The sequence below is a fragment of the Segatella copri genome (assembly GCF_026015295.1).
Lineage (GTDB): Bacteria > Bacteroidota > Bacteroidia > Bacteroidales > Bacteroidaceae > Prevotella > Prevotella copri_C.
In genome coordinates, this window is sequence record NZ_JAPDUW010000001.1 from 3,683,187 (window position 1) to 3,735,000 (window position 51,814).

Annotated in this window: 29 protein-coding genes, 1 tRNA gene and 2 rRNA genes (2 of these 32 only partly in view); 20 read left to right on the forward strand and 12 right to left on the reverse strand. The window is 44.8% G+C overall.

Features of this window, described 5'->3' with window-relative positions; translation table 11 throughout:
* Positions 1 to 1,392 carry the 5' portion of an LptF/LptG family permease gene (locus ONT18_RS15315; protein ID WP_264906574.1) on the reverse strand. 507 nt of this gene lie to the left of the window's left edge, so only the first 1,392 of its 1,899 coding nucleotides appear in the window; it begins with the start codon at positions 1,390 to 1,392; the stop codon falls past the left edge of the window.
* Between the two features lie 260 nt (positions 1,393 to 1,652).
* Here ONT18_RS15315 and ONT18_RS15320 point away from each other — a divergent pair.
* Positions 1,653 to 1,726, forward strand: a tRNA-Met gene (locus ONT18_RS15320).
* Between the two features lie 342 nt (positions 1,727 to 2,068).
* Entirely contained in the window at positions 2,069 to 4,876 is a 2,808-nt protein-coding gene (locus tag ONT18_RS15325; protein ID WP_264906576.1) for a hybrid sensor histidine kinase/response regulator transcription factor, read from the forward strand.
* A 397-nt stretch (positions 4,877 to 5,273) separates the two neighbouring features.
* On the opposite strand, the gene dinB is transcribed toward ONT18_RS15325, so the two are convergent.
* Positions 5,274 to 6,392 (reverse strand): DNA polymerase IV, encoded by a 1,119-nt coding sequence (dinB, locus tag ONT18_RS15330; protein ID WP_264906577.1) that lies wholly within the window; start codon positions 6,390 to 6,392, stop codon positions 5,274 to 5,276.
* A gap of 639 nt (positions 6,393 to 7,031) precedes the next feature.
* On the opposite strand from dinB, the gene ONT18_RS15335 reads away from it, so the two are divergent.
* The 3 genes from ONT18_RS15335 to ONT18_RS15345 all read left to right on the forward strand — a co-directional run bounded on the left by ONT18_RS15335 (position 7,032) and on the right by ONT18_RS15345 (position 12,872).
* Positions 7,032 to 9,290, forward strand: coding sequence for a TonB-dependent receptor (locus tag ONT18_RS15335; RefSeq protein ID WP_264906904.1), 2,259 nt, complete (start codon positions 7,032 to 7,034; stop codon positions 9,288 to 9,290).
* A gap of 300 nt (positions 9,291 to 9,590) precedes the next feature.
* Complete coding sequence (locus tag ONT18_RS15340; RefSeq protein ID WP_264906579.1) at positions 9,591 to 10,793, forward strand: ATP-binding protein; 1,203 nt, start codon at positions 9,591 to 9,593, stop codon at positions 10,791 to 10,793.
* Between the two features lie 174 nt (positions 10,794 to 10,967).
* Complete coding sequence (locus tag ONT18_RS15345; RefSeq protein ID WP_437183732.1) at positions 10,968 to 12,872, forward strand: GH32 C-terminal domain-containing protein; 1,905 nt, start codon at positions 10,968 to 10,970, stop codon at positions 12,870 to 12,872.
* Between the two features lie 135 nt (positions 12,873 to 13,007).
* Here ONT18_RS15345 and ONT18_RS15350 read toward each other — a convergent pair whose 3' ends face one another.
* The 3 genes from ONT18_RS15350 to ONT18_RS15360 form a co-directional block, all read right to left on the reverse strand.
* Complete coding sequence (locus ONT18_RS15350) at positions 13,008 to 13,538, reverse strand: hypothetical protein (RefSeq protein WP_153082304.1); 531 nt, start codon at positions 13,536 to 13,538, stop codon at positions 13,008 to 13,010.
* Complete coding sequence (locus ONT18_RS15355; protein ID WP_264906582.1) at positions 13,519 to 15,573, reverse strand: TonB-dependent receptor; 2,055 nt, start codon at positions 15,571 to 15,573, stop codon at positions 13,519 to 13,521. The genes ONT18_RS15350 and ONT18_RS15355 overlap by 20 nt, the downstream gene beginning before the upstream one ends.
* A gap of 112 nt (positions 15,574 to 15,685) precedes the next feature.
* A complete protein-coding gene (locus ONT18_RS15360; RefSeq protein WP_264906584.1) occupies positions 15,686 to 16,072 on the reverse strand; it encodes a LytTR family DNA-binding domain-containing protein in 387 nt (128 codons plus the stop codon).
* Positions 16,073 to 17,162: 1,090 nt separating this feature from the next.
* On the opposite strand from ONT18_RS15360, the gene ONT18_RS15365 reads away from it, so the two are divergent.
* From ONT18_RS15365 to ONT18_RS15400, 8 genes are all read left to right on the forward strand, one after another.
* The gene (locus ONT18_RS15365) at positions 17,163 to 18,929 is read left to right on the forward strand and encodes an ATP-binding protein (protein WP_264906908.1); all 1,767 of its coding nucleotides are present in this window, start codon (positions 17,163 to 17,165) and stop codon (positions 18,927 to 18,929) included.
* The gene (locus ONT18_RS15370) at positions 18,926 to 20,440 is read left to right on the forward strand and encodes an AraC family transcriptional regulator (RefSeq protein WP_264906586.1); all 1,515 of its coding nucleotides are present in this window, start codon (positions 18,926 to 18,928) and stop codon (positions 20,438 to 20,440) included. The genes ONT18_RS15365 and ONT18_RS15370 overlap by 4 nt, the downstream gene beginning before the upstream one ends.
* A 178-nt stretch (positions 20,441 to 20,618) precedes the next feature.
* Positions 20,619 to 23,732, forward strand: a complete 3,114-nt coding sequence (locus ONT18_RS15375; protein ID WP_264906587.1) for a SusC/RagA family TonB-linked outer membrane protein — start codon at positions 20,619 to 20,621, stop codon at positions 23,730 to 23,732.
* Positions 23,733 to 23,764: 32 nt separating this feature from the next.
* On the forward strand, positions 23,765 to 25,501 hold the full coding sequence (locus ONT18_RS15380; protein WP_264906588.1) for a RagB/SusD family nutrient uptake outer membrane protein: 1,737 nt from the start codon (positions 23,765 to 23,767) through the stop codon (positions 25,499 to 25,501).
* A gap of 63 nt (positions 25,502 to 25,564) precedes the next feature.
* A complete protein-coding gene (locus tag ONT18_RS15385) occupies positions 25,565 to 27,283 on the forward strand; it encodes a DUF4980 domain-containing protein (RefSeq protein ID WP_264906590.1) in 1,719 nt (572 codons plus the stop codon).
* 163 nt (positions 27,284 to 27,446) lie between these two features.
* Complete coding sequence (locus ONT18_RS15390) at positions 27,447 to 28,598, forward strand: MFS transporter (RefSeq protein ID WP_118085911.1); 1,152 nt, start codon at positions 27,447 to 27,449, stop codon at positions 28,596 to 28,598.
* Between the two features lie 48 nt (positions 28,599 to 28,646).
* Positions 28,647 to 29,537, forward strand: a complete 891-nt coding sequence (locus ONT18_RS15395) for a carbohydrate kinase family protein (protein WP_117586455.1) — start codon at positions 28,647 to 28,649, stop codon at positions 29,535 to 29,537.
* 312 nt (positions 29,538 to 29,849) lie between these two features.
* Positions 29,850 to 30,866 carry a branched-chain amino acid aminotransferase gene (locus tag ONT18_RS15400; protein ID WP_006849163.1) on the forward strand — a complete coding sequence of 339 codons (1,017 nt, stop codon included), beginning with the start codon at positions 29,850 to 29,852 and terminating at the stop codon, positions 30,864 to 30,866.
* Between the two features lie 483 nt (positions 30,867 to 31,349).
* Here ONT18_RS15400 and ONT18_RS15405 read toward each other — a convergent pair whose 3' ends face one another.
* On the reverse strand, positions 31,350 to 33,482 hold the full coding sequence (locus ONT18_RS15405; RefSeq protein ID WP_264906593.1) for a glycosyl hydrolase 115 family protein: 2,133 nt from the start codon (positions 33,480 to 33,482) through the stop codon (positions 31,350 to 31,352).
* Positions 33,483 to 33,651: 169 nt separating this feature from the next.
* On the opposite strand from ONT18_RS15405, the gene ONT18_RS15410 reads away from it, so the two are divergent.
* Positions 33,652 to 34,752 (forward strand): Mrp/NBP35 family ATP-binding protein, encoded by a 1,101-nt coding sequence (locus ONT18_RS15410; RefSeq protein ID WP_022120906.1) that lies wholly within the window; start codon positions 33,652 to 33,654, stop codon positions 34,750 to 34,752.
* Between the two features lie 144 nt (positions 34,753 to 34,896).
* Here ONT18_RS15410 and ONT18_RS15415 read toward each other — a convergent pair whose 3' ends face one another.
* The 5 genes from ONT18_RS15415 to ONT18_RS15435 all read right to left on the reverse strand — a co-directional run bounded on the left by ONT18_RS15415 (position 34,897) and on the right by ONT18_RS15435 (position 40,919).
* On the reverse strand, positions 34,897 to 36,159 hold the full coding sequence (locus ONT18_RS15415) for an ABC transporter permease (protein ID WP_264906595.1): 1,263 nt from the start codon (positions 36,157 to 36,159) through the stop codon (positions 34,897 to 34,899).
* Entirely contained in the window at positions 36,159 to 37,322 is a 1,164-nt protein-coding gene (locus ONT18_RS15420) for an ABC transporter permease (protein WP_118085908.1), read from the reverse strand. Before ONT18_RS15420 ends, ONT18_RS15415 begins: the two co-directional genes overlap by 1 nt.
* A gap of 5 nt (positions 37,323 to 37,327) precedes the next feature.
* Positions 37,328 to 38,311, reverse strand: coding sequence for an HlyD family secretion protein (locus tag ONT18_RS15425; protein ID WP_006849168.1), 984 nt, complete (start codon positions 38,309 to 38,311; stop codon positions 37,328 to 37,330).
* A gap of 34 nt (positions 38,312 to 38,345) precedes the next feature.
* Entirely contained in the window at positions 38,346 to 39,854 is a 1,509-nt protein-coding gene (locus tag ONT18_RS15430; RefSeq protein ID WP_118201479.1) for a TolC family protein, read from the reverse strand.
* Between the two features lie 165 nt (positions 39,855 to 40,019).
* Complete coding sequence (locus tag ONT18_RS15435; protein WP_264906598.1) at positions 40,020 to 40,919, reverse strand: FimB/Mfa2 family fimbrial subunit; 900 nt, start codon at positions 40,917 to 40,919, stop codon at positions 40,020 to 40,022.
* Positions 40,920 to 41,141: 222 nt separating this feature from the next.
* On the opposite strand from ONT18_RS15435, the gene ONT18_RS15440 reads away from it, so the two are divergent.
* The 4 genes from ONT18_RS15440 (at position 41,142) to ONT18_RS15455 (ending at position 47,702) form a co-directional block, all read left to right on the forward strand.
* The gene (locus ONT18_RS15440; RefSeq protein ID WP_153072854.1) at positions 41,142 to 41,933 is read left to right on the forward strand and encodes a Cof-type HAD-IIB family hydrolase; all 792 of its coding nucleotides are present in this window, start codon (positions 41,142 to 41,144) and stop codon (positions 41,931 to 41,933) included.
* A gap of 383 nt (positions 41,934 to 42,316) precedes the next feature.
* Positions 42,317 to 45,478, forward strand: coding sequence for a SusC/RagA family TonB-linked outer membrane protein (locus ONT18_RS15445; RefSeq protein WP_118150772.1), 3,162 nt, complete (start codon positions 42,317 to 42,319; stop codon positions 45,476 to 45,478).
* 18 nt (positions 45,479 to 45,496) lie between these two features.
* On the forward strand, positions 45,497 to 47,092 hold the full coding sequence (locus ONT18_RS15450; protein ID WP_264906602.1) for a SusD/RagB family nutrient-binding outer membrane lipoprotein: 1,596 nt from the start codon (positions 45,497 to 45,499) through the stop codon (positions 47,090 to 47,092).
* 28 nt (positions 47,093 to 47,120) lie between these two features.
* Positions 47,121 to 47,702 carry a lipid-binding protein gene (locus ONT18_RS15455; RefSeq protein WP_118150768.1) on the forward strand — a complete coding sequence of 194 codons (582 nt, stop codon included), beginning with the start codon at positions 47,121 to 47,123 and terminating at the stop codon, positions 47,700 to 47,702.
* Positions 47,703 to 48,164: 462 nt separating this feature from the next.
* Here the strand turns inward: ONT18_RS15455 and ONT18_RS15460 are convergent, their stop codons facing one another.
* Positions 48,165 to 48,830, reverse strand: a complete 666-nt coding sequence (locus ONT18_RS15460) for a B3/B4 domain-containing protein (protein WP_153072850.1) — start codon at positions 48,828 to 48,830, stop codon at positions 48,165 to 48,167.
* 456 nt (positions 48,831 to 49,286) lie between these two features.
* Between ONT18_RS15460 and ONT18_RS15465 the strand changes: the two genes are divergently transcribed.
* Together ONT18_RS15465 and ONT18_RS15470 are read left to right on the forward strand one after the other, a co-directional pair.
* Positions 49,287 to 50,818 (forward strand): 16S ribosomal RNA (locus tag ONT18_RS15465).
* Between the two features lie 345 nt (positions 50,819 to 51,163).
* Positions 51,164 to 51,814, forward strand: a 23S ribosomal RNA gene (locus tag ONT18_RS15470) (it continues 2,247 nt past the right edge of the window).
* Together the 16S and 23S rRNA genes form the textbook arrangement of a ribosomal RNA operon.

The window sequence follows — 51,814 nt, forward strand, 5'->3', positions numbered from 1 at the left end:
ATTGAATACGGAAGAGTCATTGGTTGCCTTGTAGGTTACGAAGATAGCCAAAGGCGTCAATACTGCCGGTGCAAGACCTTTACCGAACCAGATGGCCCACATTCCGCTTCTTGACATTCTGTATCCTGTATTGTCGAGGATAAAGAAGACGATGAACACAAGTACGGAGATGACGACAGGGAAACCCAGTCCTCCTTTTCGGATGATGGCTCCTAATGGCGCTCCGATAAAGAAGAATATGAGACACGAAAGGGCTAGAGTGAACTTGTTGATAGCCTCAATCTTGTGCTGTCTTATCATGTAGTCTGCATCGCTCGTTGACATCGATTTGAAATCAAGGTCAGAAAGCTCCTGTTGTACGGTAGACTGTGCCTGGTTTACCGCCATGAGCTTCTTGTCCTGTGGCAACTTATTATATAAGGTGTCGAAATTGAGTTTTTCGCCCTTCTTGATTTCTTTGAGAGAGTCCTTCTTGTTGATGCGCTGTGCACCTCCATAGAATCTCACGTTGGCTTCGTTCAGGTAGATTCTTCCGATTGAATCATATAATTGGTTGAGCGAATCGATGTCGTGGTTGATTTTCTCCAGACTTTTACCCTTCGCATTTCCTGAAAGCGAAGCTGCATCGGTCATACTGAAGTCTCCATCAAAGTCGAGAATGATTTTTTTTGAAACGAAAGTCTCTCGTCTGTATGGTACGGCAGCAGTATTGGCAAGTGCACTGCTTTGCATGTTCTCAAACCATTCTCCACTGTATAGGCTCAGAACAAGATGCTTCTTCTCCGCAGTACTCTGGAGCATGCCAGAGTCTGCCAATATGATGGCGGCATCTTCATAGCTGTCGGTCATGCGGTAAATCATGATGCCGTAAAGTTTTCCGGTTTTCAAATCCTTCTTCTGCACATAAAGGTTGCAGTTTGGAATACCATCATAGAAGATTCCTTCCGGAATTTCCAGTTCCGGGCTTTTCTGTTTCATGGAAATCAGAAGTTGTGCCAGTTTCATGTTCGACTTAGGTCCCACATTGTTCTGGAAATAGAATGAGCCAAACATGATGATGACGGTGATGACGATAAGTGAGCGGAAAGCTTGCATCAGTGAAATGCCGGCAGCCTTGATGGCTGTAAGTTCCGAACTCTCGCCGAGATTACCGAACGTCATGAGTGAAGACAGGAGAATAGCCAAAGGCAGGGCCTGTGGTACGAGCATCAGACCCATGTACCAGAAAAATTGAGCCATCACGTCCATCGTGAGTCCCTTACCGATGAGATCATCAATATATCTCCATAAGAACTGCATCATCAGCACAAACTGGCAGATGAAGAAAGTTCCCATGAAAAGGAGACCAAACTGCTTGGCAATAAATATGTCTAATTTCTTAATTCTAAGCATTTCAATATTCTGTTGTTTCAGACCTTTTCTTTATTTAAAATAATAGCAGGTCTGTTATTCAGCGTGCAAAGGTAATATAAAAAAATAAGAAAACCTTTATTTTTCGTTTTTTTTATATATATAATTAGGTGAAAGTGGGGCAGGAATGTGAGAAAAATGAGAAAATAAAACTTTTTTTGAAAATTTCTGCCGAAAAATTTGTTCAATTCAAATAAATGTATTACCTTTGCACCCGCAAATGAGAAATCAATTGCTTGGATGGCGGGATAGCTCAGCTGGTTAGAGCGTCGGATTCATAATCCGGAGGTCGAGGGATCGTGGCCCCCTCCCGCTACAAGATGAGAGACATCAACTTTTTAGTTGATGTCTTTTTTATGCTCTAAACTTTTCCACACTTATTCACTTCTCATAGATAAGTTATCCACATATGTGTTGATAACTATGTTATTCCGTTGGTTATCAGATGTTTTTCCTGTTGGTAACTGGTGTGGAAAAGATAAATATGAAAGATTTTCCGATGTTTTTTCTTGGTGTTCTCAGAATAAAATATTTGTAAAAAACTGACCAATGGGGCTAAAATACAAAAAAAAAGTTGTATATTTGCAGCGGTAAAGTTTTATTTTTAGGCATTTGTTGACTGCCTCTTCTTTATAAACATAGAAATTGTATAAGCTGTATGAAACGAAAATTACACCTTATTATATATGTAGCTATCATCGTGTTGCTGACCGGTTGTGCTCAGCAGCCTAGGAAGTATGTCATTGGCGTATCCCAGTGTTCGGAAGATACCTGGCGCGATAAACTGAATGATGAACTGAAGATGGGCGAGTATCTCAACGATTCGCTTATCGTGAAACTGGCTTCTTCCAACGATGATAATATGTTGCAGAATAAGCAAGTTAACCAGTTTATCGATGAGGGTGTAGATTTGCTTATCGTATCTCCTAATCAGCTGAGTGCTATATCCAAGGCTGTAGAGCGTGCTTACGATAAAGGTATTCCTGTGATTCTCTATGACAGGAAGACCAATTCTGACAAGTATACGGCATTTATCGGCTGCGATAACTATACGATAGGTAAATCGATGGGAACTTTTATCGCCCAGCAGCTTCAGGGAAAGGGCCGCATCGTTGAAATCAGAGGCTTAGAGGGCTCTTCGCCTGCTTTGGAGCGTCATCGTGGTTTTATGGATGCTATCAAGCCTTATCCTGGGTTACAGGTTGTAGCCTCGGAGGGAGGAAACTGGAAAGAAGAGGGTGGAATCCAGGCGATGAAACGCATATTGAAACAGACACAGGACTTTGATTATGTCTTTGCCCATAATGACTGTCTTGCCTGGGGAGCTTATGTGGCTGCCCGCCAGATGAGGGTAAAGCGTAACTATAAGTATACCGGAGTAGACGGCATGGCTACCGAAGGTGGTGGTTTGGAACTTGTGCGCGATGGTATTTTCGAAGCCTCTTATCTTTATCCTACCAAGGGTGACGAGGTCATAGCGCTTGCCATGAAGATATTGAAGCATCAGCCTTATGAACGCGACAATTATCTGAGCACTTCTATCATAACCCAGGCAAATGCTGCCCTTACATTGATGGAGGCTAGAGATGCCGAGCGTCAGACGCACAATCTGAAGACTTTGCATAAGCAGGTAAATCAGTATCTGTCTGATTATAACTCACAGAAAGTCATGCTCATAGGTCTGTGTCTGTTCCTCTTTGTTTGCCTCGCAGCTGCTGCTTTGATCTTCAGAGGTTATCTGATAAAGGTGAAACTGAACGAAACATTGGCTAAGACAAATGGCGAACTGAAGCGACTGAATGTAGAATTGGGTGAAAAGAATGGAGAATTGAAACGATTGAATGAGGAGGTCTTGGAACTCACTCATTCCCGTCTGGTATTCTTTACCAATATCAGCCATGAACTTCGCACGCCTTTAACCCTGATAGCCGACCCGGTAGAGATGCTGCTTGAAGATTCCGGCATCAAGGGCAAGAGCCGCGAACTCTTGAAGATGGTGCAGCGTAACGCCCTTGCTCTCCAACAGTTGGTAAGTAACATTCTTGATTTCCGTAAGATTCAGAATGGCAAGATGGAACTGAAACTCTATCGCTTCGACATTGTGAAGACCTTGACGACGTGGGTGGGCGACTTCCAGCTTACTGCCGAGCGCAAGCAGATCAGACTGCATCTGGATGTTGATGACTTGAAAGGGAGCCATGAAATGATTGCCGATCAGGAGAAGATTTCCCGTATCGTGTTCAATCTGTTGAGCAATGCCTTGAAATATACGCCTGCTGGTGGAGAAATCTTTGTTTCGCTGAAAGATGAAGGTGCCAATCTCCGTCTTGACGTGAGAGATACGGGCAAGGGTATCTCGCAGGATGAGGCTGATAAGATCTTTGAACGCTTCTTCCAGGCCAAGGGGGCTGCCAGCGGTACGGGTATTGGTCTGGCTCTGGTGAAATCTTTTGTAGAGTTGCATCATGGTGAGGCTAGGGTAGAAAGTGAACCGGGAAAGGGCTCTGAATTTATCGTTGTCATTCCTCGTGAGCAGGAGTGTGATTCACAAGTTATCCACAATGATGTGGATGTTGTGGATAACTCTGTAAATGCCTCTGCGTCAGATGGTAAGAATGTGGTAGATGAATCTGTTTTGCAATATATTGATGATGGAGACAGAAGTCGTGGAAAAGTTCAGCAGTTGGTAAGCGAGAATACCAATCGTCCTACTGTTCTGGTTATTGATGATAATACCGATATCCGTCAGTATGAGCGTACTCTTTTGCAGGATGTGTATATTGTTCTTGAGGCCGCCGATGGTAAAGAGGGTCTGGCTGTCGCCTTGAAAGAGGTGCCTGACCTGGTGATTTGCGATGTGATGATGCCTGTTATGGACGGATTGGAGTTTACTAAACAGTTGAAGACGAATACGGCTACCTCTCATATCCCTGTTATTATGCTTACGGCGAAGAACCTGGAGGAGCATCGCGCAGAGGGTTATGAGCATGGAGCAGATTCCTATATTACCAAACCATTCCACAGCAAGGTGCTTCTCGCCCGTATCGAGAATCTCTTGCGACAGCGTCAGCTCCTGAAACATCTTTATCAGGGGGCTCAAGAGGCTGAGAAGGAGATTTCTGAGTCTCATCTGGAAAATCGTGACAAGCAGTTCCTCAAGCAGCTTCAAGCCATTATCCAGAAGAATCTTTCTGATAGTGAGTTTGGAGTTGAGGATATGGGACAGCAGATTGGCTTAAGCCGTGTGCAGCTCTATCGCAAGGTGAAGGCGATGACAGGCTCTTCTGTTGTTGACTTACTCCGTAAGGCTCGCCTTGCCAAAGCTAGGCGTTTGCTCGAAACCCGGAGCATGAGTGTCTCTGAAGTAGCCTATGAAGTGGGCTTCTCAGCGCCGTCTTACTTCACAAAATGTTTCAAGGAAGAGTATGGAATGTTACCTGGTGATGTAGGTAATGTGATGAAATAGAGAGAAATACGCTATACCTGAAGTGTAAAATCTGTGAATATATGGATAAAAATCGTTCATTTCCTAGCATAAAAGGTACATTGTATCATTTTTATCACTATTTGAACGATAATTGTACCTGGGGTTCGCTGAAACTTACTATCTTTGCACCAGAATTTAGAAGTTTTAAATTGTTTCATGCAGAAATGGTTGCATTTTCATAAGGTTTAGGTTTTTAGGTTATAGGATTGAGTATTCATTAAGGTAAGTAGTTTTCTTTAAGGTAAAAAGTTTTGTTTTGGGAAATAACTAGTAATGAGAGAAAGCAGCTGTATAGACGGGATGTCTGACAGCTGCTTTTCGCGTATTATGGTTTGTTTCTTTTTAAGCGGGCATACTATAGCTTTTTAAAGGGGACTTATTCCCAATCTTCAAATTCCAGTTCCAGTTCTTTGTATTCGGGCTTGAAACTGCTGTTCTCCTTATCTTGCTTCCTGGCTTCTTCTGTTGAGGCGTTGCTTACGGACAGACCAAGCAGGCGGATGGGATGCGCTGAGGAGTAATCTACCTGTTTCAGCAGCCGTTTGGCAAGAGGTAGAATATCATCCTTCTTTTTCAGAACCTTTTCTTGCGAGATGCTTCGTGTTATCTGGGTAAAATCGGCAAACTTCACCTTCAGCGTCAGGGTTCTTCCTTCGAAACCGCTTTTGGCGATGCGCTCCAGCAGTTCGAGTACAGTATGGTACAGTTCGATAATCACAGCCGTTTTTAGATAGATATCTTCCAGGAAAGTCTGTTCGCAGCCTACCGATTTCCGTTCCCGGTAGGTGATGACAGGTCGTTCATCTATCCCCCTTGCAAAATCATAGAAGATGTGTCCGGCTTTTCCGAACACTTCTACCAGATGTTCTTCGGATACTTTCCTCAGGTCAGCTCCGTTGAAGATACCCATGAAATGCATCTTTTGCAAGGTTTTCTTGCCCACGCCCCAGAAATCCTCTACAGGCAGCTGGGCGATGAAATCGAGCGCCTTGTCGGGATGAATGGTGCAGATGCCGTCGGGCTTGCGGTAATCAGAAGCCACTTTGGCGAGAAACTTGCAGTAGCTGATGCCTGCCGAGGCGGTGAGTCCGGTTGCCTCCTTGATACGGGTTTTGATTTCTTTGGCAATATCCACCGCCAGTTCTATCCCTTTCTTATTCTGCGTTACATCAAGAAAGGCTTCATCTATGGAGATGGGTTCGATGAGGTCGGTATATTCCTGGAATATCTGATGTATCTGATGGGATATTTTAGCGTAATAATCATGCCGGCAGGGCACGATGATGAGGTTAGGGCAGCGCTGCTTGGCTTGAGCGATGGATTGCGCCGAATGAACGCCATACTTCCTTGCCTCATAGCTGGCTGTAGAAACCACACCACGAGGTCCGTCGAAGCCAACCGCTACCGGTTTGCCCCGAAGTTCCGGATTGTCTCTTTGCTCTACCGCAGCAAAGAAGGCATCCATGTCGATATGTATGATCTTTCGCTCAGTCATTCCTGCCTTATTTTTTCCAAAAGTACAAAAAAGATGCGTTTCCACAAAATCTAAGCTGTTTTTTATTGTTCGTTAACGTTTTCGGGTATTAGCCTACATGGCCCATCGAAACTGGCTGCGTTGAGCATCGCAAGTACTTGCGTTAGCCAACTCAAGTACTTGCGTTAGCCAACGAAGCTATCTGCGTCTGCTTCCTGAGTCGTCTCCGATAGCTTACGGAACCACTTGAGTAAGCTGAACCAAACACTTGACCTCACTGATTCAAGCACTTGACCTCATTAACTCAAGTACTTGAACTCATAAACTCAAGCACTTGACCTCACTGATTCAAGCACTTGAACTTATTAACTCAAGTACATCATGACACGCTCTTAATAGTTTGTAGTGATCTATATGACTCCCTTTGTCTGAAATAGAAAAGAGTTAGTTAAGAAGTAGAAAGTAGCAGAAAAGTGTGAAATTCCGTTCATGTAATAGCAATTATGTTACAATGAACGGAATTTTTTATTCGATGAAATGATTTTTTAAGCCCCTGTTCAGACCTTTATGTATTTTTGCAGCAGAAATCAAAACATTAACGCTAACAAATTAAACATTTAAAGTATGAACAACTTATTAAATGGAAAGAGCGCAGCTATGATGCTTGCACTTTCATTGGTAAATGTTACAGCAGCTTTTGCACAGGATGATAATTCAAGTGCTAAGGAAGAAGGTAATCGTAATGTGATGCTCAATGCAGCCAGTGCGAATGGTCCTCGTGAGATTCAGATAGGCTTGCCTTCTGCCGATGTCAACGTGTTGGAGAATGGTTTGCCTGTTACTTACGCAACCAATCCTCACTCTGTGAATACCATCTGGCGTGGCGATGCAAGTTTGAGCCATCAGGGTTTGCTCAAGATTGCAGAAACTGCCATCACTACTGGTAACATTGGTTATGCCGTGAACTCTTTTACCCAGAAGGGTCAGAAAGGATTCAATGGTACGCTGAACTATAAGAGCAATCATTTCGGATTGCAGGAATTCTCTTTGAATATGAATGGTGACTTGGGTAAGGACTGGTACTACAGCTTTAATATGTATCAGGATTTCGACCCGGGAACCTTCAAGATCAAGTCAACTCCTTATCAGGACCGTACTCAGATTTACAAGGCACTCCTCACCAAGAAGTATAACGGCAACCGTGGTGAGTTCACTGCCATGTATAAGTATGCCAATAGCCATAACGTGTATAGCTATGCTACCCAGAGTGCTCCATTTATCTATGTAGGCGATGGAAGCGTGAAGGAGTATGGCGATTTCAAGCTCGGAACTACCTCTTATCTTCCTGTAGATAATGATATGACCTATCGTGATATGCGTACTGGTGAGTTGAAGCAGACTTCTCTCTATGATGCCTGTCTGAACAAGACAAGCGAGGTAACCCTGATGAACAACTATCGTTTTGACAACGGTTTGAACTGGAAGGCTACCTTGAAGTACGATCACTCACGTGGTGCGATGGTTTACCAGTCACCAATGTCTATCATCGATTTGAAGAGTGATGCCAATAAGGGCGTAAATTATAAGTATCGCGATATCGATGGTGCTGTCAAGGCTTACAATGGTCAGTATGTACAGACCCGTATGTCTTGCCTCAATTCCGGAACCATCGATGAGGCTCTCTTCACCACCGAACTCAGCAAGAAATTCAGAACTTCCACCTTCCGCCTTGGCGTGAACGAGTGGTTCTACCATATTGATTATTGCTCAAATACAACCATGTATGACCAGAGTGTTCCTGCAGATGGCAGTTATGCCTTGCGAGTTTGGGATGCCAAGCGCAATGGCTATTTCTACGATTTCAACAAGAATGCATCTGAGTATTACAAGGGAAGCGAAAACAAGCTGGCTCTCTACTTCACTCACGATTGGGATGTCACCAACAAGTTGAATCTCTACTATGGTGCCCGTCTGGAGTGGCAGAAGCTGAAGGGTGAAAACGCAGCAGTGAAGAATGCAAAGGGTGAATTCGTAGGCCGTTTTGCCGATTACCATCTCGGTGCTAAGGCAGCAGATGGAACCGTGATTGCTCCGGCAGACTTGAGTTACAACTGGTTGAACTACGATTTCTCTGTAGCAGCAACTTATAAGTTGACCGATAACTTCGGCTTTACTGGCGATTTCACTTACATCGTTCAGCATCCTAAGTTCGAGGCTTTTGCCCCAGCTACATTGCCAAATACGGATAAGATTTCTGTGCCACTCGGTCGTGCAGGTATCTACTACAATAACTCATGGTTGAGTTTGACATCGTTGTTCTCTTACATCTCAAAGACCAACAACAACTCAACTCTGAATTTGCAGCATGGCAGTGAGATCAAGGCAGCTCCTATGGCTTACGATATTCAGACATGGGGTTGGACAACCGATGCTGTGGCTCATCCTTTCAAGGGATTCGATTTCCACTTCCTCTTCACTTATCAGAAGCCAACTTACAAGAAATATGAGACATCGGTTACCTTCAGTGATGGTACCCCTGGCAACATCAATGCCACTGGCAATATCGTAGCAGAGATTCCTCAGATTCTCATCGAGTTGGATCCAAGCTACATGATTACCAAGGACATCAAGCTCTGGACCAGCTTCCGTTACTTCAGCAAGACCTACGCCAACATCAACGAGGCATATTACTTCAACGGTCACTGGGAGACTTTCGGAGGTTTGAACTGGCAGGCAACCAAGCGCTTGGCTCTCGGCTGCACCGTAGTCAACTTCCTCAACCAGACTGGTGCCAAGGGTAGTATCGCAGGTGCCGAGCTGATTACCAAGGATGAGGCAAAGGGAATCAAGAACCAGATAATGACGGGTAGCTATCTTCGTCCATTCACTGTAGAATTCACAGCTTCGCTGAAGTTCTAATTAGTTCAAACATAATAAGATAAGGCAGTACTATATAATAATGTATAGTGCTGCCTTTTTCTTGTTTGGGTTTTGAACTTTGGAGAAAACGCTGTTTTCCATAATAAAATAGGTGAAAAGAGTGTTTTTATCAGTCATGATTAATAAAATAGAGGAGTTTTAGTGTTTGTCTTCCTAAAAACGTCCGTAAAAGAAAAGTTTTAGGAATCAATTCCTAAAACTTTCTAAATAATCGTACTTTTAGTATGTAGATTCCTAAAAAATATGTATATTTGCAGCATGACATGTAAAAATACAAAAATGAAGATAATAGAACGACATAACTATCTGAAAAAGCTGATAGCTTTCAAGGATAAAAAGCTTATCAAGGTGATAACAGGCATCCGCCGTTGTGGTAAATCGACCATTATGGAGATTTATCGTGACTGGCTGATAGCTCATGGAGTAATGCAAGAGCAAATCATCTATCTCAATTTTGAGGACTATGACTATTTTGAATTGCGAGACCCAAGAAAACTGTATTCTTATGTCAAACCTTTGATACAGCAAGATAAGATGACTTACATCTTTTTTGATGAGATACAGCATGTCACGGATTTTCCGGATATCATCAATAGTCTTAATTTGAAGCCAACAGTTGATTTATATGTGACGGGTTCGAATGCCTACATGCTTTCTAGCGAGATAGCTACACTCTTGGCTGGCAGGTATGTAGAGATTGCGATGCTTCCGTTGTCTTTCAAGGAGTATGCGGAAGGTATCGGTGGTACGGACCATCTTTCACAGACATATATAGAATATGTGAGCAAGAGCAGTTTCCCATATACATTGGAGTTGGATACGGCTAATGAGATTAGCGATTACTTGAATGCTGTTTACAATACGATAGTGGTAAAGGACATCATGAGTCGAAATAAACTTTCCGATGTGATGATGTTGGAGAGCGTGATACGTTTCACGGCAGATAATATCGGCAATATTCTCTCGACGAAACGTATTGCAGACTTGATGTCGGCTGAAGGGCGAAAGATTGACCAAAAGACAGTGGAGAAATACCTGTCAACCCTTTGTGAGTCTTTCTTCTTGTATGAAGTGAAGCGATATAACATCAAGGGTAAGCAACTCCTCAAAACTTTGGGAAAATACTATCTGGTGGATATTGGTTTGCGACGTATGTTGCTTGGCTCTCGCTCTTTTGATGCAGGGCGCATTTTGGAAAATATCGTTTTTCTGGAACTCTTGCGTCGGCAGAAGAAAGTGTATATAGGCAAGATGGATAACTTGGAGGTTGATTTTGTTGCTATTGACGAGAATGACTTAGCCTATTATCAGGTAGCTGCAACGGTAAGGGATGAGAAGACCTTGAAGCGCGAACTCGCTTCGCTTCAGCAAATCAAGGACCAATATCCCAAGTATATCTTGACGCTCGATGAAGACCCGACGGCAGATTATGATGGTATCAAGCGAATCAATGCGTTGAAATGGCTGATGGGGGAAGTATAGTCTTGTTGCCTCCAAGGAGATGTGAGGAAAAGAATCGTTCATGCACTGCAAAAGATGTTGCATGAACGATTTTTTGTATCGGATGAAACGAGATTTATATGATAATTCCTGCTTTATTCTTATCTTTGCAGCAGATTTAAACAATAATGCTAACAATTTAAAAAAGAAACGATCATGAAATCCAATTCAATGATTACCAAGGCTGCCTGCCTCATGTTGATGGCATCAGCTACAACTTCTGCCTTTGCACAGAAGATGAACATCGAACACAAGGGTGATACTACTATCATCAAGGTGGAGAATCCTACCAAGTATCTTCTTCTCCCTATCCAGGAAGAGAAGGATGAGGCCCAGGTTTTGCTCGATACAGGTTCTAAGGATGATACCTGGATGGACGTTCGCCTGGCTCAGAATGGTTCTGATTACTATGTGCCTTTCGCTTTGGGAAAGGGTAAGACTGCTACAGTCAAGATTCTTGGCTTGAAGAAGGATGCTTTGGCACTCAACTTGCTCAAGCTCAGCGATACATTCGACACCACCAACACCGATTACTATCGTCCATCTTATCACTTCACTCCGCTCTATGGTTGGATGAACGACCCTAACGGAATGGTGTATAAGGATGGTGAGTATCATCTCTATTTCCAGTATAACCCATACGGAAGTAAGTGGGGCAATATGCACTGGGGACATGCCGTAAGCAAGGACCTCGTTCATTGGGAACACCTCGATCCAGCCATCGCCCGCGACCCTGTAGGTCATATCTTCTCTGGTAGTTCGGTTGTGGATAAGAAGAATACGGCAGGTTTCGGCAAGAATGCCATCATCGCCATCTATACCAACAACAGTAGTGTAAACCATGATGAGGTGCAGTGCATCGCTTATAGCAATGACAATGGTCGTACCTTTACCAAGTACGAGGGCAACCCAGTGTTGACTCCATTCGATGGCTTGAAGGACTTCCGTGACCCTAAGGTGTTCTGGTATGAGAAGGGAAAATGCTGGTATATGATTGTTTCTGCTGATAAGGAGACCCGTTTCTATAAGTCAAAGAACTTGAAGAAGTGGACTTACGTGAGTGCCTTCGGTAAGGGTTTGGGTCAGCAGCCATGCCAGTATGAGTGCCCAGACTTCTTCCAGTTGCCTGTAAATGGTGATAAGAAGAAGATGAAGTGGGTGATGACCATGAATATCAATCCAGGTTGCTGGTTTGGTGGCAGCGCTACCGAGTATTTCGTAGGCGATTTCGATGGCAAGAAGTTTACCTGTCCTGATGCCCACGATGTGAAGTGGCTCGATTGGGGTAAGGATCACTATGCTACCGTTACCTTCTCTAACACCGGCGACCGAGTTCTGGGTATCACCTGGATGAGCAACTGGCAGTATGCCAATCTTACTCCGTTCAAGCAGAATCGTGGTGCCAACGGTTTGCCAAGAGAGTTGAAACTCTACGAGAAGAATGGCAAGTATTATGTTTCTGAAAATGTAGCTCCTGAAGTATATGCTTTGAGAAAGGAAACCAAGGATTTGGCAGATGCTTCTGTTGCCGATGCCAAGGATTTGAAGGGTGTTGCAGCCAATATGGAAGGTGCATTCGAGATTGAGGCTGATGTAACACCAGATGCCAACGGCATTGCCGGTATTGAGATTTCAAACAACAAGCGTGAGCGCACCCTGATTTACTTCGATATGAAGCAGGGCAAGGTGGTAATGGATAGAACTGAGAGTGGTTTGACCGATTTCGGCAAGCAGGCAGTTCCTCACGATATTGAGTTGGCTTGGGACAAGCAGCGTGCAGCTGAAGGCAAGGAGCCTGCCCGCATCGCTAACTCCATCAACTACAAGAACGATTTCGCTCTGGCTACCTGGGCTCCATTGAGTCTTTGCGAGGATGGCAAGAAGACCTATCATGTTGATATCTTCGTAGATAAGTCATCTGTAGAGCTCTTCGTAGATGGCGGTCGCATCGCCATGACCAACCTCGTCTTCCCTGTAGCTCCATACGAGAATGTGAAGCTCTACACCCAGGATGGCAAGGCTGAATTCAAGAATCTGAAGGTTCATAAACTTGGTTTGTAATCACGTAGATATTGTATGGTCGAATTGTAGGTTTAAATGTAAATAGTAATGAGTCGCAACCTGATAATATTTTAGGTTGCGACTCTTTTTTTCGGCTCAGGGGAGATTGTCCGTGGATAAAACAACCTCTGTTTCTTATTTACCGGTTTGCTGTTTCATTCCCTCAAAAAACTTTTGCTGCAATTGTTTGGCCAGTTGATTATCAGGGTTGAGTTTGAGAGCTTTCTCGTAATCCTGCATCACTTCCAGATAATAGCGTTGACCGTTTTGCCCAGGATTCTGTACGATGCGTACCATATAGAGAAAACCGCGAAGGGTACAGATGTCAGACGGGTCAGCATGCTTTATATTCTCCATCTTGGCAATAGTTTCTTCTGTCTCTTTTAGAAGATTTTCTGTTTGTGGAGCATGCGGATTCATCACGGAATAATTGAGACTTTGCAAAGCTATCTGAAATTTGGGCTGGATGCTATCAGGAAACATATCATCAATACGCTTCATCTCTGCAATACAATTAAGTATGCTCTCTGATGTCGGTTGCTGAAGTTTAGCAAGCGACTGTCCGATAAGTCCCTGCATTGTGGATTGCTGGGCATAGATAACTACAGATGTTGTCATGAAGAAGACTGACATCAATACGAATCGTTTAAAAGTTTGAAATGTCATATGCTTTATTATTTTTAAGTGAAACAAATATGCCTATATATAAAAATCTGTCTCTAGATGGAACTATCGAACGTCCGTTAGTATTATATCCGAAAATGTTTGTACGGCCGAGGATGTTGTTCAGAGAAGAATAGATAATGACCTTGGGACTTAGCAGATAAGTAAGGTTTATATCTACGCTATTATAATGTGGTGTCTTGCCAATAAGAAAATGACGTCCGCTTGCATACGATTCAGTCAGCCCGATGATTGCTTTGCCGAATGAATATTTTGCTGTCAATCTCAGATTATGCCTTGAGGCGTAGTCAGGTATTCGCTCCTCTGTGTATTCGTGATAGAATCGCTTGGAATCGTTGTAGGAATATGAAAATGCTGTGGTCAGATGTTTGAAAAGCGAATGCTCTTCTACAAAAATGTCTATACCTTTACTCTTTCCATATCCTTTCGGTTGGTAAATACCCTTTTCCCATAAAGGCAATCGCTGATATTTTTTCCAGTAGGGTTCTATTCGTATGAGTGTACCAGGCGACTTATATTGTATGGATAGGATAGCATGATCTGCCGTACTTTGTCCAAGAGATTTCTTGTTTGTTGCAAGAAAGTCATCTTCTGGAGTCTGGCTATACCGACCGGTAGCAAATGAAAGCTGAAAATTCTTGTTAGGAATATAACATAGTGTAGCCCTTGGCATAAACAGCCAGTTGGCATGAGCCATATATTCTGTCCTTGTCGAAATATTCAGGAACACATGGGGCTTCATCCTCCATTGGGCATCAATATGAGCAGCAAGAATATTATAATCCAACTTGTAGCAATCGTTTTCGTACTCCATGAGGCTGTTTCGCTGATAGTCCTCCATTCCTGCCGATATTTTTAGTGCATCCGAGCAAATTTTGCGTATTCCTGTTTTCAGATGTATCTCATTCCTGAAGTTGTAATATCGGTCACCAGCAATCTTCGCATCTTCTATATCGTTGAATACCGATGAGCTTGCCATACCACAAAAGAGCGTGTAGCCAGCACCCCACTGTGCCTTATAGGTTGTGTTGGCATAGATATTATTCTCTTTGAGCGAAAGGTTTTGGTTGTCTATATGCTGTCCTACAGATGTAAAATCATAGCCAACGTATGTTTTCAATATTCCGGCATTTCGGAACTCATTCTTGTATTGTGATTCGCCAGATAGTTTAAGATAAGGCTTGTTGAAATCAAGCCTTTCTGAAAATAACTGATTGTAGATTCCCAAACTTGTTAGTGCGGCATTAAAGGATAAGCTGCTGTGGGAATATGCCTTGGTGCCACCGATGTTCCAGTCAACCAATGATGCGCTGACTCCATATTTGTCACTTGTTGCAGCATCTGATGTTTCCATAGGGAGAACGGAGGAAAGTGCTTGTCCATATTCTCCGCTATATCCACCAAGAGAAAAGTTGATACCTTTAAATATAAAAGGAGAGAATCGTCCACGTACAGCAGTATCTTCTGTGTTTGTACTATATGGAACAAGGACGTGCATTCCGTTAATGAAAGTCTGGCATTCTTCGCTTTCTCCACCACGGACATAGAGCTTTCCATTTTCTCCCACTTTTTGAGTGCCGGGTAAAGTTTGCAGGGCTGCAACAATGTCCCCGCATGAATTACCTGCCATCACAACATCTAAGGCATCCATAGTCTTGAAGTTGTCACTTTTCCCGAAACTGTAAGTGCTGGCAGATATTACAACTTCTTGGATTGTCGTAGCTTTTTCTTTCATTTGGATAGAAAGATTATGTAACTTGCAGGCATCTGTAGTCTGCATATATTCTTCAAAACCAATCATGGTAATCTTGATAGACGCTTCTCCGGTTTTTGATGTGGAAAAGGAAAACCTGCCCAGAGAATCTGTCAGGCATCCATCAATTGTGCCCATGATGAAAACATTGGCACCAGCAAGCGGTTCCTGACCGCTTTTTACCATGCCTGATATGATGGTCTGTGCAGCTAGGTTGCAGACTGAAGTCAGCAGCAATGCGATATGTATTATTCGATGTTTCATGCCACAAAGATACTGCATGAAACTGGAGTTACCAAATTCTTAGGATATACAACTAAAACTTATGATAGAAAGCTAGTTAAGATGCCGAATAACTAAGTTGAAGGACAAATAACTATGTAAGATAAGACTTTAACTTGGGCACGAATCTTCGGGAAACGGGTATGATGTTTGTGCAATTTCCGAGAGTCAGTTGATAACCATTTGAGTTGCCTCGTGCCGAAGTGATATTATTCACATTGACAGCAAAAGAACGGTGACATTGGAAAATGTTCTCAAACTCTTTCAACTCTTCAAGAGCATGGGTTAGTGTTGTATGGATATCAACAGCAACAACATTACCTTCTTTTAGAAAACAGACGGATACATTGTTTTTCTGTGCTTCGATATAAAGTAGATCGTTGATGGCAATCGACAGATCGTTTCCTCTTACGTTAGTATCATGGATGGTAATAGATACTTCTTCCTGTTCCTTTGTTGTATTGCGCAACAACTCTTCCATTCTCTCTCGTAATGTTCTGTTGTATTGCATTCCGATAGATAATGTCGTAAGAAATATGCCTATGATAATAGTCCAATTTAGAAACAAGAGAAACAGACTGAATGTAATCGTATAATGAAACAAGTATGAGAATAGGAGGAAATTACCGAAGGCAATGATGAAAATCAGTCCGAGTATAGCTACTCCTTCATGCCAGATACGCCAGGGCTTGATAGTTTGATGCAAATACTTCAATATCGTTGCAGCGTATGTTATGTGGCATCCAAAAGTTACCAGTCCGAATAATGTAGCAACAAAGCATTTGTTACCTTGATATAAGCAGAGTCCAAATGGCTGCAGAAAATATAAAATTACCCAAATGATGAAGCCAAAGATGCTACTATCTTTTAGCAAGTGTTTACTCTGTTTAAAAGGATATGTTCGAGTTAGAAACGACATGTTGAATCTGATTTATTTAATTAACGCAGCACTATCATTTATCTTCTTTATCAGAGTACCTAAGCTACTCTGTTGGTGCACCGGGATGCTTGCCATATCCAGACATTTTGTTTATTATCGTGCTGCAAAAATAAAACAAAGTTCTGAATGACACGGCAAAAGTACAAATAAAATTTGAGAAACGTACTTTTGGAGACGTTTATTTTGGTAATGAAGCATTTTCTTATGATGTCTCAGGACTTTTTTCTTGATGACATCTGTAACACTATTTGAAATCAATAAGTAAATTTGTACTTGATCCAAATTCCCCATATATTTTATTGTTCTTTTCAAACGCCGCAAATATATCAATGTATAAATAATCCTAATATTTTACACCAAAAGATACAAGTTATCACATTATTATTAATATGCATCATCTTTCATGATAGCAAGAAACATCAATCCTACTCTGTTCGACCTCTCGGGAAGAAAAGTCCTTGTGCCACAAAAAGGACACATTTATATTATGGGCAACAAGAAAGTCGTATGGTAGGAACGTGTGTTTCGGATAAAATATAATAAAAGCCGCAATTTGTAAACGCAAACTGTGGCTTTTTCGTTTTTTTATGCTATCTTTGCACACAGATAGTGTTTTTAAAGATAGATCATGATGGAACAGCAAGTAAAACTACTACCTTATGGGGTGGCAGATTTTGCTACGGTAATAGAGCAGAATCTATATTATGTGGATAAGACGATGTTTATCCCGGAGCTGGAGAAGCAGCCTCGCAATCTCTTCTTCATCCGTCCTCGTCGTTTTGGTAAGAGCATATTCTTGAGTATGCTCTATTCTTACTATGACTGTACGCAGAGCCATAAGTTCCAGAGTCTTTTTGGAAATCTGTGGATAGGACAGCATCCTACTCCTTTGCAGGGAAAGTATCAGGTGCTGTTCCTCGATTTCTCCCAGATTACGGGTAATATCGATAAGCTTGAGACTAAGTTTAATTCTTATCTCAGCATCAACCTCGATGCTTTTGTCCGTCAATACTCAGACTATTATCAGGCAGAGATGGAAGAAATCCTGGCGCAGGAAGATTTCGAGGAAAAGATGGAACTGATATTCAAGGCAGCCAAGGCGCACCAGTATCATCTGTATCTCATCATCGATGAGTATGACAACTTCACGAATGTCATACTCAACGAACGTGGTGAGAATGTGTATCATGCGATTACCCATGCCGACGGCTTTTATCGTGATGTCTTCAAGAAGTTCAAGGGTAATTTTGAGCGTATCTTCATGATGGGTGTGAGCCCTGTAACCCTGGATGATGTGACGAGTGGATTCAATATAGGTTGGAACATTTCTATCAAGCCGGAGTTTGATGAGATGCTTGGTTTCTCTACCACTGATGTGGTAGAGATGTTTACCTATTATAAGAAGCATGGTAGTATTCCTGCCGATAGTGATATTGATGCCATCGTCAATGATATGAAGCCATGGTATGATAACTATTGCTTCGCTAAACAGGCATTGAAGAAAAAGACTCGTATGTTTAATTGTGATATGGTTCTTTATTACCTTCGCAATTACATGGATGCCGGATGTCCGCCAGAAGAGATGATAGACCCGAATACCCGTACCGATTACGGCAAGATGAAGAAACTTTTGCAGTTTGACAAGCTGGATGGAGAGCGTAAGGGCATTATCCGCAAGATTGCAGAAGAGGAGCAGATTGTTACCCAGCTTTATGAGTCGTTTTCTGCGTATCAGATTCCAAAGGCAGAGATATTCCCAAGTCTTCTGTTCTATTATGGCATGTTGACCATCAAGGGAACTCGTGGATCCAAGCTCATTCTGGGCATTCCGAACAATAATGTCCGCAAGCAGTATTATGGTTATCTGGAAGAGGAGTATCAGGCAAAGGCTTATGTGGATGTCAACCAGCTCACCGATTACTATTATGACATGGCATACGATGGTAAGTGGGAAGAAGGATTGCGCTTTATGGCGGATGCCTATGCCAAGGTTTCATCGGTGCGTGATGGCATTGAGGCTGAGCGAAACCTGCAGGGATTCTTCATGGCTTATCTGAATCTGAATGATTATTATATCACGGCTCCAGAGTTGGAGTTGAATCATGGCTATTGTGATTTCTTCCTTTTGCCAGACCTTACCCATTATGCCAGTCAGCATAGCTACATCCTGGAGTTGAAGGTTCTTTCTAAGAAAGATTTCTCTGCGATAGTTGAAGGTGAGTTTACGGAAGATGGCAAGCCTATGACCAAGGCCGAGAAACAGTGGCGTGAGGCTGTAGAACAGATTCATCGATATGCTGAGGCTCCAAGGGTTGAGGCTTTGCGCCAAGGCACAAAACTCCATCTCATCATCATGCAGTTTGAGGGGTGGGAACTTAAACGGATGGAAGAAGTATGAAATTAATGAAAAGACTCTATATTATATTAATAGTATTACTTAGTAGTATGCTTCTTCTTCTGGATTCATGCACCCAGAAGAAGATGGTGATTGGTGTGTCGCAATGTTGCGGTGGAGTTTGGCGCGAGAAGGTGAATAATGAGATGCGACTGGCGCAGTATCAATATAAGAATGTGGATCTGCTGTTTACTACTGCAGAGAATGACGGGCAACGTCAGGCTCGTCAGATAGACAGTATGATAGCCAGGAAGGTAGATTTAATCGTGGTGGCCCCTGATAACGTGAATGATGTAACACCTGCCATCGAGCGAGCTTATCGTGCTCATATCCCGGTTATTCTCTTCGACAGAAAGGTAAAGACAACCCATTATACAGCTTCCATCGGTGGCGATAATGTAGAAGCGGGTAGGGAAGTAGCCCGCTTTCTTGCTAGTAAACTGGATGGAAAAGGTACCGTAGTTGAGATTACGGGCTTGAAGGATGCTTCCCCTGTCATTGAGCGCCATCGCGGTTTCCACGAGGTGATGAAGAATTACCCGGGAATCAAGGTGGTTACCCTGGAAAGCAACTGGAAGTTAGAGCGTGCTCAGGAGTTAATGAAGCAATATCTGGATAATGGCGGACATGCGGATGGCGTGTTCGGGCATAGCGACTTGGGTGCCATAGGAGCCTTTCTGGAAGCAGAGAGACGAGGCATTGATAAGCAGATGCTGATAGTAGGCATTGATGGATTGCCTGGAGAATGGGAAGGAGTGGATAGAGTGAAGAGAGGACAGTTTGCTGCTTCTTATGTCTATCCTACCCAGGGCGAAAAGATTATGGAATTGGCTATGAATATCCTTCAGGGTAAACCCTATAAGAAGGATAATGTGATGAAATCATTCCTTGCTACCCAGGAAAACTGCGATGCCATTGCTCTGCAATATCAGGATTTGGAAGCCAAGATGAAGAATCTGGATCAGATTTCTGTCAGTCTTGATTCTTATTCAGAGGTTTCCCGTATCCAGAAATGGATGCTTGTGGTTGCCTCTATTGTAGTTCTGATTCTGCTCTTTGTCGTCTGCTATATATATAAGGTATATAGAAAGAAGCTGCAGAAACAGAAAGCTGTGGCTCGTGGATTTATCGAGAACAAGGAGGGCTGGGCTGCTGAACTGAATCATCTGGATGAGAGTAATCGTTACTTCATGGACCGTTTCAAGAAGAAGATTCTTGAGAATATGGGCAATGCTGATATGAAGATGGATGATTTGGGTGCCGAGATGCAGTTGAGTAAAGTACAGCTCTATCGCAAGGTGAAGGCTATGACAGGAAAAACGCCTGCCGAGCTCTTGAAAGAGATGCGCCTGCAGAAAGCCTATACGCTCCTGATGCAGACTGATAAGACTATAGCTGAAGTCTCGGCAGAAGTAGGCTTTGCATTACCGGGCTATTTCTCTTCCTGTTTCAAGAAACAATATGGCGTTCTTCCTACCGATTTCAGAAATGAACAGTTATCTAAAAGGAAATAGTTTTCTAACTCCTTTAAAATAACTCCTTTAAAATCTTAGCAAAAGATAAGAAAATCGTTTCATGTAACATAATTATTGTTGCAGGAACGATTTTTTTTATTTATATAACAGTCTTTTCCCTAATTTTGCAGCAGATCCAAGCAATGACAATTTTTGAAACTTAAAACGTTATAATAGTATGAACAATCTTTCAAGATTACTGATGAGCTCTGCGCTCTGTACTGTTTGCACCGTAGCTAGTGCACAACAGGTAAATGTAAATGGCATCGTAAAGGATGCTACCGGTGAGACAGTCATTGGAGCATCTGTTATGGTGAAAGGCACAAAGACTGGTACTGTTACCGACTTTGATGGTAACTTTCATGTAGAATGTGCTCCTGGTTCCACACTTGTTATATCTTATATTGGATATAAGACGCAAGAAGTAAAGGCTTCAGACAATATGGAGGTAACACTTCAGGAAGATGCCAATGACTTGCAGGAAGTAGTTGTAACAGGTTATACCACTCAGCGAAAGGCCGATTTAACAGGTTCCGTGGCTGTGGTTTCAACCAAGAACCTGAAGACAAGTTCAGAGACAGACCCGATGCGTGCTTTGCAGGGGCGTGTTCCTGGTATGACTGTTACTACTGATGGTTCTCCTATTGGTTCAGGAACCGTGCGTATTCGTGGTATCGGTTCTTTCAACTCTTCTCAGGATCCGCTTTATATCATAGATGGTGTACCTACCAATATGGCTTTGAATACCCTCAATACAAATGATATCGAGAGTATGCAGGTTTTGAAAGATGCTGCATCAGCTTCTATCTATGGTTCCCGTGCTTCGAATGGTGTCATCATCATCACCACCAAGAAAGGTAAGAAGGGTAGCAAGGTGGCTGTTGACTTCTCTGCCAACCTAACTGCACAGTTCTATTCCAACCAGTCGAAGATGAAGTTGATGAACTCCAGCCAGTATGCTACTGCGATGGCTCAGGCTGCCCTGAACGATGGACTCGATCCTGTGGCTTATGCTGCCAACTACGGCATCGACTTGAATGCGGCCTCTGGTACTCCAATTACCGTTTGGAATCCTGCTACCAACCAGTATCAGAACTATACTATCAATGGTCGATACGACGGCTACATCAATGCCAAGAAAACCATGCGATTCTCTGATACCGACTGGCTCGATGAAATCTCTCGCACAGGTTTCTCTCAGAACTACGACCTCTCAGTATCTCATGCCAACGACAAGCATAGCGCTATGTTCTCCTTGGGATACAAGAACAATGAGGGAGTCTTGAAATATACCGACTTTGAGAATATCTCAGCTCGTTTGAACACCTCTTGGAATTTGAACAAGATCGTAACCGTAGGTGAGAATGTGACATTGACTTATACCTCTCAGATAGATTGCCATCCGATGGAGAATGCCTTGAAGATGCCTTCCATCGTTCCGGTTTACGAAGAAGATGGCAAGACCTTCGCAGGTCCTGTTGGTAGTATGGCCGACCGTCAGAACCCTTGTCGTGAGCAGTATCAGAACCGCAATAACCACCTCGACTACTGGCGCATCTTCGGTAATGCCTTCGTAGAATTGAAGCCTGTCAAGGGATTGACCCTGCGCTCTAACTTCGGTTTGGATTTCAAGACATCGTTTATCAATGCGATGACGAATACTTATCATTCCGATATTGTCAACAATGACATCGCCAAGACAACGCTCTCGAATAACAATGAGACCAACTGGACATGGTCTAACACAGCCCAGTACGTTACCCAGATTGGCAAGCACAACATCGATGTACTCGGTGGTATGGAAGTTTCCAAGCAGTCGGTTATCGATTTCTCTGCCTATTCAGAAGGCTATGCGCTGGAAGATAAAGATTATATGTGGCCAAATGCTGCAACAGGAACGATGCGTAACTCGGGTGCAAAGGTAGGCTATCGCCTGGCTTCTTTCTTTGGAAAGGTGAACTACAACTGGGATGATCTCCTCCTGGCTTCCTTCACTATCCGTCATGATGGTTCATCACGTTTCGGTAAGGCACATCGCTGGGGTACTTTCCCTGCTGCATCACTCGGCTTCAGATTCTCTAATCTCCTGAAGAAGGATTGGTTGGATGATGCCAAGTTGCGACTCTCTTGGGGTCAGACAGGTAACCAGGCTATCGACAACAATGCACAGTTTGGTCTTTATGTAGTGGATTACGGACTAGATCGTGTAACCTCTACTGCATACGATCTCTTCCTGCAAGGTTCAGGTACCTTCCCTTCTGGTTATCGTGCCACACAGTTGGCTAACCCTAACTTGAAATGGGAGGCAGCTACTCAGTATAACGTAGGTTTGGATTACACCCTGTTTGGCAACACCCTCTATGGTACAGTGGATGCCTATATTAAGAATGTGAAGGATATGTTGATTAATCCTGCTTATCTGGGTGCAACTGGTGAAGGTGGAAATTCATGGCAGAATGGTCCTTCGCTCCGCAACTGGGGTATGGAGTTCACCGTGGGTTATCGCAAGACCTTGGCTAATGGACTTGGCATCGACGTGAACGGCAATCTGGATTTCTTCCGCAACAAGGTTACTTATTTGCCAGCAACAACAACAGGTGCTTACGCTCACACATCTAAGGAAAACCTGGTGCAGAGTGGCAAGTCTTATGGTTCTATCGTAGGTTATGTAGCCGATGGAATTTTCCAGAATCAGGAAGAAGTAGATAAGTCTGGACAGCCAAACGCACGTGTCGGTGGATTGAAATACAAGGACTTAGATGGTAAAAATGGAATTACTTCAGATGACCAGACTTGGATTTTCGACCCTGTGCCAGCCTTCTCTTATGGTTTGAATATTGCTCTCAACTACAAGGGCTTTGATTTCAGTATGTTCTGGCAGGGTGTCTATGACCAGGATGTGTATAACAACCAAAAGTTCCAGACCGACTTCTGGGCTATTACTGATAGTGGTTCTAACAAGGGTACTCGTTTGCTCGATGCCTGGAATACCAACAACACTGGTTCTTCCATCCCACGCTTGAGCACCATGAATACAGCCGATGAGGGTCGTGCTTCTACTTACTTCGTTGAGAATGGTTCTTACTTGAAGTTGCGCACCTTGCAGGTGGGTTACACTATCCCAAGCAGCATCCTCTCTAAGTTGAAGATGACCAGTGCCCGTGTCTATCTCTCAGGTCAGAATCTTTTGACCATCAAGAGCAACAGCCTGACCTGTTCAGACCCAGAGAATCCAAACTGGAACTATCCACTTTCAACATCCGTATCATTCGGACTTCAGGTAGGTTTCTAAAATGTTTCATATTTTTTAAAGAGAATTTTAAGATGAAAAAGTTATATACAATGGTGCTTGCAGCAGCACTGATAGGAACATTCACCAGTTGTGATGATTTCCTGGATTACACCCCAACAGCTGTGGTTGATGAAGACAAGGCATTCAGCGAGCCAGACAAGATGGTAAACAGTGCCTATGCGATGTTGGGCAACTGTTGGTACTCTTACCCATTCAACCTTTGGCCATATGGTGACCTTTCTTCAGACGATTGCTTGAAGGGTGGCGGTGGTACCGGTGACACCGGTTATCACGATGTGGAGATTTGGAGTACCTTAACCTCTACTAAGGGCGAACTCGACGAGTTATGGTATCGTCTCTATTGTGCCGTTTCCCGTTGCAACCGTGCCTTGGTTTCTTTGCAACAGAATGGTGAGAGCACACTGGGTGCTGAGGTAACCAAGCAGCGTGAGGCTGAGGTTCGCTTCCTCCGTGCTCATTTCTATTTCAAGTTACTTAGCATGTATCGTCAGATTCCTTGGATAGACGAGAAGGTTTATGAGGATAAAACAACAGAGAGCACATCAAACACTCAGTTTACTTACGAGCAATTGTGGCAAAAGGTGATTGCCGACTTCCAGACTGCATACGATGTACTTCCTGCTAAGCAGAAGGATGGCGGTCGTGTCAACAAGATTGCTGCCGCAGGTTATCTGGCCAAATGTTATCTTACCATTGCCTGGGGTGATGGTTATGAGGCAACCAATGGCGTTGACCATATTAATGAGGAGTATATGCAGAAGGTAGTAGATTACACCGATGTTGTGAAGAATTCAGACTATGGTTACATGGAAGATTTCGGCGACATCTTCCTGCCTGACTATAAGAACAGCAAGGAGTCTGTCTTTGCTGTCCAGGCTTCCGACTATAGCGAGGACCATACTACCTTCGGACGTGGCAACTGGTCTAACGTGCTGAATGGCTGTTGGGGTATGTGGTCTTGCGGATGGGATTTCCACAAGCCTTCACAGGACCTGGTGAATGCCTTCAAAACCAAGAACGGACTTCCTGAGTTTGATGACTACAACAAGACTTGTGATTATCCTGTAAACGGTAAGCCTAATAGTCAGAAATGGGATCCACGTTTGTTCCATACTGTAGGAATGCCTACCTTCCCATATAAATATGAGTCAGAATACAAGATGACTACGGCCAACTCTCGTACACCAAACGTTTACGGTTACTATACCTCTCTGAAGGAAGTACCACAGCGTTCTAAGGGTGAAACTTTCAATGGCTCTTGGCAGGCGTTTGCGATGAACGACTATGTGCTCCGTTATAGCGACATTATGTTGATGCGTGCTGAGGCTTTGATAGAGTTGGACCGTCTGGCTGAGGCTCGTACCATCATCAACGATATCCGTCTGAGAGCCAAGAAATCTGTGAATAAGCATATTGAATATGCCAAGGATCAATGTGATATAGCCCTCTATCCGGAGTCTTATTTCCAGGATAAGGAGACGGCAAGAAAGTGCCTTCGCTGGGAGCGTCGTCTGGAGATGGCGATGGAGAACGGCCGTTTCTTCGACCTGCGCCGCTGGGGCATTGCTTCTGAGACATTGAACAAGTATTTTGCATCAGAGCAGAACGATAAGTATGGAGAGCAAACATACGCTCAATACCTGAAGGATGCCAAGTTCACACCGGGCAAGAACGAGTTCTATCCGGTTCCATATAACCAGCTGTATTACATTCCTGGTCTTTATAAGCAGAACAAGGGATACGAGTAATGGCTTACCGGCATTTTAAAATAATTAGATGTTTTTTAAATGTACTCAATTAATAAATTGACAATGAAAAAGATTTTTGTTTCAGCGCTTGTCGCTCTTTGCGGTTTCACCGCCAGTTATGCCCAGCAGGCTTCCTTCTTGAGCAATAATCACTGTCTCTATCGCATCAGCCAGGAGAGTCAGAACCAGAAGTGTCTCTTGCTTCCTGTACAGGAGGATGCTGAGATGGCAAATATCAAGGTGATTGCTGACAACAAGCAGGTGAAAGCCTTCAATGTGAAGTTGGCTAAAGACCACGTAGATTATTTCGTACCCCTCTATATGGATGAGTTTGCTGGCTTGAAAGGCCTGGCTCTCGATATCCATGTTAATGGTGATTATAGCAAGGAAGGACTGAATGCCCTCACTTGCTGGAAGGAGATGAAGTTCTCTGATGCTTTCGATATGAAGAATCGCGAACAGTATCGTCCGGATTTCCATCACACTCCTGCTTACGGATGGATGAACGACCCTAATGGTATGTTCTATAAGGATGGTGTATGGAATCTCTATTTCCAGTATAATCCTTACGGATCACAGTGGGAGAATATGACCTGGGGACATTCTACTTCCACCGACCTGGTTCACTGGAAGTTCCAGGGTGCCCCTATCCAGCCAGATGCAATTGGTACCATTTTCAGCGGTTCTGCCGTTGTGGATAAGAATAATACTGCTGGTTTGGGCAAGGGTGCTGTTGTGGCTCTCTACACTTCGGCTGGTGAGAACCAGACACAGAGCATGGCTTACAGTACAGATAACGGCAAGACCTTTACAAAATATGCAGGAAATCCTATTATCACCAGTACTGTGCCAGACTTCCGTGACCCACACATGTTCTGGAACGAGGACATCAAGAAGTGGAATATGATTCTGGCTGCCGGTCAGCACATGGAAATCTATACTTCTGATAATTTGAAGGATTGGAAACTTGAAAGCTCTTTCGGTGAGAAGTATGGCAACCATGGCGGTGTTTGGGAATGCCCAGACCTGATGAAGCTGAAGGTTCGTGGCACCGATAAGGAGAAGTGGATGCTCATCTGCAACATCAATCCTGGTGGTCCATCCGGTGGTTCAGCAACCCAGTATTTCGTAGGCGATTTCGATGGTTATAAGTTTACTTGCGAGAGCAAGCCTGAGGTAACCAAGTGGATGGATTACGGAAAGGATCATTACGCTACAGTTACCTTTGATAACGCACCAGAAGGTCGCCGCGTGGCTATCGCCTGGATGAGCAACTGGCAGTATGCCAACCAGGTTCCTACCCAGCAGTACCGTTCAGGCAACTCTATTCCTCGCGACTTAGGTCTCTTCGAGTATAAGGGTGAAACTTATTGCAGCGTGGTTCCATCTCCAGAGATGACTGCGGCAAGAAGCAAGAAGGCTGGCAAGAAACTCACAGAATCTTGCGAGATGGTAGTGAATCTGAAGGGAAATGCTACTATCACTTTGAGCAACGACAAGGGCGAGAAGGTAGTGATGAACTACGATGCCAAGGCAGAAACCTTCTCAATGGATAGAACCAAGAGCGGTAAGGTAGATTTCAGCAAGGACTTCGCTGCAGTCACCAAGGCTCCAACCTATGGCAAGATCAGCCAGCTGCGCATCTTCATTGACAAGAGCAGCATCGAGGCACTGGATGCTGACGGCAAGATGTCCATGACCAATCTCGTGTTCCCAAGCAAGCCTTACAACAAGGTTACTGTAAAGGGAAAGGGTAAGTATCAGGTTTACGACATCAAGTAACCTCATCTGTTAAGAACTGAATCTATAACACTATTGTTTCTAAGAGTGTTACTGATGTAACAATGCAACATAAATGGTAGCCGATGAACGATATTTTATGATATATTGTATCGTTTATCGCTACCTTTGCACCAGCAAAATAGAAACAATAACGCTAACAATTATGAATAAATCATCAAAGTTATCAATCATCCCGGTGATGCTCTGTTTCTTCGCCATGGGATTTGTAGATTTGGTAGGTATTGCCTCCAACTACGTAAAGGAAGATCTCAACCTCAATGATGCAACAGCCAATCTGTTCCCATCGCTGGTATTCTTCTGGTTTCTCATCTTCTCGGTTCCTACGGGAATCCTGATGAATAAGATAGGTAGAAAGAAGACAGTACTCCTGTCTTTGCTCGTTACCGTTATCTCACTCCTTTTGCCCATCTTTGGCGAAAACTTTGAGCTGATGCTCGTGTCGTTCTCATTGCTCGGCATCGGAAATGCCTTGATGCAGACATCCCTGAACCCTCTGGTTTCGGTGGTGACATCAGGTCAGAACCTGGCATCCACATTGACCTTCGGTCAGTTTGTCAAGGCGATAGCTTCCTTCCTGGCTCCATACATCGCTATGTGGGGCGCCATGGCAAGCATTCCTACCTTTGGTTTAGGCTGGAGAATTCTCTTCCCAATCTATATGGTTATCGGAATCGCAGCTACCTTCTTCCTGGCTGGTACACCTATCGAGGAGGAGAAGAACGAGGGTAAGGCTTCCGGCTTTGGCGAGTGCTTCAAGTTGCTTGGCAAACCTATCGTGCTGCTTTCCTTCATCGGTATCATGTGCCATGTAGGTATTGATGTAGGTACCAATACCACAGCTCCTAAAATTCTGATGGAGCGTCTGGGATGGACGCTGAACGAGGCTGCCTTCGCTACATCGCTCTACTTCATCTTCCGTACCATCGGATGTTTCACCGGTACTGTTTTCCTCCGCATGATGAAGACCCGCACTTTCTTCGTTATCAGCGTAGTGATGATGGCTCTGAGTATGATAGGCATGTGGGTAGGCGAGAGCAAGATGATGCTTTATATCGCCATCGCCCTGGTGGGATATGGCAACTCTAACGTGTTCTCCATGATTTTCTCTCAGGCACTTCTAGCTATGCCTGATAAGAAGAACGAGGTGAGTGGACTGATGATCATGGGACTCTTCGGTGGTACCGTCTTCCCTTTGATTATGGGCTTTGCCAGTGATGCTATCGGTCAGGCTGGTGCTGTGGCTGTCATGGCTGTGGGAGTCGCTTATCTCTTCACTTATATCCGCAAGTTATAATATAAATCATCCGCAATCGTTTATATCGTATATAATTAAGGTGTAATTATGGAAACAAAGAATTTAAATACAAAATATTGTGTAGGTTTGGGCGAAATCCTCTTTGACGTTCTCCCTAGTGGTTCTCAACTCGGCGGTGCTCCTGCCAACTTCGCTTACCACGCAGGTCAGCATGGTTTGCATTCTGTAGCCGTGAGTGCTGTGGGTAAGGATGCCTTGGGCGAAACAGCCCTTCGCATTCTCGATGAGAAGAAGTTGAAGTATGTAATGCCTGAAGTAGATTATCCTACCGGTACAGTTCAGGTGCAGCTCGACAAGGAGGGCGTTCCTACTTACGATATCAAGCAGGGTGTAGCTTGGGATAATATCCCGTTCACCAGTGATATTAGGGAGATTGCTGTCAATGCTGGAGCTGTATGCTGGGGTTCTCTGGCACAGCGCAGTGAGGTTAGCCGTAAGACCATTTATACGTTCCTCGATCATACTCCAGAGGATTGTCTGAAGATCTTCGACATCAATCTTCGTCAGAACTTCTATACTCCTGAGGTGATTACCGAGAGCTTGAAGCGCTGCAATGTGTTGAAAATCAACGATGAGGAGTTGATTACCATCGGCCGTCTCTTTGGTTATCCAGGATTGGATATCGAGAACAAGTGCTGGCTGATTCTCGGCAAGTATAATCTCGATATGCTCGTGCTGACCTGCGGTGTAAACGGCAGCTATGTCTTTGCTCCGGGTGTGAAGTCATTCCAGGAGACTCCAAAGGTTGAGGTGGCTGATACAGTAGGTGCAGGCGACAGCTTTACCGGCACATTCTGTGCCAGCATTCTGAAGGGCAAGAGCATTCAGGAGGCTCACGAACTTGCCGTAAAGGTAAGTGCCTACGTTTGTACCCAGAATGGAGCGATGCCTCAGATTCCTGAGGAATACACCCGTTAACCTCGCTTCCCCTATTGGTTATATAGCAATATAAAATGATAGGTTTAAAGAATAGTTGATTTAAAGTTAATGTTAGTTGGTAAGCTGCATCCTGTTCGCGAAGAATGGGTGCAGCTTTTTCATTTTCAGTAATACAATCTCTCAATTACAATAAAAGAACCCCCTAAAATGGTGAAATGATGCCCCAAAATGGCAGAAATGAATAAAAAGATAACGTTTTCATTAAAAATATTGTAAAAGAGTTGCAGATTAATAGATTATTTTGTATTTTTGCATTTAAAATATTAGTAGAACATTAAAAATATAGATGTTATGAAAGACTTAGATTGGTCTAATTTGTCATTTGGCTATCGCCAGACTGACTACAATGTTCGCTGTTACTATCGCGACGGCAAATGGGGCGAAATAGAAGTTTGCTCTGATGAGTATTTGAAATTGCACATGGCTGCAACCTGTCTGCACTATGGCCAGGAGGCATTCGAGGGCTTGAAGGCTTATCGTTGCCCAGACGGTAAGGTGCGCGTGTTCCGTATGGACGAGAACGCTAAGCGCTTGCAGAGCACATGTCGCGGCATTCTGATGCCAGAGGTGCCTACAGAAATGTTCGAGGAAATGGTGAAGAAGGTGGTTCGCCTCAACCAGGAGTGGATTCCTACCTACGAGAGTGGTGCTACGCTCTATATCCGTCCGCTGCTCATCGGTACAAGTGCTCAGGTGGGTGTTCATCCTTCTAAGGAGTATTGCTTCCTTATCTTCGTAACTCCAGTAGGTCCATACTTCAAGGGTGGATTCTCTACCAACCCATACGTCATCATCCGTGATTTCGACCGCTCTGCTCCTCTCGGAACAGGTATCTATAAGGTTGGTGGCAACTATGCTGCTTCTCTCAGAGCCAACAATATCGCTCACGAGAAGGGTTATGCATGCGAGTTCTATCTCGACGCCAAGGAGAAGAAATACATGGATGAGTGTGGTGCTGCCAACTTCTTCGGAATCAAGAATAATACATACGTTACTCCTAAGAGTACATCTATCCTCCCTTCTATCACCAACAAGAGTCTGATGCAGTTGGCTGAGGACCTCGGTATGAAGGTGGAGCGCCGTCAGATTCCTGAGGATGAGCTGGATACTTTCGAGGAGGCTGGTGCTTGCGGTACTGCTGCCGTAATAAGTCCTATCAGCTACATTGATGACTTGGATACAGGCAAGCGCTACAACTTCGGTGAGAAGCCAGGTCCTGTCTCTAAGCACCTGTATGATACGCTTCGCGGAATCCAGTATGGTACTATTGAGGACAAGCATGGTTGGACAACCGTAGTTATTGAGTAATCAATGACTTCTTTATTGCGTAAAAACCAATATTAGAAATATAATTATGATCAAGGCACTTTGAGGAGTTCACGCTCCTAGGAGTGCTTTTTTTATGTCTTTTTATGCCTGGGGGTTAACAGAGTTAACAGTTAACAGCTGTTTTTTCGATACTCCCCCTCGCGCGTACCTTATTATAATATAATATATATATACTTATTTTTATATGTGTGTGGGGGGAACCATGCATTTTTGGGGTGTTAACTGTTAACCTGTTAACCCCTCGCTCTTTTTTCCCCGTCTCTGTGCTTTGCGGGGCATAAGTCATAGAGATGCGGGGGAAGAAGCTATGAGTTAGGATTCTTAACACATTTCAGCATCATAAAAGCCTCATGAAAAGCTACGTAAAAACCTCATGACAGCCCTCATTTAAGCCTCTGCCCCGGCATCTTTTATGCCACAGCCCGGTCTTCATTTAAGCCTGAAAAACTGCAGAAAAGCCTCTTATTTTGCAACTGGGAATACGTAATATTCTCTGTCTACATTGTAATCCAGAACCCACTGGTCAATCATCACATTATCGTCTAAAGCCTTGATGGTTACGTTGTGACTGCCGCCAGGCAGCGTAACGTAGAAGCTCTTCAGCGTCTGTCCGCGCCACAGGTCAAACTGCCAGTTCTTTGAGTTGTAAACCTCCTTCAACTGGCAGATTACCGGTTCGCCACGGTCTATGCTCACACTCACCCTCATATCCTTTACAGCGTTTAGGAAGCAAGGAATTGCGGCGATGGTAAAACGCGCATCACCGCTCTTGTCGCAGTAGAAATCATAGCTCAGACTGGCTCCCTTCGGCAATTTCACAGCCTTGCCGCTGTGACCTAACAGCGGACGGACGGTAATCTTCTCGGCTCCTCTTACGGCAGCCTGGGCAAGCGGTGATTCAGTAGCCTTGCTCCATTCGTAGGCATTCTTGGCAATGATGTCGCCGGTAACTACAGAGAGCGGCTTGAAATCGTTGCTGCGGTCGAAGGCATCAGCTTTCAGCCGCTTGATATCGGCAGCCGGGAGTGTGCCCGGAATCTGCGGAGCCTGCATCTCTGCACCGTTGGTAAGGATGAAATCCTTCCATTTGCCGTTTCTGATGCGACTGTAGTAGGCATTGAGCTGCTTCAGTTTGTTGTAAGCATCGATGCTCACAGCCGCTGCAGCCTTCGCCTCATCGTCTTTATTAAACAGTCCCGGACGGGCGATGTGTCTTGCTTCCTGTGCCTCCAGCTCCTTTTCGGCTACTAAGGCAGCCAGGAATATCGGATATTTCACAACCTCGAAGAAACCGTCTTTCTGGTTCTGAGGCAGCATGCGTTCGATGGATTCAGTCTTCGCCTTCAACAGGTCGTAGCGGTAGAGAAAACGCTCCAGTTCGTTGCCGAATTCGCCTGAATGAAACTCAGTATCGCCGTAAGGCATCGCCATATAAGCGGAATGGCGGATGCTGGTAAGACGGTAATATTCTTCCATCAGAGGCATGATTTTCTTGCCCGTAATGGCGCCAAAGAATGCGTTGAGAGTGTTCTGGATATACGTCTTGCAACCTGCTTTCAGGGCGTTTCTATTCCACGCCAGGTTCATCATCATGGCTAGCTGGAAGGTTGACAGCTTCGGATTGGTAATGTTGGCTATCCAGGCACAGTCTTCGTCGTTGTGAGCGGCAGAGCGGTGCGATTTGCCGTGCTGGGCATTCTTGCTCTCCAGATAATCCTTGCTGTTGAGCATTTCGAGAAGCAGGCCCGGCGAGAGATTGCTCATCTCCATCTGTGCATCCGAGCAGACCAGCTTCACATTCTCGATGGTTTTGCGGTGTTTCTTCTTGTGCTTCTTGCCCACAAACTCCGTCACCTTGTAGTTTTCCGCCACGCAGATATCGAAACTGTCTACCACAGCCTTGTTGTAAGCAGCCTCGTGCCTGCCGTCTACCTGCCACAGCGTATTGGCTCTCAGGCGCAGCATCAGACGGGCGATGCGGCTGTAGTTCTGCGGTTTCATCCACTGGCTGTTGTTCAGGGCAAGTCCTCTGAATTCTATTCTCGGAACCTCAATCCACTGCTGGTCTACGGGTGTATATAGGCTCTTGCGCTGCGCCGGCTGCAGGTCGTTCCATGCCGCCAGAGGCGAAACGCCAGCCAGCTCAGAGAGTTTCATGATGGCGTAAGCCGTTCCGCGGGCGTTGCTTCCGATAACGATGAGTTTCCCTTTCCTCGTACCGATGTAGAAAGCATCCTTTGCAGTGATAATAAGATGCAGCGGCGCACCGAGTTTTTCTACTGCTGAAAACTCCTTGTTGGTGAGCTGGTCGAGCTGGTAAATCTGTATCGGAGCACCTGATTTTTCTTTCGCATCGAATCCGGTTACGGCTTTCATATCGCCCGCAAACTCCTTGAGGGCAATTTTTACTACCGGCGAAATGATAGAGTTGGTGGTATAAGATACTCTGCCGTAGCCGTCGGTCCAATAAACGTTGGGTGCTGCGGCCTGAGTTTCCGTCTTCTTCACTTTGGTTTCGGTCAGCGCGTTGGCATTCAGGCTAGAGAAGCAGGCCAGAGCCAAGGCAACGCCTAATATAATCTTTTTATATTTCATTTTTCTTATGTTTTTGTCTGTTCGGTTGTAGATTCGCTTTTGCTGAAACTACACATTTCTGCATTTTGCAAAGATACATAAAAGTGTTTAATATCTGAAATTATTTAGTTTTTATTTGCTTATTACATTATTTATTGTTACTTTTGCACCAAATAAATAAAAAGAAATGATGACATTATATCCAAAATTGATTGAAGAGGCGCTTGCTACGGTGATTTATCCAGGCACCAAGAAGAACCTCATAGAGAGCGAGATGCTGGCAGATACGCCTAGCATCAATGGTATGAAGGTGAAGGTGGTTCTTCTCTTTCCTCGTGATACGGATCCTTTCCTCAAGAGTACGGTGAAGGCGGCCGAGGCTGCCATCCATTATCATATTTCGAAAGATGTAGAGGTGGAAATCGTTACAGAGTTCAAGTCGGCTCCTCGTCCTGAGGTGGGCAAGATGCTGCCACAGGTGAAGAACGTCATTGCTGTAAGCTCTGGTAAGGGTGGAGTAGGCAAGAGCACCGTTTCTGCCAATCTCGCTATCGCCTTGGCTAAGTTGGGCTACAAGGTGGGTTTGCTCGATACTGATATCTTCGGTCCTTCCATGCCTAAGATGTTCGGTGTGGAGGAGGAGCGTCCTTATTCTGTTCACAAGGACGGCAGAGACCTCATCGAACCTGTCGAGAAATATGGCGTGAAGCTCCTGAGTATCGGTTTCTTCGTAAGTCCTACTACTGCTACTCTGTGGCGCGGCGGAATGGCTTGTTCTGCCCTGAAGCAGCTGATTGCTGATGCTGACTGGGGTGAGTTGGATTACTTTATCCTCGATACGCCTCCTGGCACAAGCGATATTCATCTTACGCTGCTCCAGACGCTTTCCATTACGGGTGCAGTTATCGTAAGTACGCCTCAGCAGGTGGCGCTTGCCGATGCGAGAAAGGGTATTGACATGTATCAGAATGATAAGGTGAATGTGCCTATCCTCGGACTAATCGAGAATATGGCTTACTTTACGCCTGCCGAGCTGCCTGAGAACAAGTATTATATCTTTGGTAAGGAGGGTTGCAAGAACCTCGCCAAGGAAATGAATGTGCCTCTGCTCGCCCAGATTCCTATCGTTCAGAGCATCTGCGAGGGTGGTGATGATGGTGCGCCTGCTGCTACCAAGGTTGATTCCATTACCGGTCAGGCATTCCTCAGCCTTGCCCAAAGCGTAGTAACGGTGGTGAACCGCAGAAATGCCGAGAAGGCTCCAACCAAGATTGTTAGTACACACAAGTAGTAAATATCCTATTTGATAAGGGTATAAAATAAAAAGCTAGGATTGCCCTCAAGCAGTCCTAGCTTTTTTTTATCAGAGGAGTTAACAGGTTAACAGTTAACAGCTGTTTTTTGCATGGTCACCCCCGAAATTATGCATTGTACATTATCTATTCTCCACGATTTCTTCCGCCTCCTCCTCTTCTTCTGCTACTTCGGCAGTAAGGTCAGCCTTGAGTCTTGCCGATCTCAGTTGCTGCCTGAAAACCAGGCAGGTAGCCAGAAAATAGACACCCGTTTGTATCCAGAGTGCTCTGAATTCCGGCAGAATATCTGAAAGCGAAGCACCCATACTGCTGATTCTGAGGAACCCGCGGATGCCGAAAGTGGATGGGAAAACCCACGAAAATCCTTGCCAAAAGCCCGGAATATTGCTCAATGGCCATGAAACTCCCGTCATAAAAAGCAACGGAACGGAGGTAAATACCACCAGAAGCATCACATTTTCACGATATCTTACCAGACACGACAGCATCAGACCGAAGAAAACGCACGAAAGAATGTAAGGAAGGAGGAAACCGAGAATGGTGGTCCACGTTACCATACTTACAAAACTGAACAGCTTGGGAACTACCAGCGTAAGATACATTCCCATCACGGCATAAACCATGAAATAAACCAATGCCTTGCCGAAAACAATGCGGAAAATACCGCCATAATGCTCGCTTACCGGTATGAGTTCGCGGTTTCTGTTGAGTTCTCTTGATGTTCCCGCTGCCATTCCTATGCCCAGCAGCATCGTCTGCTGCAGGATAAGAACCAGCACAGCCGGCAGAATGGCATTTCCGTAACCTCCTGTCGTGTTGAATATCGGAACCTCATCAAAGGCGAGCGGCTCGGTGGTAATCTCATCGTCTCTATCTGTAAATCCTCCAGCCTGTGTTATCTGGATGCTCGAGTTGATGTGGCTGGCTACGGCCTGCGAGGTCTGATAAATCGCTTTATAGGTCAGCATCAGACTCATATCGCAGTAAACTCCCACATGCGCCTGTTCGCCCCGGTTCAGCTTCGTATCGAAGTCGGCAGGGAAGTAAAGGATTCCGTGAACTGCCTGTCTGCGCACCAGTTCCTTCGCCTCGTCCAGACTGTTGCAGTAATAGGTAGCCTTGGCGTCTGGTGAAGCATCATAATCGCGGATAAACTCGCGTGAACTGTGACTGTGGCTCAGGTCCACAATCGCCGTATCCACTTCTCTCACCACCTCGTTGTTGTAGATCCAAGAGTAGAGCAGCGGATAACCCAGCGGCACCAGAATGCAGAAAATGAGCACACCCTCATCGCGGAAAACATTGCGCATTTCCGTCTTCCAGATGTAGCACATGTCCCAGATGCCATTGATAATCTTATATAATAAACTACTTTTCTTCATTACGGTAAGTATTTATATACCAGCATTGCCTTCTTGATGTTCCAGACAGTGAGCATCGGCAGGGCGCAGAACAGCACCATTGCGCCCCAGTGGAGCACAGCATCGCTCATAGGGAAACCATTGAAGATGTTCATCTGGTAAATCATGTAATAGTGGCGCATCGGGAAAAGCTGGCCGATAGACTGGATCGGAGAATCCATCGAGAAGAGCGGATAGGTGGCTCCGCAGATGGAGAAACTCACCACGCCCCACAACGAACAGATACTCATCGACATGCGCAATGAAGGCATCAGTCCGAAGGCAAAGATGCCGAAACACTGGCAGGAGAGTACGCTCAGAATGCCTAACAGGATGATAGGAAGCGCGCCGCCCGGATGTGGAAACTGCAATACATAATAGATGTAGAATTCGAATAGCAGGAAGATACTCAGGAAGATGAGTGTCTGTGGCAGCATCTTACCCGCAATGGCGAGATAAGGATTGTTGCCTGCCATCCGCATCCAGTCTCTTGCCCGGTTGAACTTCAGTTCCGTACCTATAGAATAAGGTGTAATCAGGAAGATGAACAGCATGATGAGTCCCGGCACCATTACGCTCGAAAGATAATAGTTGTAGTTGGCGTATGGGTTGCCTATCATGTGCAGATCTACGGCGATAGGCTGTAGGAAGGTCATGATTTCATCGTTCGTCTTTCCCAGCGCCGAAAGTTTCGCCATTCCTGCCGCCGCACCTCCCAGGGTAGAGATGGTTTTCAGATCGCGGAAGAGCAGGGAGCCGGCTGCCAGCGATACGCTGCTGTAATAGAATGAAATCTTAGGCTGCTTCTGGGCCATCAGGCCTGCCTCTGTTCCGTCAGGAATCAGCAGGAAGGCGTAGATTTCGTTCTTCTGGATAGCATGTCTTGCCTCTGCCATGTTCTCGTAATGAGCCACTACCTTGGTGGTCTGGAAGGCATCGAGCTTATGTACCAGCTGGCGCGATGTGGCGGAGTTGTCCTGATCTACTATGCCCACAGGCATGTCGGTAGGCACTCCTCCCTTCATCAGCGTGGTGAAGAAAATTACCACCACGATGGGGAAGATGACCATGCAGAAGAGATAAATGGGGTTCTTCCACATGATGCCGCATTCTCTGAGGGCTATATGATATAATTTCTTAAACATAGATGTTATTTAATGATGAGTGACATTCCCGGGCGCAATCCCTCAATCTTTGTGACAGGACGGGCCTTCACCTCGAATGTCTTGCGGTCGTAGTCGCCATTATCCTTGGTTGCCTTCCAGGTAGCGTAAGAGCCCTGGTCTTTCAGGTAGTAAACCTTCATCTTGATGTCCTTGTTGAAGGCAGGAACGTAAGCGGTGAACTCATCGCCCTTGTTCAGCCCCTTGAGATGGTCTTCGCGAACATTGAAGGTTCCCCACATATCGCTCATGATAGAGATGCTCATGATAGGAGAGCCGAGGCCTACCAGCTCGCCTACCTTAGGATAGACATTGCTAACCTCGCCCTCGCACTGGGCAATCTGAACGGTCTCTTTCAGAAGATTCTTCACTACATCCACAGCGCTCTTCGAAGCCTGGGTGTTGTTGGCAGCCATGCGCTTCTCCTGTTCGCGGGCGCCATTCTTCGCCATATCGTACTGACTTCTGGCAGCAGCCACCTGAGCCTCTGTAGCCTTGTAGGCTGCGTAAGCCTCATCGCGTTTCTGACCGCTGATTACACCCTCGTTGAAGAGGTTCTGCATGCGGTCGTAGGTCTTCTTGGCGATGGTTGCGGCAGCTTCAGCCTGCTGAACCAACTGGTAAGCGCCCTGAATCTGCTCCTTGCGTGCACCTGCATCCGTCAGGTCCTTCATCGCCTCGGCTGCAGCGTTGGTAGCCTGGAGCATCTGTTCCTGCGATTTCATTTCCGGCACTTCGAGGATGGCGAGCGTATCGCCCACATGAACGTAATCGCCTTCCTGAACGCGGAGTTCTACTACGCGTCCAGGAAGTTTGCAGGACACTCTGTATTCTGATACTTCTACCTCGCCCTGAATGGTGTCATCCTTCTGTTCCAGGGTGAAGAAACCGATGACGCCTACGAGAATGACTACTGCTGTAAAACCGATTACAGCGAGCAATATGTTGTTATGCTGTGATTTCTTAGACATTTTGCTTAATCTGAATTTAAATTTGTTATTATTATTACTGCAGGATACCGAGCGCCTTGTTCAGCCCAACCTGAGTCAGCTTCACGTCGATTTCTGCATCAATCTTCTGGCTCTGTGCTTTCTGCCAGGCAGTCTGTGCAGCCATCACGTCGGTAACCTCCATCACGCCTTCCTTGAAACCGAGGTTGGCGCATCTCAGGTTCTCATCTGCACTGGCGATGTTCTTCATTGCCATGTTGAGCTTCTTCTGGGCTTCCTTTACCTTAAACTGGCTTTGAGTAATCTGCAGATGAATCTTCTCTCTCGTATCATCCAGGTTCATCTGGGCGATATTGCTGGCAGCCTTGGCGGCTCTCACCTTGTAGGCGCCGTCGAACCAGTTCCATACCGGAACATGAACCATCACGCCTACGTTCCAGACTCCGGTAAACTTCTTCTGGAAACCATTGAATACGTTCGGGTTCGAAATCATGTAGCCGCCTGTCAGCATGACGTGAGGCAGATTGATGGCGCGAACCATTTTGGTAGCTTCTTTAGAGATGTCGAGCGCATTCTGCAGCATGCGGAGTTCCGGCCGGGTGTTCAGCGCCGAATCCTGTGCTGCCACTTTCTGCTGCTCGGTGTCAACAGGAGTTCCTGATAAAGCCAGGGTTTCCTTATCTTCATCGGCAAGTGTGATTTCCTGGTTCATCGGAATGCCGCAGAGCTGGCAGAGCAGCATCTTCGACAGGGCGAGTCCGTCTTCTGCTTGGGTAATCTGCATCTCAGCCTCGTTCACTTTCACGTCTACCTTCAGTCCGTCTGCCTTGGTGGCTACTCCCTGCTGAATCATCTTATGAACATCCTCGTTCAGTTTCTTTACGAGGTCGCGGTAACTGATGGCGAGTTTCTGCTTCTGCTTCAGCGAAACGGCGAGCCAGTAAGCCTGGTCTATGCTGTAGAGCGTGCTCTGGGTCTGCTGGTCGAGATCATTCTCTGCAATCTGCTCTCCGATGTCGGCAATCTTGTTGGCTGCAATGATGGCTCCACCCATATAGATAGGTTGGCGAACCATCACGCTTCCAGCCCAGATATTGCGGGTGTCGGTACGGAAAGCATCTACCAGTTTCTCTCCCAGCGCATTGCCTTGCTGCTGCAGGGGTCCCAGTTTCTCATTCAGCAGTCCGCCTATCTGCTGCGCTATCTCCGGGGTAATCATTCCCTGACTTACAAGTTGGCTCATCAGATTGCTGGCTCCTCCCGATATTCCTCCGGTAACGGTAGAGCCGATATTGCTGAATGTTGATTTCTGACCGTCGTTCAGCAGCGAAATCTCCCTGCTGAACCATTCGTAACCGCCTAAAGCATCTACTTTAGGAAGATATTTGGTACGTGCCGATTTCTTCATGTTGTACGCCACGTCTTTCTTGAGCTTCGAGGCATTGAGCTGCTTGTTGTTGCGCAGCGCCATGGCACGGCAACTGTCAAGGCTCAGCGTTTGTGCCTGAGCCCCAGCAGGAATCAATGCTCCCATCAGCATGATAAGAGTTATATATTTTTTCATCCTTTGTTTATAATATTATATAATATTGGATGCAAAATTATGGAATTATTCTTAAATGACAAAGAAATTTTGTTTATCAAATCTTTAAGAATCAAAAATTATATTGCATTGTGGAAAAATAGAACATACCTTCTGGTTTTCCGTAATCCCTTAATCGTCTGTTTCTTAGAAATTCACCCGTTCTGTCTCCCCCCAGGTAGGGTCTACGGTAATGCTTATTCCACCACCCGTACTGTCGTCTCCGCCACCGAATCCGTCAGCAATGGAAATCTCGGTATAGGTTGTTTGGTTCTGATGGATTTTCAAATCGGCTTTTTCAAAACTCTTTACCACCTTTGCATCGGCATCCAGAAAGCTGATACTCATCTTGATGTTCTTCTCTTCTTCATGTGGGAAGGTGTAGACGGTAAAGTCTCTGCCGCCATCTTTCATACTGAAATTCTCGGTCTGACGGCTGTTCACGCAGCCGAATCCGGTGGTTGCATCCAGGGTGCTGCTGCCGCCGGTATAATAGAACTTGATGCTTCTGATTTCTTCGGGAATGGTTTCGTCGTTAATATGTAACTTGAAGGCGCCAACTGCTCGCCTCAGGTTGATGTTTGTGGTGGCGCCCTCTTCGTTTACGCTCAACCTGCCGTAATAATAGAAGGTGTCGGTAAGTTTGTTGCTTGCAAACTTTACTTTCTCGGGTGCGCTGACAGAGCAGTTTCCCTTTCCGTTGTGGGCAATCACCACCAGTCGGTATTCTCCTTCGTCCAGACTTACATAGGCTGTTCCGAAGCCATTGTCTGTTGAAAGCTGGTTCACCGTCTCCAGTTTCTCCTCTCCGTCAAAGATGGCAAGTGTCAGTCTGGAGCACACATCGCCCAGTGCCATCTGCTTGTCGGCAGCTTTGGTTGTCAGCAGACTTATGCCTTCTATTTTCTGCACATGGATAGTTACATTGGCGTTTGCCTCACGTGATTTTCCGGTTGTTTCGTCAATCGAAAACTTCTCGCATGAAGTAAGCGTCGCTACGAGCATCAGCAACAGGGATGCCAGTAACCGATAGGGATTCTTACTCATAACCGTTCTTATTTACTAGTTGCTCTATGCGTTATCTCGGAGTTTCCTCGGGCATAAAGATGTGGCAAATATACGTTTTTTCTCTTTTCTATGCAAGTAAAATCTAATAAATCTTTATATTTTTTGTCATTTATCTGTTTTTTCGTAATTTTGCATCGGTTTTTCTGTACTTACAGAGCCGATTTTGCATTGTATATATAATAAGGTATAGAAGATATTGGTATGGATAAGAAGATAAAAGCATTGTTTTTTGATATTGACGGCACCCTGGTGAGTTTCAAAACTCACAAGATTCCGCAGAGCACGGTAGATGCCTTGGAGCAGGCTAAGAAGAATGGGGTAGAGGTGTATATTTCTACCGGTCGTCCGCAACTCATCATCAACAACCTCGGTCAGATAGAACATCTCATCGACGGTTACATCACCACCAATGGAGCCCGCTGTTTTGTAGGCGATAAGGTGGTGAGCCAGCACGCCATCCTTCCTGAAGATGTAAAGAAGATTATCGAGGCAGCCGACCGTGATGATTATCCGGCAATCGTCGTAGGAGAGCATCATCTCGCTATCCATCATTATACTGACGAGGTTTATGAAATCTTTGCCAAGGGACTGGGGGTGGATTGTGAAATCTTCCTGACCGATGTGAATGAACTGGGAGACGAGCAGGTTCTGCAGGTTACTCCTTTCTGTTCGGTAGAGCAGGAGGCGCTCCTGATGCCTACGCTCCGCAACTGCACCTCGGGCAGATGGCATCCTGCCTTTACGGATATTACGGCAGCCGATGCGGATAAGGGCAAGGGCTTGCATGCAATGGCTGATTATCTGGGTTTGAACATAGAAGAAACCATGGCTTTCGGCGATGGCGGCAATGATATTTCCATCGTACGGGAGGCAGGCACCGGTGTTGCAATGGGCAATGCAGGAGATAATCTCAAGCAGGTAGCCGATTACATTACGACTCATGTGGATGAAGATGGTGTTAAGAATGCGCTCCTCCATTTTGGCGTGATTTAAGTTCCCGGCGTTATTGACTTTTTTTTTTCATAACTCCCTATATATAATAAGGTGTAATCCTGATGAAGCCTTTTTGATAGGCGAGTTTCATTTTAATAAAATAATAAAGGCAAACATGTTATTTATTGTAATAAATGGCGTGTTTGCCTTTCTGTTTTTAAACCTCCCTTTTGTACCTAGTTTCTTCTTGTTATTTACGTTTTGTGAGAATAAATACCAGAAATGCTTACGAAAAGTAATAGAATATACGAAAAATATACAAAAAGTACTATAAAGTTGATATTTTGTATCAAATTGTTTGCTAAAAAATTGTTTAATTAGCAAAAAGTATGTATCTTTGCACCCGATATTTGTAAGTTGTTTAATTTTTAAGAGAGAGAATTATGGTAAAAAGATTGACCATGCTCATGGGGGGGCTTGTTCTTTCAACAGGAATGGCTCTCGCTCAAACTACTGTTACAGGTAAGGTTGTTTCTCAGGAAGATGGTGAGCCGGTGATTGGCGCATCTGTAAGAATTGTAGGAACTAAGACTGGAACAGCGACTGATGTCGATGGTAATTTTACGCTTCCTAATGCCAGCAAGGATGCTGTCTTGGAAATCAGTTACCTCGGCATGCAGACTAAAACAATGAAAGCATCTGCTAAGATGAAGATCATTTTGGCTTCTGATGCAAGAAATCTTGACGAGGTAGTTGTTACTGCCTTGGGTATGAAACGTTCAGAGAAAACTTTGGGTTATGCTGCCAGTACAGCCAACGCTTCTGAGTTGACTGTTGCTAAGTCTGGTTCCCTGATGAGTGGTCTTCAGGGTAAGATGGCTGGTGTGCAGATTTCTGGTGGTGGTGTTACAGGTACCTCTCAGAAAGTCGTAATTCGTGGTATTTCTTCTGTTTCCAGCAACAACCCATTGTATATTGTTGATGGTGTGCCTATCAACAATGACCGTTTGGGTGATAACTCTGTTGACTTTGGTAGTGGTGCAGGCGACATTAACCCAGAGGATATTGAATCGGTAACTGTATTGAAGGGTGCTTCTGCTACTGCTCTTTATGGTTCCCGTGCAGCCAATGGTGTTATCATGATTACTACAAAGAAGCCACAGGGTAACAAGAAGGCTTCTATCACTTACGATGGTTCTTTGACATTTACTGATGTGCTCCGTGTGCCAATGACTCAGAATCTCTTTGGTCAAGGTTGGGGTTCCTGGTCTAATGAGGAGAATGGTTCTTGGGGACCTCGCCTCGATGGTCGTGAGCACTGGTATGGTTCCACCGGTCTTTCTAACGGCGAGACTTTAACCAAGCCTTTTTCTTATGTTAAGAACAATATCCGTGACTTCTATCAGGTAGGTAAGGAATGGAACAACAACGTATCTCTCCGCTATGGTGATGAGAAAGTAGGTATTGTTGCATCTTACGGTAATGTAAGTTCTAATGGTATTACTCCTAATGATGGTGATACATATCATCGTAATACCTTCTCACTCCGTGGTTACGCCAATATCGACAGATTCCATCTGGACATGTCCCTGAACTATGTTCGCAAGGATATGCGCCGTTCTCGTGATATGTATATGGAGCTGCTTCAGGGTGCTTCTGATGTTCGTTTCACCGATATGAAGGATTACAACCTTGAGCGTAACAATGTAGATAACTACTATACATTGTATGCTACCAACCCATATTATATGGTAGATAACTTCTATTCTACTTATCAGGACGACCGTATTTATGGTAAGCTGGAGTTGTCATACGATATTACCAAGGATATCAAGGTAATTGGCCGTTTCGGTGGTGATTATACCAATTATAAGACCGAGCGCATCGAACCACGTATTATTTATACCGAAGGTTCTTATCAGGCAACTGGTAATGGTACAACTGTAGGTAACCAGGGTTACTATTCTAAGTATCGTTCTCAGCGTGGACAGATTGATGCCAGCCTCTTATTGACCGGTAATCATACTTTCGGTGATTTCTCGGTAGGTGCAACCTTAGGTTGGAACTTGAACCAGAGAAACTATGATAATGTAGGTGGTTATAATGAGCAGTTGGATATTCCAGGTTGGAATTCCTTGAGTAATACATCTTCCTATTCGATTACTGATACTGACTCATGGAATAGAAGATTGTTGGGTCTCTTGGGACAGGTTGAATTGGGTTATAAGGATTGGGCTTTCCTGAACCTTTCTGCCCGTAACGACTGGTCTTCTACTCTTCCTATGGGTGATAACAGCTTCTTCTATGGCGGTGCCAATGTGTCTGTGCTTCTGAATCAGGCTATTCCTGCTTTGAAGAATGTCAAGCAAATCGACTTGTTGAAGGTTCGTGCAGCTATAGGTCAGACAGGTAATGATGCTGATGTATATATGACTAATTCATATTATCGTCCATTCCAGTCTTATTATACATATTTGCCAATTTCCGGTGTTTCTGGTTTGACAGAGTATAACCGTTTGCCAAATAAATCATTGAAGCCTGAGATTACAACTGAGTATGAGCTTGGTTTGAGCGGTACATTCTTTGGCAACCGTTTGAGCTTCGATGTGGCTTACTATGATCGTACAACCAAAAATCAGATTATCTCTGCTACTTTGGCTCCTGAGACAGGTTATACTTCTAACACCCGTAATGTAGGTAAACTTCAGAACAAGGGTATTGAGGCGATGGTTAATTTTACTCCTATCCGTACTAAGGATTGGGAGTGGAGTGTAGGTGCTACATACGCTAAGAACTGGAGTAAGGTGAAGGAACTTTGGGATGGTCTTGATGAATATACCATTCCTGTAGGTACTACAAGTACTGGTTTGTATTCTTCTATGCGTGGTGTATCTTACGTATTGAAGGTTGGTGAGCCTATCGGTATCTTCAAGTTGCCAGCAACACAGAAGGTAACAGATAAAAACAGTCCATATTATGGTTATAGAATCGTAAATGGTAATGGTTTCTTGCAGTCTAGTACTACAGATTATGATTATCTCGGTTCTTCTCAGCCAGATTTCGTAATGGGCTTCACCACACATCTGAAGTGGAAGAACTTGAGTCTTGCTGCAACGGGCGACTGGCATAAGGGTGGATTGATGTATTCTGAGACATCTTATATTACTCACTTCAATGGTAACTCTACAGAGACCGTATTCAATGAGCGTGATGCTTTTGTTTATCCTCATTCTGTAAAGATTGTTGGTGGAGAGTATGTCGAGAATAATATTCCAGTTGCTTCCAACTATATGAATTATGTTCAGGGTAACTATAGCTACAACCCGGAGGTGCGTCGTGATTTCGTTGTAAGCCGTTCTTACTTCAAACTCCGTGAGTTGGCTTTGACATACGATTTCCCTAAGACAATCACAAGTGCATTGAAGATGCAGAAGTTGTCTTTGAGTCTAGTTGGCCACAACTTGTTGCTCATCACTCCAAAGCATCAGAATTATATCGACCCAGAGTCTTCTAACTTTGGTAATGATATCAGCTCTGAGTTTGGTGAGACTATGGGTTCTGTGTCAACTCGCAACTATGGTATTAACTTGAAGGTTGTATTTTAATTAAAGGAGATTTCTTATATGAAAAGATATAAATTTTTAAGCGCAGCATTGCTGGGAGCCCTCTTGACAATGGGTACTGTTACTTCTTGTAGCGATTCCGGTTATTTGGATATCAACTACAACCCAAACTATCCTTCTACAGCTTCCTACAAGCAGTTGCTTCCGGCTGCCGAAGGTTCTATCGTAGCTGTCAGTGGTCTTTATCAGCAAATTACTGGTGACTTTTGGTGCCAGTATGTAACACAGGGTAATAGTACAAACCAGTATAATACATTGTCTAATTATGCTGTAACAACATCAGGTTCTATTCCTCCTGTTACTACGATTTGGCAGAATACATATGCCAACAGTCTGGAAGATTTAAAGCTGGCTTTGGCTTCTGCTGAAGAAAGTAAGGCTTGGAACTATTGGATGGTTGCCAAGATTCTTCAGGCCTATAATTTCTTGGTATTGACTGATACTTATGGTGATATTCCGTTTACAGGTGCCCTTGATGTCGAAAACAATCCACATGCTGCATTCGATGATAGCAAAACCGTAGTTTATCCAGGTATTCTGGAGATGCTGGATGCTGCCATTGCCAAACTCGATGATGCTAAAGCTGCAGAAAAAGCTTCACCTTTAGGAACTGCTGACTGTTTCTTGGGAGGCAGTATGGATAGCTGGGCAGGCTTTGCAAAGAGTTTGAAGTTGAAGATGTATCTCAAAGACTTCGACGCTCATAAATCTGATATTCAGGCTTTACTTAGTGCAGGTGGTCTTTTGGAGCAGGATTGTGCTTGGGTAAATTGGGAAGATGGCGCTAATAAGGGTAATCCTCTTTATGAATTTAATATCCGTCAGTTGAATACTACTGAGAATATTCGTGCTTGTCATACTTTCTTAGAGTATCTTTTGGATAAGAAGGATCCTCGTATCATCAAGTTGTATGAGGTAACTGCTAATGCCAAAAAAACTCTCGGCTATTCTTCTGATGAGGAACTGGTTGCTCACATGGATGAATGCTACGAGGGCCTTCCTTGCGGAGATAAGCCAACTACTGATGAAACTACAGAGGGTGGTATTGCAATCTCTAAGTCTTCTCGTATGAAACAGGCTTATGATGATGCTGTCTATCTGATGAACGAGGCTGAATGCGAATTGATGATTGCTGAGGCTTATGCTCGTTTGGGTGATGCTGAAAAGGCTGAGGAATATTATAATAAGGGTGTTCTTGCCGGCTTCAGCCGTTGGGGATTTGATGGTACTGCATTCGTTGATGGTGCTTACAAGTTCGATAAGGCTGATATGCTTCATAGTATCGCCATGCAGTATTGGGTAACTTATGCTGGAGCGAATGCTTATGATGGCTGGATGACCCGTAACCGTTTGGGTATTCCTGAGGTGCAGGCTAATATTACTGTTCGTAAATCAACAACTGCTTTGCAGCGTGAATTGTCTGATGGTTATGTGTTAGGCAATTTGGTTGATCCAGGTGCTAGCAATATGAATGCCGGTGAGTATCCTATGCGATTGCTTTATCCTACAGCTACTACATTGTATAACTCTGCTGCTGCCAAGTATGTAGAAGAGAATGGAAACTCGCTGACCAAGAAACTTTGGTGGGAGAAGTAATGATTATTAATGTAATAAACGAAAAGTCATGAAGAAAATATTATATTTTTTGAGCTTTGTTTTCGTAGCATTGTTTACTGCATGCTCTGAGGGAGACGATTTCGATATCGATTATACTCCTATTGCTCCTGTTGGTGGTGAGTATAGAATCAATGTGGAGAGAGGTTATGATGCTTCTAAGACAGATGCAGAGTATTGGGCTTCTAATCCAACAGATGCTGAATTCATCTTTAAGACTGATGGTACAGGAACCACTTCGGGTGTTCTCTATGCCTATCTCAGCAATACTACCGATTATGATAAGGATAAGGCATGGATTCGTGTAGGCTCAACTGCCTCTAAGGCAGCTTACGCCATCAATGCTAAGGTATCTATTGATATGAGTGCTTATACTTTTGGTGGTGAGAATGTGGATGATTTCATTGGTAACTCTGCTACAGCTACCGACAAGGTAACTGTTAGCGGTAAGTGTGGTCACAATACTTATACTACTGTATCTGGTACTGTGACAGATGAAATCAGTTTCACCTATTCCCGTTCTGACCAGCCTGGATATCATTACAGAGTAACAGGCTTTAAGTCTACTGGTTGGGCTGAGGATAACAAGTAATATACTTTTGCTATACATGAATTATTCCTAGATGATGTTTCTAATGATATTGTCTAGGAATAATATTAAAGATATAAGGCAAAGTGATTTGCCTCGTTGTTGACAAAGTCAACACTTATATCTCTCTCGTCTTGGGGACTGGCGGTGGCCAGTCCCCTTTTTGAATTTATAAGAGAGATTTCTTGGTTAATGAGGGTGTGTCATAAGTCTGGATAATAGTTGGTGTATAACAGTTGGCTACCGCATGCACAACAGGTGTTGTGCATGCGCATATCAGCTGTTATGCAAGCGCACAACAGCTGTTGTGCGACCGAAGATACTGACTGTCTCAACAACATATCCTATCTCTTCCAACAACTTATTCTATCTCTTCCAACAACATATCCTATCTCTTTCAGCGTCATATCCTATCTCTTTCAACAAATAGAAGAGGGTGAATCATAAACTTATGACACATTCTCTTTATTTGTAGATGAAGTAGCTGCCTCCATCACTCTGGCAATATTTCTTCAGAAGCTCGATAATGTATTCGGCATTCTCGCGAACGTGCTGTTCGTCTCCGTCATATCCGTTGATGAGAACCACCAGATGGGTGGTGTCAATACTCATTTTGGTTCGCTCGTTGTCGCTGGTCGGGGTTCCTACACCACCTGTCTTGTCTCTGTAAACAGGCAGACCTTCTATATTAATCATGCCTCTGCCGATGCCTTCGTATGGTTCGTTGGCTTTGCCTACGCCCAGGGTCAGGGTGTCGCCTTCAAACTTGTCTGCATCAAATCCGCCGATGCTGTAGCCGTAGGCTATGCTCGCCAGGTTCACCAGGTCCACCAGCGTATCTCTCTGGTAGAGTTCCTTGCCCTGGAGCATTCTGCGGATAAGGGCTTCTGATGCCGGACGGTAACGCGAAGGATCCTTGCCGCAGGCACGGTACACTTTTCGGGTGGCGGCAATTCCACTCATCTCTTTCAGCGATTCCGTGGTCAGCGTCTCTTTGTACTTTTCGCCAAGTGCATGAATCTCATCCCAAAGTTCCTGGCAATAAGGGGTGTTTACCACATTGGCTTCCACGCATGCTCCCACAAAGGTGGGACATACCGATTCGATTTCTTCTGATACAATAATTTTCATGATGAATTTCCGTTTTCTGTTAAACCTAACTGATTGATAGGGCAAAAGTACGAAGAAATATTGGAATAGCCAAAAGTTCAGTCTATTTATGTATATAATAAGGTGTAAAAATAGTTTAAATGTTTATAACTGTTAAATATTTGACTAAAATGAAACTTTTTTGTGAAAAGATTTGGTGGAATGAAAAATAGTTAGTACTTTTGCACTCGCTTTTGAGAAATACACTTTCTCTTAGCGATTAAAGAAAGAGTTCTTTGAAAGATTTTACATAAACAGACAAGTAGTACAAGAAGCGGTTAACTTCTTAGAAATAAGAAAGTTGACTGGGTAAAAGAAACGAACCGTCAAGCAATTGACAAGTCAGGTTTACTAAGCTTCAATAAACGAAAAGGATATTCGTCCTAAGTACAGACAACAAACAAACCAAGCCGCAAGGCTAGGTAAAAATGATATTTTACAATGGAGAGTTTGATCCTGGCTCAGGATGAACGCTAGCTACAGGCTTAACACATGCAAGTCGAGGGGAAACGATATTGGAAGCTTGCTTCCGATAGGCGTCGACCGGCGCACGGGTGAGTAACGCGTATCCAACCTGCCCACCACTTGGGGATAACCTTGCGAAAGTAAGACTAATACCCAATGATATCTCTAGAAGACATCTGAAAGAGATTAAAGATTTATCGGTGATGGATGGGGATGCGTCTGATTAGCTTGTTGGCGGGGTAACGGCCCACCAAGGCAACGATCAGTAGGGGTTCTGAGAGGAAGGTCCCCCACATTGGAACTGAGACACGGTCCAAACTCCTACGGGAGGCAGCAGTGAGGAATATTGGTCAATGGACGAGAGTCTGAACCAGCCAAGTAGCGTGCAGGATGACGGCCCTATGGGTTGTAAACTGCTTTTATAAGGGAATAAAGTGAGTCTCGTGAGACTTTTTGCATGTACCTTATGAATAAGGACCGGCTAATTCCGTGCCAGCAGCCGCGGTAATACGGAAGGTCCGGGCGTTATCCGGATTTATTGGGTTTAAAGGGAGCGTAGGCCGGAGATTAAGCGTGTTGTGAAATGTAGACGCTCAACGTCTGCACTGCAGCGCGAACTGGTTTCCTTGAGTACGCACAAAGTGGGCGGAATTCGTGGTGTAGCGGTGAAATGCTTAGATATCACGAAGAACTCCGATTGCGAAGGCAGCTCACTGGAGCGCAACTGACGCTGAAGCTCGAAAGTGCGGGTATCGAACAGGATTAGATACCCTGGTAGTCCGCACGGTAAACGATGGATGCCCGCTGTTGGTCTGAATAGGTCAGCGGCCAAGCGAAAGCATTAAGCATCCCACCTGGGGAGTACGCCGGCAACGGTGAAACTCAAAGGAATTGACGGGGGCCCGCACAAGCGGAGGAACATGTGGTTTAATTCGATGATACGCGAGGAACCTTACCCGGGCTTGAATTGCAGAGGAAGGATTTGGAGACAATGACGCCCTTCGGGGCCTCTGTGAAGGTGCTGCATGGTTGTCGTCAGCTCGTGCCGTGAGGTGTCGGCTTAAGTGCCATAACGAGCGCAACCCCTCTCCTTAGTTGCCATCAGGTGAAGCTGGGCACTCTGGGGACACTGCCACCGTAAGGTGTGAGGAAGGTGGGGATGACGTCAAATCAGCACGGCCCTTACGTCCGGGGCTACACACGTGTTACAATGGCAGGTACAGAGAGACGGTCGTACGCAAGTACGATCAAATCCTTAAAGCCTGTCTCAGTTCGGACTGGGGTCTGCAACCCGACCCCACGAAGCTGGATTCGCTAGTAATCGCGCATCAGCCATGGCGCGGTGAATACGTTCCCGGGCCTTGTACACACCGCCCGTCAAGCCATGAAAGCCGGGGGCGCCTAAAGTCCGTGACCGTAAGGAGCGGCCTAGGGCGAAACTGGTAATTGGGGCTAAGTCGTAACAAGGTAGCCGTACCGGAAGGTGCGGCTGGAACACCTCCTTTCTGGAGAGACGAATTTCCTATGAAGATATAGGAATCTGATTAAAAGTTCGCTTCTCTTCTTGTACGCACCATCTGTTTAATTAAATACAGGAGACTGGGATTCCTTATACATTATATAATATATAGGGATGGCTCAAGCAAAATGGTTCAACTCCACAATCTCCACCATGCCTTTTAAGGCAAGAAGATCTTTGACATATTGACACAAGCAAAACTGTAAGTAATGAACTTTAGTTCAGACTAAAGTGAATCAAATCGCAAGATGAGATTTCACAAGTTAGAATACAGCTGAAAGTATGAGCTACTTATTCGCTGTCAGTTCAACTGATAGCAAATACAGTCGTAAAGAAAGTAAGAAAGGGCGTATGGCGGATGCCTAGGCTCACGGAGGCGATGAAGGACGTGATAAGCTGCGATAAGCTTCGGGTAGGTGCAAATAACCTTTGATCCGGAGATTTCCGAATGGGACAACCTAGCCGTCTGAAGGACGGTTACTCAATCTTCAAGATTGAGAGCTAACGCAGGGAACTGAAACATCTTAGTACCTGCAGGAAGAGAAAATAAATGAATGATTCCCCCAGTAGTGGCGAGCGAACGGGGAACAGCCCAAACCGTTGACGTCGCAAGGCGCCAGCGGGGTTGTAGGACCGCGACATTGTACTGAAATGGTGAGTGGAAGTATCTGGAAAGTTACATCACAGAAGGTGATAATCCTGTACACGAAGCCAGATCAGGCATAGCGGTATCCTGAGTAACGCGGGACACGAGGAATCCTGCGCGAATCTGCCGGGACCATCCGGTAAGGCTAAATACTCCCGTGAGACCGATAGCGAACGAGTACTGTGAAGGAAAGGTGAAAAGAACCCCGAGCAGGGGAGTGAAATAGTTCCTGAAACCATACGCCTACAAGCGGTCGGAGCATCGTAAGATGTGACGGCGTGCCTTTTGCATAATGATCCTACGAGTTACCGTCACTGGCGAGGTTGAGTGTCATGA

Bases quoted from the DNA above. Each gene is read 5' to 3' on its own strand.
- ONT18_RS15380 (WP_264906588.1), top strand. From the start codon at position 23,765: ATGAAAAAGTTATATACAATGGTGCTTGCAGCAGCACTGATAGGAACA.
- ONT18_RS15440 (WP_153072854.1), top strand. From the start codon at position 41,142: ATGGATAAGAAGATAAAAGCATTGTTTTTTGATATTGACGGCACCCTG.
- ONT18_RS15410 (WP_022120906.1), top strand. From the start codon at position 33,652: ATGACATTATATCCAAAATTGATTGAAGAGGCGCTTGCTACGGTGATT.
- ONT18_RS15460 (WP_153072850.1), bottom strand. From the start codon at position 48,830: ATGAAAATTATTGTATCAGAAGAAATCGAATCGGTATGTCCCACCTTT.
- ONT18_RS15350 (WP_153082304.1), bottom strand. From the start codon at position 13,538: ATGACATTTCAAACTTTTAAACGATTCGTATTGATGTCAGTCTTCTTC.
- ONT18_RS15415 (WP_264906595.1), bottom strand. From the start codon at position 36,159: ATGAAGAAAAGTAGTTTATTATATAAGATTATCAATGGCATCTGGGAC.
- ONT18_RS15455 (WP_118150768.1), top strand. From the start codon at position 47,121: ATGAAGAAAATATTATATTTTTTGAGCTTTGTTTTCGTAGCATTGTTT.
- ONT18_RS15325 (WP_264906576.1), top strand. From the start codon at position 2,069: ATGAAACGAAAATTACACCTTATTATATATGTAGCTATCATCGTGTTG.
- ONT18_RS15360 (WP_264906584.1), bottom strand. From the start codon at position 16,072: ATGGAAGAGTTGTTGCGCAATACAACAAAGGAACAGGAAGAAGTATCT.
- ONT18_RS15340 (WP_264906579.1), top strand. From the start codon at position 9,591: ATGAAGATAATAGAACGACATAACTATCTGAAAAAGCTGATAGCTTTC.
- ONT18_RS15450 (WP_264906602.1), top strand. From the start codon at position 45,497: ATGAAAAGATATAAATTTTTAAGCGCAGCATTGCTGGGAGCCCTCTTG.
- ONT18_RS15420 (WP_118085908.1), bottom strand. From the start codon at position 37,322: ATGTTTAAGAAATTATATCATATAGCCCTCAGAGAATGCGGCATCATG.
- ONT18_RS15435 (WP_264906598.1), bottom strand. From the start codon at position 40,919: ATGAGTAAGAATCCCTATCGGTTACTGGCATCCCTGTTGCTGATGCTC.
- ONT18_RS15335 (WP_264906904.1), top strand. From the start codon at position 7,032: ATGCTTGCACTTTCATTGGTAAATGTTACAGCAGCTTTTGCACAGGAT.
- dinB (WP_264906577.1), bottom strand. From the start codon at position 6,392: ATGACTGAGCGAAAGATCATACATATCGACATGGATGCCTTCTTTGCT.
- ONT18_RS15345 (WP_437183732.1), top strand. From the start codon at position 10,968: ATGAAATCCAATTCAATGATTACCAAGGCTGCCTGCCTCATGTTGATG.
- ONT18_RS15385 (WP_264906590.1), top strand. From the start codon at position 25,565: ATGAAAAAGATTTTTGTTTCAGCGCTTGTCGCTCTTTGCGGTTTCACC.
- ONT18_RS15395 (WP_117586455.1), top strand. From the start codon at position 28,647: ATGGAAACAAAGAATTTAAATACAAAATATTGTGTAGGTTTGGGCGAA.
- ONT18_RS15370 (WP_264906586.1), top strand. From the start codon at position 18,926: ATGAAATTAATGAAAAGACTCTATATTATATTAATAGTATTACTTAGT.
- ONT18_RS15390 (WP_118085911.1), top strand. From the start codon at position 27,447: ATGAATAAATCATCAAAGTTATCAATCATCCCGGTGATGCTCTGTTTC.
- ONT18_RS15375 (WP_264906587.1), top strand. From the start codon at position 20,619: ATGAACAATCTTTCAAGATTACTGATGAGCTCTGCGCTCTGTACTGTT.
- ONT18_RS15405 (WP_264906593.1), bottom strand. From the start codon at position 33,482: ATGAAATATAAAAAGATTATATTAGGCGTTGCCTTGGCTCTGGCCTGC.
- ONT18_RS15425 (WP_006849168.1), bottom strand. From the start codon at position 38,311: ATGTCTAAGAAATCACAGCATAACAACATATTGCTCGCTGTAATCGGT.
- ONT18_RS15355 (WP_264906582.1), bottom strand. From the start codon at position 15,573: ATGAAACATCGAATAATACATATCGCATTGCTGCTGACTTCAGTCTGC.
- ONT18_RS15445 (WP_118150772.1), top strand. From the start codon at position 42,317: ATGGTAAAAAGATTGACCATGCTCATGGGGGGGCTTGTTCTTTCAACA.
- ONT18_RS15400 (WP_006849163.1), top strand. From the start codon at position 29,850: ATGAAAGACTTAGATTGGTCTAATTTGTCATTTGGCTATCGCCAGACT.
- ONT18_RS15430 (WP_118201479.1), bottom strand. From the start codon at position 39,854: ATGAAAAAATATATAACTCTTATCATGCTGATGGGAGCATTGATTCCT.
- ONT18_RS15365 (WP_264906908.1), top strand. From the start codon at position 17,163: ATGGAACAGCAAGTAAAACTACTACCTTATGGGGTGGCAGATTTTGCT.